53 protein-coding genes (1 of these 53 only partly in view) are annotated in these 57,266 nt (G+C 62.1%); 20 read left to right on the top strand and 33 right to left on the bottom strand.

All coding sequences use genetic code 11. The annotated features are described in order from the left end of the window. Positions 1–20: 20 nt before the first annotated feature. The gene (locus tag H281_RS0118855; RefSeq protein ID WP_020068711.1) at positions 21–788 is read right to left on the bottom strand and encodes a transporter substrate-binding domain-containing protein; all 768 of its coding nucleotides are present in this window, start codon (positions 786–788) and stop codon (positions 21–23) included. A gap of 167 nt (positions 789–955) precedes the next feature. Between H281_RS0118855 and H281_RS0118850 the strand changes: the two genes are divergently transcribed. Continuing rightward, the gene (locus H281_RS0118850) at positions 956–1,876 is read left to right on the top strand and encodes a LysR family transcriptional regulator (RefSeq protein WP_020068710.1); all 921 of its coding nucleotides are present in this window, start codon (positions 956–958) and stop codon (positions 1,874–1,876) included. A 160-nt stretch (positions 1,877–2,036) separates the two neighbouring features. Further along, entirely contained in the window at positions 2,037–2,885 is an 849-nt protein-coding gene (locus tag H281_RS0118845) for an oxidoreductase (protein ID WP_020068709.1), read from the top strand. Here the strand turns inward: H281_RS0118845 and H281_RS37335 are convergent. The 4 genes from H281_RS37335 to H281_RS0118820 form a co-directional block, all read right to left on the bottom strand. Then, complete coding sequence (locus H281_RS37335; protein WP_020068708.1) at positions 2,882–3,298, bottom strand: rubredoxin; 417 nt, start codon at positions 3,296–3,298, stop codon at positions 2,882–2,884. The two genes, H281_RS0118845 and H281_RS37335, sit on opposite strands and share 4 nt — an antisense overlap. A 327-nt stretch (positions 3,299–3,625) precedes the next feature. Then, on the bottom strand, positions 3,626–4,834 hold the full coding sequence (locus tag H281_RS0118830) for an aromatic ring-hydroxylating oxygenase subunit alpha (RefSeq protein ID WP_020068706.1): 1,209 nt from the start codon (positions 4,832–4,834) through the stop codon (positions 3,626–3,628). Between the two features lie 120 nt (positions 4,835–4,954). Beyond that, a complete protein-coding gene (locus H281_RS0118825) occupies positions 4,955–6,406 on the bottom strand; it encodes a glycosyltransferase family 2 protein (RefSeq protein ID WP_027804747.1) in 1,452 nt (483 codons plus the stop codon). A 53-nt stretch (positions 6,407–6,459) separates the two neighbouring features. After that, the gene (locus tag H281_RS0118820; protein ID WP_020068704.1) at positions 6,460–7,059 is read right to left on the bottom strand and encodes a cytochrome b; all 600 of its coding nucleotides are present in this window, start codon (positions 7,057–7,059) and stop codon (positions 6,460–6,462) included. A 327-nt stretch (positions 7,060–7,386) separates the two neighbouring features. Here H281_RS0118820 and H281_RS0118815 point away from each other — a divergent pair, with 327 nt between their 5' ends. The 3 genes from H281_RS0118815 (at position 7,387) to H281_RS0118800 (ending at position 9,567) form a co-directional block, all read left to right on the top strand. Beyond that, positions 7,387–7,590 carry a DUF3562 domain-containing protein gene (locus H281_RS0118815; RefSeq protein ID WP_020068703.1) on the top strand — a complete coding sequence of 68 codons (204 nt, stop codon included), beginning with the start codon at positions 7,387–7,389 and terminating at the stop codon, positions 7,588–7,590. A gap of 112 nt (positions 7,591–7,702) precedes the next feature. Continuing rightward, positions 7,703–8,806, top strand: coding sequence for an NAD(P)/FAD-dependent oxidoreductase (locus tag H281_RS0118810; RefSeq protein WP_020068702.1), 1,104 nt, complete (start codon positions 7,703–7,705; stop codon positions 8,804–8,806). A gap of 299 nt (positions 8,807–9,105) precedes the next feature. Then, positions 9,106–9,567 carry a GNAT family N-acetyltransferase gene (locus H281_RS0118800; protein ID WP_027804746.1) on the top strand — a complete coding sequence of 154 codons (462 nt, stop codon included), beginning with the start codon at positions 9,106–9,108 and terminating at the stop codon, positions 9,565–9,567. Between the two features lie 1,247 nt (positions 9,568–10,814). Here the strand turns inward: H281_RS0118800 and H281_RS0118785 are convergent. The 15 genes from H281_RS0118785 to H281_RS0118715 all read right to left on the bottom strand — a co-directional run bounded on the left by H281_RS0118785 (position 10,815) and on the right by H281_RS0118715 (position 28,407). Then, the gene (locus H281_RS0118785) at positions 10,815–14,381 is read right to left on the bottom strand and encodes an RHS repeat-associated core domain-containing protein (RefSeq protein ID WP_020068697.1); all 3,567 of its coding nucleotides are present in this window, start codon (positions 14,379–14,381) and stop codon (positions 10,815–10,817) included. Positions 14,382–15,013: 632 nt separating this feature from the next. Beyond that, positions 15,014–16,417 (bottom strand): MFS transporter, encoded by a 1,404-nt coding sequence (locus H281_RS0118780; RefSeq protein WP_020068696.1) that lies wholly within the window; start codon positions 16,415–16,417, stop codon positions 15,014–15,016. 25 nt (positions 16,418–16,442) lie between these two features. Further along, positions 16,443–17,708: an NAD(P)/FAD-dependent oxidoreductase gene (locus H281_RS0118775; protein ID WP_020068695.1), complete on the bottom strand. Its 1,266-nt coding sequence runs from the start codon at positions 17,706–17,708 to the stop codon at positions 16,443–16,445. Continuing rightward, positions 17,701–18,666, bottom strand: coding sequence for a VOC family protein (locus H281_RS0118770; RefSeq protein WP_020068694.1), 966 nt, complete (start codon positions 18,664–18,666; stop codon positions 17,701–17,703). The genes H281_RS0118775 and H281_RS0118770 overlap by 8 nt, the downstream gene beginning before the upstream one ends. A gap of 14 nt (positions 18,667–18,680) precedes the next feature. After that, positions 18,681–20,171 carry an aldehyde dehydrogenase gene (locus tag H281_RS0118765; protein WP_027804745.1) on the bottom strand — a complete coding sequence of 497 codons (1,491 nt, stop codon included), beginning with the start codon at positions 20,169–20,171 and terminating at the stop codon, positions 18,681–18,683. A gap of 50 nt (positions 20,172–20,221) precedes the next feature. Beyond that, the gene (locus H281_RS0118760) at positions 20,222–21,052 is read right to left on the bottom strand and encodes an aspartate dehydrogenase (protein WP_020068692.1); all 831 of its coding nucleotides are present in this window, start codon (positions 21,050–21,052) and stop codon (positions 20,222–20,224) included. Continuing rightward, positions 21,045–22,703 (bottom strand): thiamine pyrophosphate-binding protein, encoded by a 1,659-nt coding sequence (locus H281_RS0118755; protein WP_027804744.1) that lies wholly within the window; start codon positions 22,701–22,703, stop codon positions 21,045–21,047. Before H281_RS0118755 ends, H281_RS0118760 begins: the two co-directional genes overlap by 8 nt. Beyond that, positions 22,696–23,505 carry an SDR family oxidoreductase gene (locus H281_RS0118750; RefSeq protein WP_020068690.1) on the bottom strand — a complete coding sequence of 270 codons (810 nt, stop codon included), beginning with the start codon at positions 23,503–23,505 and terminating at the stop codon, positions 22,696–22,698. The genes H281_RS0118755 and H281_RS0118750 overlap by 8 nt, the downstream gene beginning before the upstream one ends. After that, a complete protein-coding gene (locus H281_RS0118745; protein WP_020068689.1) occupies positions 23,502–24,386 on the bottom strand; it encodes an IclR family transcriptional regulator in 885 nt (294 codons plus the stop codon). Before H281_RS0118745 ends, H281_RS0118750 begins: the two co-directional genes overlap by 4 nt. Continuing rightward, positions 24,387–25,280 (bottom strand): alpha/beta fold hydrolase, encoded by an 894-nt coding sequence (locus H281_RS0118740; protein ID WP_020068688.1) that lies wholly within the window; start codon positions 25,278–25,280, stop codon positions 24,387–24,389. 32 nt (positions 25,281–25,312) lie between these two features. Next, positions 25,313–25,840 carry a cupin domain-containing protein gene (locus H281_RS0118735; RefSeq protein ID WP_020068687.1) on the bottom strand — a complete coding sequence of 176 codons (528 nt, stop codon included), beginning with the start codon at positions 25,838–25,840 and terminating at the stop codon, positions 25,313–25,315. Between the two features lie 26 nt (positions 25,841–25,866). Further along, positions 25,867–26,634, bottom strand: a complete 768-nt coding sequence (locus H281_RS0118730; RefSeq protein ID WP_020068686.1) for an SDR family oxidoreductase — start codon at positions 26,632–26,634, stop codon at positions 25,867–25,869. After that, the gene (locus H281_RS0118725) at positions 26,627–27,730 is read right to left on the bottom strand and encodes an aromatic ring-hydroxylating dioxygenase subunit alpha (RefSeq protein ID WP_020068685.1); all 1,104 of its coding nucleotides are present in this window, start codon (positions 27,728–27,730) and stop codon (positions 26,627–26,629) included. Before H281_RS0118725 ends, H281_RS0118730 begins: the two co-directional genes overlap by 8 nt. 49 nt (positions 27,731–27,779) lie before the next feature. Next, positions 27,780–28,091 (bottom strand): recombinase-like helix-turn-helix domain-containing protein, encoded by a 312-nt coding sequence (locus H281_RS0118720; RefSeq protein WP_020068684.1) that lies wholly within the window; start codon positions 28,089–28,091, stop codon positions 27,780–27,782. A 1-nt stretch (position 28,092) separates the two neighbouring features. After that, on the bottom strand, positions 28,093–28,407 hold the full coding sequence (locus H281_RS0118715) for a non-heme iron oxygenase ferredoxin subunit (protein WP_020068683.1): 315 nt from the start codon (positions 28,405–28,407) through the stop codon (positions 28,093–28,095). 439 nt (positions 28,408–28,846) lie between these two features. Here H281_RS0118715 and H281_RS0118710 point away from each other — a divergent pair, with 439 nt between their 5' ends. Continuing rightward, positions 28,847–29,920 carry a porin gene (locus H281_RS0118710; RefSeq protein ID WP_020068682.1) on the top strand — a complete coding sequence of 358 codons (1,074 nt, stop codon included), beginning with the start codon at positions 28,847–28,849 and terminating at the stop codon, positions 29,918–29,920. Positions 29,921–29,934: 14 nt separating this feature from the next. On the opposite strand, the gene H281_RS0118705 is transcribed toward H281_RS0118710, so the two are convergent. Next, positions 29,935–30,945: an IclR family transcriptional regulator gene (locus H281_RS0118705; protein WP_027804743.1), complete on the bottom strand. Its 1,011-nt coding sequence runs from the start codon at positions 30,943–30,945 to the stop codon at positions 29,935–29,937. Positions 30,946–31,084: 139 nt separating this feature from the next. Here H281_RS0118705 and H281_RS0118700 point away from each other — a divergent pair, with 139 nt between their 5' ends. Then, entirely contained in the window at positions 31,085–31,381 is a 297-nt protein-coding gene (locus tag H281_RS0118700) for a hypothetical protein (RefSeq protein ID WP_020068680.1), read from the top strand. Between the two features lie 144 nt (positions 31,382–31,525). Then, entirely contained in the window at positions 31,526–33,235 is a 1,710-nt protein-coding gene (locus tag H281_RS0118695) for an acid phosphatase (RefSeq protein ID WP_020068679.1), read from the top strand. Positions 33,236–33,238: 3 nt separating this feature from the next. Here the strand turns inward: H281_RS0118695 and H281_RS0118690 are convergent, their stop codons facing one another. Beyond that, a complete protein-coding gene (locus H281_RS0118690; protein ID WP_020068678.1) occupies positions 33,239–33,913 on the bottom strand; it encodes a DUF4410 domain-containing protein in 675 nt (224 codons plus the stop codon). Between the two features lie 205 nt (positions 33,914–34,118). Here H281_RS0118690 and H281_RS0118685 point away from each other — a divergent pair, with 205 nt between their 5' ends. From H281_RS0118685 to H281_RS0118670, 4 genes are all read left to right on the top strand, one after another. Beyond that, the gene (locus tag H281_RS0118685; RefSeq protein ID WP_020068677.1) at positions 34,119–34,478 is read left to right on the top strand and encodes a DUF3564 domain-containing protein; all 360 of its coding nucleotides are present in this window, start codon (positions 34,119–34,121) and stop codon (positions 34,476–34,478) included. A gap of 357 nt (positions 34,479–34,835) precedes the next feature. After that, on the top strand, positions 34,836–35,585 hold the full coding sequence (locus H281_RS0118680) for a DNA/RNA non-specific endonuclease (protein WP_020068676.1): 750 nt from the start codon (positions 34,836–34,838) through the stop codon (positions 35,583–35,585). Then, entirely contained in the window at positions 35,578–35,838 is a 261-nt protein-coding gene (locus H281_RS0118675; protein WP_020068675.1) for a hypothetical protein, read from the top strand. The genes H281_RS0118680 and H281_RS0118675 overlap by 8 nt, the downstream gene beginning before the upstream one ends. Before the next feature lie 198 nt (positions 35,839–36,036). After that, the gene (locus tag H281_RS0118670) at positions 36,037–36,399 is read left to right on the top strand and encodes a hypothetical protein (protein WP_020068674.1); all 363 of its coding nucleotides are present in this window, start codon (positions 36,037–36,039) and stop codon (positions 36,397–36,399) included. Between the two features lie 174 nt (positions 36,400–36,573). Here H281_RS0118670 and H281_RS0118665 read toward each other — a convergent pair whose 3' ends face one another. Beyond that, a complete protein-coding gene (locus tag H281_RS0118665) occupies positions 36,574–37,287 on the bottom strand; it encodes a Crp/Fnr family transcriptional regulator (RefSeq protein ID WP_020068673.1) in 714 nt (237 codons plus the stop codon). Between the two features lie 90 nt (positions 37,288–37,377). On the opposite strand from H281_RS0118665, the gene H281_RS0118660 reads away from it, so the two are divergent. Next, positions 37,378–37,917: an Mpo1 family 2-hydroxy fatty acid dioxygenase gene (locus H281_RS0118660; RefSeq protein WP_020068672.1), complete on the top strand. Its 540-nt coding sequence runs from the start codon at positions 37,378–37,380 to the stop codon at positions 37,915–37,917. Between the two features lie 48 nt (positions 37,918–37,965). Here the strand turns inward: H281_RS0118660 and rarD are convergent, their stop codons facing one another. Then, positions 37,966–38,856, bottom strand: a complete 891-nt coding sequence (gene rarD / locus H281_RS0118655) for an EamA family transporter RarD (RefSeq protein WP_020068671.1) — start codon at positions 38,854–38,856, stop codon at positions 37,966–37,968. Positions 38,857–39,370: 514 nt separating this feature from the next. Here rarD and egtD point away from each other — a divergent pair. After that, positions 39,371–40,351 carry an L-histidine N(alpha)-methyltransferase gene (gene egtD, locus H281_RS0118650; RefSeq protein ID WP_020068670.1) on the top strand — a complete coding sequence of 327 codons (981 nt, stop codon included), beginning with the start codon at positions 39,371–39,373 and terminating at the stop codon, positions 40,349–40,351. A 57-nt stretch (positions 40,352–40,408) separates the two neighbouring features. On the opposite strand, the gene H281_RS0118645 is transcribed toward egtD, so the two are convergent. After that, the gene (locus tag H281_RS0118645; RefSeq protein WP_020068669.1) at positions 40,409–40,702 is read right to left on the bottom strand and encodes an acylphosphatase; all 294 of its coding nucleotides are present in this window, start codon (positions 40,700–40,702) and stop codon (positions 40,409–40,411) included. A gap of 152 nt (positions 40,703–40,854) precedes the next feature. On the opposite strand from H281_RS0118645, the gene hpnA reads away from it, so the two are divergent. Together hpnA and H281_RS0118635 are read left to right on the top strand one after the other, a co-directional pair. Next, positions 40,855–41,865 (top strand): hopanoid-associated sugar epimerase, encoded by a 1,011-nt coding sequence (gene hpnA / locus H281_RS0118640; RefSeq protein ID WP_020068668.1) that lies wholly within the window; start codon positions 40,855–40,857, stop codon positions 41,863–41,865. Positions 41,866–41,957: 92 nt separating this feature from the next. After that, entirely contained in the window at positions 41,958–42,518 is a 561-nt protein-coding gene (locus H281_RS0118635; protein ID WP_020068667.1) for a hypothetical protein, read from the top strand. A 50-nt stretch (positions 42,519–42,568) separates the two neighbouring features. Here the strand turns inward: H281_RS0118635 and H281_RS0118630 are convergent, their stop codons facing one another. Continuing rightward, complete coding sequence (locus H281_RS0118630; protein ID WP_020068666.1) at positions 42,569–43,735, bottom strand: glycosyltransferase; 1,167 nt, start codon at positions 43,733–43,735, stop codon at positions 42,569–42,571. A 348-nt stretch (positions 43,736–44,083) separates the two neighbouring features. Between H281_RS0118630 and ispH the strand changes: the two genes are divergently transcribed. Then, complete coding sequence (gene ispH / locus H281_RS0118625) at positions 44,084–45,028, top strand: 4-hydroxy-3-methylbut-2-enyl diphosphate reductase (RefSeq protein WP_027804741.1); 945 nt, start codon at positions 44,084–44,086, stop codon at positions 45,026–45,028. Between the two features lie 10 nt (positions 45,029–45,038). Further along, positions 45,039–46,193 (top strand): adenosyl-hopene transferase HpnH, encoded by a 1,155-nt coding sequence (hpnH, locus tag H281_RS0118620; RefSeq protein WP_020068663.1) that lies wholly within the window; start codon positions 45,039–45,041, stop codon positions 46,191–46,193. Positions 46,194–46,335: 142 nt separating this feature from the next. Here hpnH and H281_RS0118615 read toward each other — a convergent pair whose 3' ends face one another. After that, positions 46,336–46,941 carry an MlaC/ttg2D family ABC transporter substrate-binding protein gene (locus tag H281_RS0118615; RefSeq protein ID WP_020068662.1) on the bottom strand — a complete coding sequence of 202 codons (606 nt, stop codon included), beginning with the start codon at positions 46,939–46,941 and terminating at the stop codon, positions 46,336–46,338. A gap of 223 nt (positions 46,942–47,164) precedes the next feature. Here H281_RS0118615 and hpnN point away from each other — a divergent pair, with 223 nt between their 5' ends. After that, positions 47,165–49,780 carry a hopanoid transporter HpnN gene (hpnN, locus tag H281_RS0118610; protein ID WP_020068661.1) on the top strand — a complete coding sequence of 872 codons (2,616 nt, stop codon included), beginning with the start codon at positions 47,165–47,167 and terminating at the stop codon, positions 49,778–49,780. A gap of 2 nt (positions 49,781–49,782) precedes the next feature. Beyond that, a complete protein-coding gene (locus H281_RS0118605; protein WP_020068660.1) occupies positions 49,783–50,853 on the top strand; it encodes an MlaA family lipoprotein in 1,071 nt (356 codons plus the stop codon). A 46-nt stretch (positions 50,854–50,899) separates the two neighbouring features. Here H281_RS0118605 and H281_RS0118600 read toward each other — a convergent pair whose 3' ends face one another. The 6 genes from H281_RS0118600 to H281_RS0118575 form a co-directional block, all read right to left on the bottom strand. Next, positions 50,900–51,628 (bottom strand): phosphorylase, encoded by a 729-nt coding sequence (locus tag H281_RS0118600; RefSeq protein ID WP_020068659.1) that lies wholly within the window; start codon positions 51,626–51,628, stop codon positions 50,900–50,902. A gap of 3 nt (positions 51,629–51,631) precedes the next feature. Continuing rightward, positions 51,632–53,692, bottom strand: coding sequence for a squalene--hopene cyclase (gene shc / locus H281_RS0118595; protein WP_027804740.1), 2,061 nt, complete (start codon positions 53,690–53,692; stop codon positions 51,632–51,634). After that, positions 53,689–54,957: a hydroxysqualene dehydroxylase HpnE gene (gene hpnE, locus H281_RS0118590; RefSeq protein ID WP_020068657.1), complete on the bottom strand. Its 1,269-nt coding sequence runs from the start codon at positions 54,955–54,957 to the stop codon at positions 53,689–53,691. The genes shc and hpnE overlap by 4 nt, the downstream gene beginning before the upstream one ends. 4 nt (positions 54,958–54,961) lie before the next feature. Then, positions 54,962–55,810 carry a presqualene diphosphate synthase HpnD gene (gene hpnD, locus H281_RS0118585; RefSeq protein WP_020068656.1) on the bottom strand — a complete coding sequence of 283 codons (849 nt, stop codon included), beginning with the start codon at positions 55,808–55,810 and terminating at the stop codon, positions 54,962–54,964. Positions 55,811–56,098: 288 nt separating this feature from the next. Further along, positions 56,099–57,037: a GGDEF domain-containing protein gene (locus H281_RS0118580; protein WP_020068655.1), complete on the bottom strand. Its 939-nt coding sequence runs from the start codon at positions 57,035–57,037 to the stop codon at positions 56,099–56,101. Next, positions 57,034–57,266: the end of a chemotaxis protein CheC gene (locus H281_RS0118575; RefSeq protein WP_020068654.1), read on the bottom strand. Its footprint extends 391 nt past the window's final position; 233 of the gene's 624 nt are visible here — the last part of the coding sequence; its start codon lies beyond the right edge, outside the window; it ends in the stop codon at positions 57,034–57,036. Before H281_RS0118575 ends, H281_RS0118580 begins: the two co-directional genes overlap by 4 nt.

The raw sequence follows: 57,266 nt of genomic DNA, 5'->3' as shown, positions 1-57,266 counted from the left end.
AAGAGCAAGACGCGTAGGCATCAATTGCCGTATGGGTCGAAGTCGAAGTACTTCTTTGCGATCTGCGCATAGGTGCCATCTTTCAACATGGCGGCAATCGCCGCGTTGATCGACGCCTGTATCGCTGTCTCGTCCTTGCGCAAGCCGATGCCCGTGCCGCGATCGCCCATTGAAAGCGGTTCGCCGACAAACGCAAAGCCCTTGCCGGCCGGCGTGCGCAGAAAACCGAAATCCGCTTCGACCGAGCCGAGCAATGCGCCGTCCAGGCGTCCGTTCTGCAGGTCGGCGAATACTTCGTCCTGGCTCTTGTATGCGACGACATGCGCGCCGAGCGGCACCCAGTGGGTAAGCGCATAGCCTTCGAACTGCGTGCCCGATTGCACGCCGATCTGTTTGCCGGAGAGTGCCTGCAGGCCCGCCGCGAGCGGCGAGCCTTGCCGTGCAATTAGCCGCGATTTGAATTGAAAGAGCTTCGACGTGAACAGTATTTGCTGCTCCCGCTTCTGCGTGATGGCCATCGAGGACAGAATCGCGTCGATCTTGCGTGCCTGAAGCGCCGGGATCATCCCCGAAAATTCGAGTTCGACCCATTGGCAACGTGCCTGGATGCGGCGGCAAATTTCGTTGCCGAGATCGACGTCGAAACCTTTGAGGCTGCCGTCAGGCGCTTTGGAGTCCATCGGCGGATAGCTCGGGTCAATGCCCAGGCGCAGCGTGTTGGACTCAGCGGCATACGCGCCGACGCTAAACATCAGCGCGGCACCGAAGATCATCAGCGGAAGTTTCATGGGAGCGGAAGGGTCGAGTGGACGGATCGTGGCCAAGTCATCGTATGCCGGCGCCGCGCTCCATAGAAGTCCCGTTCCGACTATCATGATCACCTTTGCCGATCACAGACGCGGCGTGTGCGGCTGAATACCTTCGCCACCCTGCGAATTACCACACGGACGCTCATATGGCGTTGACCATCTCGCAACTGCGAGCCTTCAAGGCAGTAGCCGAACATGGCAGCCTGCGCGCAGCCTCGCGCGCGTTGGGCGTCGCGCAAAGCGGCATCACGCAGCAGTTGCAGAACCTTGAATCGATCCTGGGCGCCACGCTGTTTATCCGCACGAATCGCGGCATTGCGTTGACCGCGCTGGGCCAGCGGCTGTTGCAGCGCGCCGGCGCGATCATCGGCGAATGCGAACGCGCCGAGCAGGAAGTGCAGCAATTGCGCGGCGACTATGCGGGCGAGGTCACGTTCGGCATGACTACCGAGCCGCTCGTCGACGCATTGGCGCCCGTGCTGATGGATTTCCGCACGCGCTTTCCGCAGGTTGCGCTGCATCTGCGCACCGGCACCTCGCGCATGATGATCTCGTGGATTCGTGAAGGCACGTTGGACTTCGCGGTCGCCTTGGTGTCGAAACATACCGATACAGCCGATCTGTCCGTCGTACCGCTTTATCCGTCCGACCCGGTCATTGTCTGCCGCAGGGGTCACCCGAAATCCGGCGCACGAACGCTCGCGGAACTCGCCGGCTGCGCGTGGATCGCGACGCGCTCACCGAATCTTACCGATGATCCGCAAGTCAACCGCCTGAGCCATCTGTTCGAAAGTCATGGCTTGCCGCCGCCTGAAATCGTCGCGACCGTGGAAGGCCTGTACGAGACCTTGCACTTGGTGGGCGCCACGGATTGCCTGTCGCTGGAGTCGTCGATTGTCGCGAAGCAGGGGCCTTTTGCGAGTGCGCTCACCGTGATCGACGTCCGCGAGCGCGCCATCGAGCAGACCGTCTGCCTGCTGCAACGCGCGGCCATTCCCGTCACGCCCGCCGCGCAGGAACTGGCGACCATGATCGCCTCGTACACACGTACGGTAAGGGTGCGTTGAAACGACGCAATTGCGGCGCGGGCGTCGGAGCGCTCCACAGCGAGACCGTCGACCTACGACTACAATCAGATTCCCCTGCCCGGCGCAAGCAGCATTCAAAGCGTTAGTCAAACGAAAGGCGCAAGGCAAAGTCGCAGACCATCAACAGGAGTTTTCCCACATGATGAATCGAGACAATCCCGTCTGGCTAATTACAGGTTGTTCGACCGGCTTCGGGCGCGAACTCGCAAAACTGGTACTTGAGCGAGGCTGGCGCGCCGTGGTTACCGCACGCGACGAATCCAAAGTAAAAGACATTGCCGAGCCGCACGGCGAGCGTGCGCTCGTTCTGCCGCTCGATGTTACGAACCGCGCGCAAATTGCAGACGTCGTCGCACAGGCCAGGCAACGTTTTGGCCGCATCGACGCGCTCGTGAACAACGCAGGTTATGGCTACCTGGCCGCGATCGAAGAAGGTGAAGACGACGAAGTGCGGGCCATGTTCGAGACGAACGTGTTCGGTCTCGTCGACATCACAAAGGCCGTGCTGCCGATCATGCGCGAGCAGCGCAGCGGCCTGATCGTCAACGTATCGTCGATTGGCGGTCTCACGAGTTTTGCCGCAACCGGTTACTACCATGCGACGAAATACGCGGTGGAGGGCTTGTCGGAATCTCTTGCCACCGAGGTCAAGCCGCTCGGCATCGACGTGCTGATCGTCGAACCCGGTCCGTTCCGAACCAACTGGGCCGGTCCGTCAATCAAGCAATCGGCCACCGAGATCGACGACTATGCGGCCACCGCCGGCGAGCGGCGCAAGCAGACCGAAGCCCGTAGCGGTAAGCAGGCCGGCGATCCGGTGCGCGCGGCGCAAGCGATCATCGACGCGGCCCTGTCGGACCGCCCGCCGCTGCGGTTGCTGCTCGGCAAGACCGCGCTCGAACTGGCGCGCAAGAAGCTCGACTTCATGCGCGGCGACTTCGACGCGTGGGAAGCAACCACCGTGGGCGCCGATTTTCCCGACGCCTAGAACTCGACTAGCGCGAAGTCTTCCTTACCCACGTCGCACAGCGGGCAGCGCCAGTCGGCGGGAATGTCGGCCCAGCGCGAGCCCGGCGCGATGCCGTCTTCGGGCAAGCCGGCGGCTTCGTCGTAAATCCAGCCACAGATCACGCAGACCCACTGCTTGAAGTCGTCCGCCGAAGCGGTGGTGATGGTCGCCGAATCCAGCCTGCCTTGTTGTTGCAAGGCAGGCGTGTCGTCCAGGCTGACAACGAGGGGCGCCTGCGTGCCCGAACTGTCCACGGCGAAACGCGTTTGCAGGTTTGCCAGCAAGCGCTGCGCTTCGTCTTGCGTCAAATCGATCCAGTAAGGATCGCCAGCGTTGTCGTTGAGTCGCTCGGGAGAAAACTGGATTTCTAGCGCCACGCCCTTCTTGTACATGAGGGCGTTACACCAGCAGATTGAGCAAAATGGAAGCGATCAGCCCGGCGGCGCCGATGATGCCGAGCAGTTGAAGGAGAGTGAGGGGTTTGCGCGATGCAGTGCGGAATTGTTGCGTAGTCACGGAGCGGTCTTTGGAAATCAAAAAAGCGAAATGGTACACGGGTCGCGGTGCGGCGTATGCCGATCTGCGCAAACCTGCGCGTATCGGTTGCCGCCCGCTTTCCACCGGGTTGCCATTATCGCCGGTCGACCGCACCGGATTACTTACGCGACGGAGATGAACTAATTCGCGGCGAGGCGGAAAAGCCGCCTGCCGCTCGCCGCTCAGGTTTTCGCGAGCGGGCTGCCGCTGCGTGAGTCCCAGAAACGGATGATTTCCGTGTCGCCGGTGCCTGCACCAACCACCTGATCCGGCGCGCCGCTTTCGCGCAGCAACGCGCGCAGTTCGTTGATGACCGGAAACACTTCGTGGTTCCAGTCGGCGCCTTGCGAATCGTGCGCGCGTTGCTCGGCCTCGACGATCTCGCGGTCTTCCTTGAAGATGCGCTCAGTGAACCACACGAGCAACGGCCACGCGAGATTCAGCACGCCGGGAACGCCTGGCTTGCGAATGGACAGCAGCCCGAAAGTGCGGTTGGTGCGCTGCTCGCGATCGAGCGGCACGTACACGATCCACAGGTCCATGACGAGCGTCTGCTCGGACGTGCGAATCTGCAGCGTCTGATACGGATACTCGGTGCGGATCGTCATCACGTCTTTGTCGTTGTCGCCGCCCGTTTTGCGGCTCTGACCAAACACGATCGCCTCGCCGATCGGCTGCTGACCGGCCATGCGCGCAAACGTGTAATCCACTTCGACCCAGCCTTCGCCGCGCCGCCGCCCGAGCGAACGCGCGCGCATCTGCCCCATCTGGCGGCGATGCAGAAACTGATGATTCATGTCCATCAGGTTCTCGTGCATGAACGAGTAGTGGCAATTCACAGGACGGCCAAAGCGCCGCGTCTTGTACTTCTTGTCGGACACGGAACCAAACGTGGGCAGCGGGCGAATCTCGGCCATTGCCGGGTCGCCGGGAAATACGAAGATCAGGCCTTCCACTTCGCGGCACGGATACGAGCGCACGCCGTTCGGCAAACGCTCGCGTCCAAGGTACGGTACGTCGACGCACTTGCCCGAGCAGTCATAGGTCCAACCGTGGTATCCGCAACGAATCGACTCGCCGTCGACCACGCCCTGGTGCAACGGCACCTGACGATGCGCGCAGCGGTCTTCGAGCGCGAAAACTTTGCCGGATTCGGTGCGGGCGAGCACGATCGGATCGCCCGCGAACGTCACGCCATGTGTCTTGCCGCGCTTTACTTCGTGTGACCACGCGAGCGGATACCAGTAGTCGGGATGAATGCCGACGCGGCGCAGGTCGCGGACCGGCGCGCCGCTGGCCGCCTGGCCAAGCGTGGGAGCGGCTTTAGGCGATGTCGCATGCGTTGAGGACGCCTCGACGGTGTCTTGTTCGAGCGGGGGAACAGCATGCATAGTGTAGAGCCTCCGTGCACGTGCGGATAAAGTAGGCGGCCGCATTCGCGCGGCCGCAATCGCGTCAGTCTACTCGAACCGGGGACGGCATGGGTTGCGCGGGGTCAAAACACCGCGCCGCTAGGTCTCGTCGCGAGCCACGAGCCCTGTGCGGCGCTGCACGCCCCACGATCGCCCGCCGCGCAGGAAATGCAGCCAGCCGAGCGCTGCGCCGAGGTGCCGCAGCAGCTGGAAAGTGAAAGGCTCCGCAATCGCAGCCAGCATCGCCATGCCCATACTGGAGCCGCTGCGCTTGCCGGTCCAGCGCCGGTAAAGATGAACGCTCCACAGGTAAAAAGCGAGGTCGATCGCTGTTTTCAGGCCGATTACACTGAAGATCGACACGACGATTGCGCCGTGCCTGCCGAACACGAACGCGAGCAGCAATCCGAAAGCGGTCAAGCCGTAGATGGGTTGCATGGTGTCGAGCGCCTTCACGGGCAGCATCAGCATGCCGAGCGTTCCATAGCGGCGATTGCCGGTCATGTCGCGGTTCCAGTACTGCGTTTGCAGGAAGCCCGCGAACCAGCGCCGCCGTTGCCGCAGGAAGCTGCCGAGGTTGTCTGGCGCATCGGTTTGCGCATGCGCGTCGCCGACCACTCGCACGTCCCAGCCGAGGCCGTGATCGACCGAATAGCGGCGCAGCCGGTGTATCAGCTCGTAGTCTTCGACCAGGCACTGCGGATCGAAGCCGCCGACGTCGAGCAGCGCATCGCGCCTGAATGACGCGAAGGCGCCCGACACCAACAGCAGACTGTCCGCGCGCATCCACGCAAAACGCGCGATGAAATTTCGCATGTACTCGTAGGTCTGGAACCATTGCAGCACGCGGCCAGACGCGGACTTGCCGCAAACCGGCACCAGCAGGCCGGCGGCAGCGACGAGCTTGGGGGCGCTGGCGAAAGCGGCGCGCATTGCGTAAGTGGCGTCGTCGTCGAGAAGCGTATCGGCGTCGACGGTCATTACGATGTCCGTGCTCATCACGGTGATCGCGGCGTTCAGCGCGCGCGCCTTGCCGCCGTGCGGCATGCGCAGCCAGAAGAGATTGGGATGAAGCGAACTGGGCGCGCTCAACTTCCCCTCGGCCGGCGCGACGAGGCCGAAGCGTTCGGTGAGCAGCGCGCGCGTGTGGTCGGTGGAGCCGTCGTCGGCAATCACGATTTGGGCTGGGCCGTGAACCTGCCGCAACAACGCCGCAATGGTGACAGGCAGCACAGCCGCCTCGTTATGTGACGCGACCACCACGCCGATGTCCGGCAAGCTGCGCCGATCGTAGTCAGGCTCGAGCGGCGCCGCGCGACGCATCAGCGGCAGTGTTTTCCATGTGACGAACGCGAGCAGCACGGTGTCGTAGATCACGTAGGCGATACCTGTGGACCACGCCACCACGCCATGCAGAAAGAACGCACGCGCGAACAGCAGCAGCCACACGGCGACGACGCTCGCATGAATCAACGTGCTCGAAAGCGTCGTGCCACGCGACACGATACGGGGCGATGCAAGCGCGAACGCCTGTTCCAGGTTCTGTTTCAAGGTAACTAACGAGCCGGTCGTTGCTGCGGTTTGGAGAATGAGCGAAGCGGTGCTCAAGGCATCATGCGCTTGAGAACCGACTTTCGATCGATCCACTGGTGCTTCAGCGCGCCGCCGATATGCATGGCAAGCAACGCATACAGCGCGTAACCCAGCCACGTATGCAACGCGCCAAAGCGGTCGTGCAGCGTTTCCTTCAGCGCGGGATCGAGGTTCATCACGTAGCCGATACGCGGCCACGGAAACAGATCGAACAGACGCATTGGATGCGTGGCCGCGTCCTTCCATGCGGAATCGTGCAGCCAGCCGGAAAGCGGCAGCCCGATCATCAGCAGATACAGCAGAAAGTGCGCGAGATGCGCGGCGACTTTCTCCCACGACGGAAACTCGCGCGGCAACGGCGGCGGCTTGTGCGACACGCGCCACAGAATGCGCAAAAGAGCTAGACCGAGCACCGTGATGCCGATGGATTTGTGTGTATTGATTACCGGGCGCACCCAGTCGTCAGGTAGCGAATCCGCGCTCAGTGCGAGCGCGACGTTGCAGATAATCAGCAGCGCAATAAGCCAGTGCAGCGTGATCGCCGTGCGCGTATAGCGTGAGGGCGCGGTTGTTCCGGCCTGGTTGCTCAATGGTTCGGCGTGGATATTCATAAGTGGTGCGGCCTGAGAGGGGATCGTTGCAAAGCTTTCTATTGGCCGCTCGTCAGCGGCGCGCCATTCATGAGACAAGAACCCCCGAGTGTGCCGTTTTATTCCGAAACCCGCAGAAGGATCTGTTTCCGATTATTTCAAGCAGCCTTCAGCGTCGAGCGTTCGCGCTAAGTCAGCGAAACTCTTACCGCAAGAAAAAAATCTCTGTGGTAGATGGCGCGCGATAGACCGATTCAATTGGCGGCGGCGAGAATCACGTCCTCTAATAAAAAGCCGCGTGCATCGCCGCGCTCGCCCGTTCAACCGCTGCCAGTCTGGAGAGAATCAATGTCTCAGCCCGAGCCAAATGTGGACGAAGTGGTCAGAAGCATTGCCGAGGAAACCGACACGCCGCCGGAAACCGTCTCCAGAATGTACGCCGATACGTTGGCCGACTATCGCCACGACGCGCGAGTGTTCGATTATGTGCCGCTCTTCGCGGCCAAGAAAGTCCGCAATAAGCTGCGCGACGCCTCGCATCGAAAGCATTGAAAGCGTTGTTTTATGCAATATCAATCGTCGGCTGAATGGACTTCGATAGGCTCAACGCAGCAATTATTTTCCCGCGCTAGACTTGATCCGGTTTAACTACCGGAGGATTGGTATGCGGGTGACAATTGTTGGCGCTGGAATCGTCGGCTTAAGTACGGCGTGGTCGCTCACCAAGCTGGGGCATGACGTCACGTTGGTCGAGCAGGGCTCGATCCCCAATCCGCTTGCCGCGTCGCGCGACGCGCACGGCATGATTTGCCGCGCCCATGACGGTGCCAACGGCCATGCGGAAACGATCGCTGAAATGTTCGATAGTTGGGACATGCTGTGGGACGACCTCGGTGTGTCCCACTACGCAAACTGCGGCGTGCTCGGCATATCGCAATTCCCGGGAGACAGCGGCGAGCAATTGCGTATGAGCTTCGACCGCGTGGGCTTCGAATACGAACGGCTCGACGCCAGCGAAGCCGCCGAGCGTTACCCATTCCTCGACGCCGCCACGTTTCGCTACGCGTATCTCGACCGTGACGCAGGCGCGCTGTTCTGCGCGCGAATCGCGCACGACATCAAAGCGTGGCTCAGAATGCGCGGCGTCGACATTCGCATGCACACGAAGGCGGTTGCAATCGATGCGGCCGCGGCACTCGTGCATATCGACGACGGCACCGTGGTCCAGGCGGATCGGCTCGTGGTAGCGACCGGCGCGTGGACGTTGGGGCTCCTTCCCGCGCTTGCCAACAACCTTGCGATTCGCCGCAGTCTCGTCGCCTATTTGACGCCGCCCGCAGACCTGGAGACCGCGTGGTCGAATGCACCGGCGATCGTCGACATTGGCGGTCGGAGCAACGGCTATGCATTGCCGCCAATCGACGGCGCCGATCTGAAGTTCGGCGCATGCGCACTGAGGAAACTGGTGCCGGATGCAGAAGCCGACCGCACTGCAGGGCCCGGCGAAGGCGACCGTTTGCGTCAACTGTTCGCGCCGCCGTTTAGCCGCATCGACGAATACGTGGTCACCGAGGTCGAAAGCTGCGCTTACACGTTCGCGGCGGACCAGCGGTTCTTTTCAAAGCGCGTCGGCAAGGCACTCGTGGTGTCCGCCTGTTCGGGACACGGCTACCAGTTCGGTGCGGCGGTGGGGCTTCGCGTCGCGCATGCAGTTCAGACCGATGACGACGCCGCGCTCGTGCAATGGCTCAGGGCCGAGACGGTTTGATAACGCGATGACCGACGCGAACGGGCTTTCCGTTCCGCATCATGGCGACATCGACGAGCAGGCGCTGACACGCGCTGCATCGAATCCTGTGGGTCGTGACGTGACAGGGCAGCGGTCGTCTTAGCGTCGGCTTCGCGCTTTTACGACGATGCGTGGTCTCAAATCCGAGGCACGCTGTGGAGCTAACAATGGCCGGCTGATTTTCTTATGCTTGCGGTTTGCGAGCCGGCGTCTGCTTCGATACGTGAAAGCAATTCATGGCGTTGTGCGATGGCTCGCTTATCGACAAGGAGCCGCGCATGTCCGACACGATTCAGATCCGCCCCGTCACACACAAGGATTTCGATGCCTGGTTGCCGCTATGGGATGCGTACAACGCGTTCTATGGCCGCTCTGGCGACACGGCGCTGCCGCGTGAAATCACGCATCTTACGTGGGGCCGGTTTTTCGATTGCTACGAACCGATGCATGCAATGGTCGCCGAACGTCATGGCGAGCTGGTCGGCATCGTGCATTTTCTTTATCACCGTCATACGACGCTGGCAGGGCCAATCTGCTATTTGCAAGACCTGTACACGTCGGAGTCCGAGCGCGGCAAGCGCGTGGGGCGCGCGCTGATCGACGCGGTGTATGAGCGGGCGAAGGCCGATGGTTCGCAACGCGTGTACTGGCAAACGCATGAGACGAATCACACCGCGATGCGGTTGTATGACACGGTGGCGGATAAGTCGGGGTTTGTGGTGTATCGGAAACAGATGTGATAAGTGCAGGGTGATTCTACAAGTAGCGCCGGCGATGCTCGTATTCAAGGAGTCACGAACAGAGGTCTTCCCGGTCTCTGAGCATCCCTCCAGATGACAGTCATTGCGACGAAAGCGATTCTTGGACCCGCGGACGCGGTTGGCCAGTCGAGCGTAACCATGGATCCGGTCTTTGGCATAGGGCAATGCAGGCCCGGCGGCAGACATCTGCGCAGTCTGTAAGGTTTGACGGCGCCCGCAACGCGATGACAACCCCGCCGAACACGGCCGTCGCACCCACTGCTCCGAGAACGGCTCAAGCCTTAGTGAACCAGGCGGACCCCGAACCCGTCAAGGTCGCGCAATGCGCGCCCGCAGCGCTTGGCCTTGACGGCCATCAGGCTTCCACGCTTAACAATGCGGTGCAAGACGACATGACATCTTGCACCGCATGAAGCACGTGACGCTCTATCACCATCCAGGAATTCTGGCGCTACCACAACCGACGCGCCAGCACTCCCATATGTGCAAGGCGCCGACCGCCTTTCGTGGAAGAAGCTCTACGGGTGGTGGATCTAGACCGCCAGCTTAAAACGCATCGATACGCCGCTTTGTAAGCAGAAGAGCCGCGAAACGCGGCCCTTCTGCTATCTACACCGACGACAGACAACAAATACAACGATTTGAAATTCAGTATTTGTCTCGCACGACTAGACACGATGCTGCAACGACAGCAACAGATCAATCCTCTAATGGCTCACAAAGCCAAGTCCCGTCACCTCTAAGTGTCCGTACCTTCTTTGCCTCATAGTCGTAGAGTAGCCACTGCTCCTCGTACCGATCTCCCTCGTCCAGATATGGCCAAGTTGCGAGCTCTCCACCAAGATCAAACCGAAAGACCGTCTTCACATCTTTCGGTGAGACCTCGACCGACAGCAGTATTTGCCCATCGAGATATTGCGACGCTTCATTGATAGCTTCGCTCGACGCCTCGTTGTCCGCGAGCCACGTACCATTCGAGCTTATCGCCCAGTTGCACATATAGATCCAAAGGTGCCACCGACCAGAGACGACTACTCGACGACGATCTGCCAACTTGCGAACCTCAGGCAACTCCGATCGAGACACACGCGGCTCCTGGATCTGCAGCCGCGGGTCGCCGTACTCAAGGGTAAGGAACGATCCGACGCCTTTCCGGACCTGCCAGGTGGGAAGGCCGCAGATCTCGTAAAAAGCATCTCTTATGTCATCACGCAACATAACTTCGCCTAGTTATTGGTCGGGCAAAACATATCTATCGCTATCGCTTTGATTTCATGGTAGCCGTAGTCTTGACCAGTTATTGCGTCATGCAATTCACGACGCTGACCTTTGGATAACCCAAGCTCCCTAACGATATCGCGAACTTGTTTGTTTTGAGCTTGATTGTTGCCTGGCGTACCTGTTGACCCGAGACCGAATGGGTCATTGAGTTGAACCGGATTGCCGTTGACGTAAGCATACGCATTCGTCTGTCCACTCGCCCAGCCAACAGGGTCTTCGCTGATGAACCTCCCGATGGTCGGGTTGTAGTACCTATCGCGATAGTAATACAGTCCCGTCGAATCATTCTCCCGCGCCGTGTACTGCTGGGTGTTCGGATCGTCCACGCCAGTCCGCGTCGTCGCGCCATACGGCTCGTAGTTGTACTGCGTCTGGATCTGCTGGTCGGCATCGGTCAGCGCGATCACATTGTTATTCTCGTCGCGCAACGCATACCTGTCCTGGCCTGCGTCGTCCCCGATACGCCGGAACGTCAGTCCGTCCACGGCGCTTGTCGGGTACGGCGAGAAAATCCGGATCCGCTGCGACCAGTTGCCGTCCGGCACCATAAAATTCACCTCGTCGCCGATCCAGGTGGTCTGGATCCGGCGACCGTTGATCGTCTGGTCCTTGCGGCGGCCGAACATGTCATAGCCGAAACTCGCCGTCACACCGCCGCTCACCTTGCTTAGCAAGCCTTGTTCATCCCAGGCGTACTGGTTGAGCCCGTCGCTCGCGAGGTTGCCGTTCAGGTCGTACGATAATGTCCTACCGGCCCACCGCGTCAACTGATTGGCGGCGTTGTATTGCATATCGTCCACCGCCTGCGGCAGGTTCACCTTCGCGAGACTGCCCCCCGCTTTCGTGCGCCGACCCGCCAGGTCATAGCTATATGTCAGGTCGCCGAGCACACTGCCGTCGGCCCGCCTATATGTGATGCCCGTCAACTGACTCGCGGCGTCCCACGTATAGGTCGCGGTGATCCCGTTGGCGAAAGTCGCCTGACTGTGCCTACCGAGCGCGTCGTAAGAGTAACTGAACGTACGGGGGGCTTCGTCATTCACCGCATACTGGATCTGCGTCACCCGATGTTCCGCATCACGGCCGTAGTTCACCGTTGCCCGATCCATGTCGATTCCGACGACATCGCGCGTATCAGCCGCATACCGGTAGGTCCAGATGCCCTGAACTGTCGGATAATCCAACGTGCGTATTAGTTTGCCCGTGACGTTGTCGTAGTACAAAACCGTATCGACTTCTTTCTGATTGCGGCCGTCTGCGGTCGGAAAATAGTCCTGCGTGCCTTTCAACTTGCCGGTCGCGTTATTCCAGCCGTATACCCAAGTCCGGGTCGGTTGCGCCCCCTCTACCAGCCGGAAATCGGTCTGTATTAGCCGGCCCGCCGCATCGTAGGTGTATGTCGTCACCTGTCCCTTGCGGTCGGTCAGCGATTCCATCTGCCCAGCACTGTTCCATGTGTAGCTTTCACTGTTGCCCAGCGGATCGGTCTTGGTCCGGGGACGGCCAATCGCATTGTACGTATAGCGCGTGGTGACGCCGTTGGCATCTGCCTCGCTCAGCAGATGGCCGTTGCCATCCCATGTAAACTGAATCGCGCCACCAGTTGCATCGGTAAGACTGGTAACTCTGCTCAGCGCGTCGAGCGTGCGGCGAATCGTATTGCCCAGCGGATCCTGCGTAGCCGTCATGCGGCCGGCCGCGTCGATCGTATATTGAGTAGTCCGGTTCATCGGGTCGGTGACAGCGGTCAGATCCGCGCCCGTCCAAACGTACTTTGTTACGCCCTTGAGGGCATCAGTCGCTGTCAATCGGTGCCCCTGACTGTCAACCGTGAACGTTGTACGGTTGCCCAGCCGATCTGTTACTGTCAGTAAATTACCCTTCGCGTCATAGGTGTAGACAGTGCTTACACCGCGCTGAGGGTCGCCTGCCTGGGCGCTCGTAAGCAACCGGCTGTAGGCGTCAAAACTACGCGTCGCCAGCGTGCCGTACTGGTCCGCATCACTAATGCGGTTGCCGTTTGCGTCATAGGCGAACGTGTACTGACGGTCGCCAACCGTAGCATTCGTCAGCCGGCCCGTGATGTCGTATGTGAAAGTCTGGACCTGAGCTGCGTCCTGCCCCGCCGGATACGTGTTACGCACCACCCGTCCGTTCGAATCGAACTCAAGACGGCGGATACTGCCGCGTCGGTCCGTCACATCGGTCTGCGTGACCCTGCCGCCGGTGACGGCATAAGCCATTGCAAACGTGCTGCCGTTCGCAAGCTTCTGACCCGTTACGCGGTCGTTGTTGTCGTAGATATTGATGACCTGCTGGTTGCCTTCGGGGTCCGTAATGCTCACCAAGCGACTGGTGTCGTCCCAGGCGTATTTCCAAAGGCCACCCGCCGCATCGGTCACTTGAATCAAGCGGTCCTGAGCGTCGTATCGGTAACTCACTTCGCGGCTAAGCGCATCCATCACGCGGGAAATGAGCGGCGTACCACGCGCGCCTATCACGGAAGTGAGTGTCAACGCGCGACCGTTCTGGCTTGTGAGCTTTGTCACCGCGCCCGTCTTGCTGTCGCGGCTGATCGTCACCGTATTGCCATTACGGTCCTGAAGCCGGGTGAGCCGGTACAAGCCGCCGATCATCGTAAACTGCATCGTGCGACCATCGCGCAGGGTAAGCAGTTTGGTGCCACTGCCGGCAATGGTGGCGCGGAAATACTTTCCAGGACTTGTCAGGTCGTCCCAAGTTGCCGTGCTGCCGGTCCGAAGCGTGAACGAAACGCGGATTCCGCTTGGCAAATACAATTGAATGACTTGCCGGAGATTATTACTGTCCGCCGCGCTCACGGTCAGATAGCTGTCGTAGTTGAATGTCGTCCCGATGCCAAAGGCCCCCGCCATCGGTCGGCCGGACGTGTCATACGCGCCGCTGCGGTAGACGCGCGTGAGGCTCAATGGAATCGTATCGGCAACACGCAGGTCGTGAACGACCAGGTGAAATTGACCAGTGTTCAGCTTCACCGGATCCGCGCCCGACGTGCTGCTGCCGCAACCCGCCGTAGCACCCCCGCCACCACAATCTCCCGAACCGCCCGAGTCGCCAGAGCCGTTCGCATCATCTGACCCACCTTTAGCATCAGTACCATCAGAGCCGCCAGTGCCGTCGCCTGCACCACCGGATCGATCGTCAGTGCCGTCAGTGCCGTCGCCGTCGACGGTAATCGTTTCGTCGGGCGAAAACGGCTCCGAGGTCGTACCGCCGGAGGGACCGCTGCAATAGGCCGAAATGGTGAAAGGTTCGCCGCACGCCGTCCCGCCCATACCGCCAAAGTCGGCAGACGACGCGTTCAGCGGACATTGTGGATCGGCCGGATAAGCGCCGCCATTCATATACTTGGTCTCACAATCCACAGTCGCTTGCGCACGCGGCACGACGAACCATGACAGTAGAACAAACAAAAGCAGAACGAACGGACGCATTAGCGCATGACGCACTGCAAAGGCAACGGTGACTTGCATTAACTTTCCGGGTCGGAGGAGGGCCGTGCCGCTTAGCGCGAGACTTTAGTAGAAGCGATTGACGAAATAGCCACCTCGTCATTAGGCACCGCGGAAGGGCCAACTCCACCGATGGAGGGCGCCGCAGATCCCGCCATCTGCCTACGAATTGCCACGATATTGCCCGCCGCATCGTAGTCGTAATAAGCAGTGGCGCCATTAACCGAAACCGAGGTAAGTCGGCTCAGCGCATCATATCCATACGTAATCTCGTCAGCGCGAGCGGGGATTGCGGCTACAGTGGAACATGCCATCACGCCAGCACCTACGACCCTCAAGACTCCTTTCCTGCCGCACGCGCGCGGCACACGACAACCAACGCGCCAGCCGTCAGATAGACCGATTACCCATATCATTGTTATTGAAATCCATAGCTTAACTAACGGTTCATACGATACCGAAGTGTCGAGCGAATTTCTATCAGACCGATCTCTATCTGAGTAGTACGTTTCCTACGCGGTGTAGCACTATTTTCGGGAACACGAAGAGTTCTTCTTTTCTAGTAACCCTCATAAAACAAAAGGCGCACCACCCAGTGCGCCCTTCGTCCCCTGCAACTGCGGCACTACATCACCGCCCACCGAAAAACGTCTTCAAGCTTCCAGCTGCTCGAGCACCTTACCCTTGGTCTCAATGCCCAGGAAATGCACCGCCACCGCCGCAAGAAACGGCACTGCGGCGAGAATATAAAACGCTACCTGCAAATTGCCGCCAATCATCGTCTTCGACACGATGGCCGGTGCAAAAATGGCCGCGACCTTGAGCCACGCGCCGCCGACACCGCAGCCCATTGCACGAATGCTGGTCGGGTACAACTCCGGCGTGTACACATAAGCGGTGATAAAGCCGCAAGCGAGGAAGCCCAGCGAGAACGCGCAGAACGTCGCCACCACATACACCGACGACTCGTGGAATACGCCTGCCAGCAGCAACGACATGGCGCACGCCACAAACGACAGGTTGATGATCGGCTTGCGGCCCACCTTGTCCACCAGCAACGCGCACGTCAACGACCCGACCACGCCGAGCACCGAAGCGGCCACCGCCAGATTCAGCGCCAATTGCAGCGGCGCGTGATAGATCGTGCGATAGATGGTCGGCAGCCAGGTCGAGAGACCGTACTGAATGAAGCCGCACGTGATCCACAACATCGCAACGGCCAACGTACGCTTCAGGTACGCGGGACCGAACAGATCGCCCATGCGGCGTTTCGGATGACGATTCGCCATCGCTTCGAACTCGGCCGAGTGTGCGACCGGCGGCAACGGACCCTTGGCGGCACGCTCGAATGCATGCACCGCGGCATCGGCATCGGCCATGCGTTCACGTTCGGCAAGCCAACGCGGCGATTCGGGAACGAGCTTGCGCAGCACGAAGAACAGAATCAACGGCATGCCGCCGATGAAATACATAGCCTGCCAGCCGAAACGCGGCACGATCCACGCGCCCAACGCATTCGAAGCCAGCAGCCCCACCGGGAAAACGATCTCATACAACAGCACGAAGCGCCCCCGTCCATGCGCACGGCTGATTTCGTTGATGTAGGTCGCCGCGACGGGCAATTCACCGCCGAGCCCAAGCCCTTGAATTACACGCAGCACGACAAACGCGGCGAACGTCGGCGCAAATCCGCACGCGATACTCGTAATCCCGATAATTCCCGAACTCAACGCAATCGCACGCACACGTCCATGACGCTCGGCGTACCACGGAAACACGAACGCACCGATCAGTTGACCGACCGAACCCGAGCCGATCAGAAAGCCGATTTCCCACGGCGTGAGATGCCACTTCGCGATCAGAACGGGCAACGTGGCCGCAATCGCGATCACGTCGAAGCCGTCGAAGAATGTCGCCAGACCGATCAGAATCCGCGCACGGACCTGCATTGCATTTTTCGGCAACCGCTCGAGTCGCGCGATGATCGAGCCTCTCGTCACGGGCCCGGAGACGCCCGCACCGCTGCGCTCCGCAATTGTGTTGTCGATGGTTCTCATGCCGTTGTGCCGTCCGTAGATGTGGTTAGGCAAGCGCCGTTGAGGCGTCGGTCAACGTCGCAAGGTCGATCGTCCGGCCTTGATTCATCCACTTGCGCGAAAGCTTGAGCTCGCGTGGAGTGTTGATGGCGATTACGCCGCGAATGGCGCCGTCTTCAAGATGGAAAAGCGTCGCGCGCTTCGCCGCCAGATCGCCGCGTACCGCAAGCTGTGCATCGGCGGGAATGTCGCCGAGAATCTGCAGATTGACGTCGTACTGATCGGACCAGAACCACGGAATGTCCGCGTACGGTTCGAACGTGCCGAGTAGCGCTTTCGCTGTGGCAATCGCCTGGTTCTGAGCATTGGCCCACGATTCGAGCCGCACACGGCGCTTGAGCCACGCGCTCGGATGGTTCGCCACATCGCCGCACGCGAAAATGCGCGGGTCGTCGGTCGCGCCGAAATGATCGACCACGATGCCGTCCTGCACTTTGACGCCCGCCGCTTCGGCCAACGCCGTATGCGGAGTCAGACCGATGCCGGCCACCGCGAAATCGGCGTCTAGCGTCGAGCCGTCGGCGAACGTCGCGCGAATGCGATTCGCGTCGTTCGGATGATCTTCGAGCTTGGTGAGCGCAGCGCTCAAGCGCACATCAACCCCATTCGCGCGATGCAGTTGCAGGAGAAAATCGGACACCATCGGCGGCAACGAGCGCGCGCAAAGACGCGGCGCGCCTTCCACCACGGTTGCATCCACGCCGAGCTTGCGCGCTGTCGCCGCGACTTCCAGGCCGATCCAGCCGCCGCCCACCACCAGCACGCGCCTGCTTGCACGCAGCCGCTCGCCGAGCGCAACGGCTTCGTCGAGTGTGCGCAGATAGGCAATGTGCGATGTACTCACCAGCGATTCCGGCAAGCGCCGCGCTGCGCCGCCCGTCGCGATCACGAGGCGGTCGTATTGCACTTCGCGTCCCGATTGCGTGCGCACAATGCGCTGCTCGCGATCGATCGACGTCGCGCAATCCGGCTGCCATGCTTCGATGTTCAGCGTGTCGAAATCGTCGGGCTTCACGAGACGTACTGTGTCGATATCCGCTTCACCGGAAAGCACGGCCTTTGAAAGCGGCGGGCGTTCGTAGGGCAAATGCACTTCGTCGGCGATCATCACGAGGCGGCCGTCAAAGCCTTCCTTGCGCAACGTCTTCACGACCCAACCAGCCGCCTGGCCGCCGCCAATCACGACAATCGTGCGCGGCGCTTCGAGTTCGGCATGCGCGGCTTGCGCCTTTGCGGTAGCAGCGTCAGTCATTTTTGCGCTCCGTCATGAACTTGCCTTCCGGCGCCTTCGCGTTTTTCTGGCGACGCGTATTGCCGTCGATGCCGCCGTCGATCGCCCATTCGGCGAACACGGTCGGGCCGGGTTCGAAGTCGCGCGGCTGCCATTCGGGCGTGAGTTGATCTTCGTCTGCGTAGTACTCGATCAGGCCGCCCGCCGGATTCTGGAAGTACCAGAAGTACGCCGACGAAACCGGATGGCGTCCCGGCCCAAGCTGCGTGTCCCAACCGCAGCGGCTGATATGCATGCCGCCGCCGAATACTTCATGGATATCGCGCACGGTGAATGCGACGTGATTCAAACCGCGCTTACCGTTGGGCAGCGCGAGCAGGAAAATGTCGTGATGGCCGCCGTGCGGCGCGCAGCGCATGAACGCGCCGCGGCCCGGATAACGGTCCGACATTTCGAAGCCGAGCAGCTCCTGATAAAACTTCTCCTGTTCGGCAAGCTTGTTCGTGAAGAACACGACGTGGCCCACTTCAACTGGTTCGGCGTGTTCATAAATTGGCGACGGCTGATCGACGCGCAACGTTTGGCCCCATACGTTCGACGGCGAGCCGTGAACGTCGAGCGCGCGTTTGCGGGTCACTTCCACGCGAATCGCCATGCCGTTCGGGTCGATGCAGCCGACGGCGTCGTCGGTTTCAAAATGGCCTGGCTGACCGGCGAAGCGTCCGCGCAGTTCGTCGAGCTCTTCTTTGCTCGCCACGCCCCACGTCACTTCGCGCAGCGTGGGACCTTCTTCGAACGCGGGAGGCAGCGACGGGTCGTTTGCATCCACGGCGAGAACCGTGCAGCCGTTGAGCGTTTCGAAACGCGCATGCGTTTCGTCGTGCGCAACTTGCTTCAAGCCCCAGTCCGCGAAAAAGCGGCGACAGGTGGCGAGGTCCGTCACGCCGTAGATAATCTGTTCAATGCCGAGAATCGTCATAACCTGCCTCTTGCCTAGTTTGCCCACGCCAGCGGCGCGTCGTTCAAGCCCCAGTAGAGGCTCTTCTGTTGCATGTATTCGCGGATGCCGAGCCGGCCTTTCTCGCGCCCCATGCCGCTCTCTTTCCAGCCGCTGAACGGCGTCGAGATCGAGAACAGCTTGTAGGTGTTGATCCAGATGGTGCCGGCTTCCAGCGCGCGGGCGGTCCGGTAAGCGCGCTTGTAATCGCGCGTCCAGATGCCGGCAGCGAGGCCGAACACGCTGTTGTTCGCTTCCTTCAGCAGCGATGCTTCGTCGTCGAACGGCATTGCGACCAGCACGGGCCCGAAGATTTCTTCCTGGCAGATGCGAGCGTTGTTCGAGAGGCCTTCGAGAATCGTCGGCTGAAAATAGGTGCCTTGTTCACGGCCATCGCCAACCGGGCGTTCGCCGCCGCACAGCAGACGTCCGCCTTCTTCGAGACCGAGCGCCACGTAACGCTCAACCGTTTCGCGATGGGCTTGCGTAATCAGCGGACCCATCTGCGTTTCTACTCGCGACGGATCGCCCACGCGCAACTTGCGCGCACCTTCAACGAGACGCTTCATGAACGCGTCGTAGACCGAGCGCTGCACGAAGAGACGCGAGCCCGCGATGCAAGCCTCACCAGATGAACTGAAGATCCCGTACAGCACACCGTTGACCGCATGGTCGAGATCGGCGTCGTCGAAAACAACTGTCGGCGATTTGCCGCCGAGTTCAAGCGAGACCGGCATCAGCTTGTCCGCAGCGATCCGCGCGATGCCGCGGCCGACCTCGGTGCCGCCGGTGAACGAGACCTTCTTCACGAGCGGATGACGCACGAGCACGTCGCCGATCACCGAGCCTTTGCCCGGCAACACGCTGATCACGCCCTTCGGCACGCCCGCTTCCTCGCAGATGCGGGCCAACGCCAGGGATACCAGCGGCGTCACCTCAGCGGGCTTCAGCACCACGGCGTTGCCGCCCGCCAGTGCCGGCGCGAGCTTCTGCGCGTCAGATGCAATCGGCGAATTCCAGGGCGTGATCGCGGCAATCACGCCAATCGGTTCGTAGACGCTCATGGTCAGATAATCGCCGCGCGAGGGCGTGACTTCTTCGTCGAGCGTTTCGAGGCATGCCGCGAAATAGCGAAACGTGTTCGCGGCGCTGGCCACCAGCACGCGCGTTTCGCCAATTGGCTTGCCGTTGTCGCGGCGCTGCAACTGCGCCAGCGCTTCATGACGCGCCATGATCAGATCGGCGATGCGATACAGAATCAGCGCGCGTTGATGAGGCTTCAAACCCGACCAATCTGATTTACGCCATGCGATATCGGCCGCTTCCACGGCTTCGCGGGCGTCGTCTGCATTGGCTGTCGAGATTTCCATGTTGACCGACTGGTCCGCCGGATACAGGCTTTTATACGGGTTGCCACGCCCCTGCCGCCATTCGCCGCCGATAAAAATATCGCCGGTCGGCACAAGGCTGGTATCAAAGTGAGTCATGTCGGTCATTCCGGTTTTACTCAAGCTGCTGGCTTGAATCGTCTAAATCGCTAGATCACGCAGCGGGCCGCGCGATTGCGTAGCGCACGGATCGCGCTGTACGCAGTCAATGCGGACGTCTTGGGGTTGTCGGGCAGCGGCTTGCCGCACATTTCCAGCGACATCTCGCCGAACGCCCCGCGCGCGAGAATGCGGTGCACATTGCGGGTCACGTTCGGATCGGCAATCAGTCGAACTGTCGTGTGGTCAAGACCCAGCCCCGCCAGAGCGATGGTCGCCGCAACGTTAGCGTTCTTCGGATAAAGCCGCGCCGCTTCTCGTGCGCTGCCTTCGAAGATGACCTTCTCTTCCATCAACGTGTTCAGATCGCAGACCTGTTCCGCGGGCGTGCCGAGCCAGCCCGTGGGTGGCTTGCGGCCCGTGTACAGCACTTCGTCGAGGCCACCGAGCTTCGCCGCGGCCAATGCATCGACTCCGCCGATTGCGCCGGACAACAGCGTCAACGTCGCGTCGCCTTCATCGGCAGCGGCTGACAACGCGTCGAGCAACATCACATCGGACAACGCACCGATCGACGCCACCGCGCAGTCCGTGCCGGCTTTCAACAGCGGCACCACGTGATCGACCAGTGCGCTGTGACCGGCGCATTCCAGAGCGAAATGCGGGCGGCTGCTCAATGCGGACACTGAAGCCACCACGTCCACCGTCGAGCCGACCACTTCGCGCACCGAATTCATATGACGCTCCGGCACGATCACGTGCGACACGCGCACCGTCGGATCGGCTGCGACCGAGCGATACACCGCCTGGCCGATCGCGCCGAAGCCGATCATCGCGACGTCGACGGGAGCGTGGTGCCCCGCGTAGCCCGCTTCACGCATGTTCCGGCTCCTCTTCCTTGACCGGCGGCCCCGCGAAAGCGGTCGCGAACGAGCCGACCGACAGCATGTCCACTTCGACCAGCACCGGTCCGGTCTTCGCCATGCCTTCGCGGATGATCGCGTCGGCCTGATCGAGCGATTTGATCCGGTAGTGCGTGAGCTTCAGGCTGTCGCAGAACTGCGCGAAGTCCGGCTGATGCAGATCGACGTAGCAGCGGCGGCCACCGTATTGCGCATCCTGAATGTTGCGGATCACGCCGTAGCATTGGTCGTTCATCAGCACGATCATGACGTTGGCGTTTTCCTGCACAGCCGTTGCGAGTTCGCCGACGTTCACCATCAAGCCGCCATCGCCGACGAGGCACACGGTTTTCGACGCGCTGTTCGCGAGCGCCGCGCCGATACCCATCTGCATGCCCTGACCGATGCCACCGCCCAACGCATGCACGCCCGCGCGCGGCGAAAAGATCTTCAGCATGCGGTTGCCCCACGTGCTGTTCGAGATCGTGACGTCGCGCACCCAGTTGTAGTCGCGGCCCACTGCTTCCTGCAGCGCGTCGACGAGGCGCTTGTACGGACCGAGGCCCTTGCCCACATCGGCGACGGCGCTTTCGCGTGCCGAGGCCAGGTCTTGCGCGAACGCGGGATCGACCTTCAGGCGGCCTTCCAGTAGCGTAGCGAGTTCTTCAAGCACTGCCGACGCATCGCCGTGAACGAACATCTCGTTGCGATAGCCGCGGTTGTCGGCGAGCGCGTCGGCATCGATGCGATAGAGCGGCTGCGGCAGGGCGAGCTTGTACTTCAGCGTTTCATTGCCACGCAGACGTGAGCCGACGACAACCAACGCGTCGCAAGTCTTGTAGAAACTTTCGACCGCCGGATGCACGTTGAACGCGCCGAGCGTGGCCGGATGATCTTCCGGCAATACGCCGCGGCCCTGCACGCTCGTCACCACACCAAAGCCCAGCGCGACGAGGCGTTCCACCGCTTTTGCCGCATGCCGCGCGCCGCCGCCCAGCCACAACAGCGGACGCTTTGCGTTCGCCAGTTGATCCGCGAGTCGCGCGACACGCTGGCTGCAATGCGTGAGCGTGGTGATATGCGGCGCGGCCAGATCCGCGGGCCATTCAATTTCAGCGGCTTGAATATCGATGGGAATCTCGACGCTCACCGGACCGCTCGGCGCCGTTTGCGCGACGCGCACGGCTTCGCGGATCGTCGGCAATGCGGTTTCGACGGAACGCACGCGATACGCAGCTTTCGAAATCGACTGGAGCATCGACAACTGGTCAGGCGCTTCGTGAATGTAGGCGAGATCCTTGTCGAGATATTCGGTCTCGATCTGACCGGTCACGTGTAGCAGCGCGGTGCCCGCAGTCAGCGCTTCGACCATCGCGCCCGCTGCGTTGCCCGCTGCGGTGCCCGTGCTGGTGAACGCCACACCTAGGCCGCCGGAAACGCGTGCAAGACCGTCGGCCATGTTCACGGCACCGGCTTCGCCGCGCGCGCCGACGTAGCGAATCTTGCCGCGGTTGTGGATCGCGTCGAGGATCGGCATGTTGTGAATCGAGATCACGCCGAATGCGGTTTTCACGCCGCATTGCTCGAGAAAAGCGGCGATCAGTTCGCCAACGGTGGTTTTGTTAGACATGTCGTGCAACGCCTCCAGAAACATCGATGTGACTGCCTGTCGTGTAGGACGACAGCGTCGTAGCCAGATAAAAGAGCGCTTGAGCGGCTTCTTCGGGCTTGCCGAAGCGGCCTAGCGGAATGTTTTTCTTGCGCGCGAGTTCCGCGGTCCAGTCTTCCCAGCTCTGGTCCGGCTGCGCTTCTTTCGCATAACGGCGACGCCATTGCCCCGATTCGACGATACCGATCAGAATCGAATTGACGCGGATGCGTTGCGGCGCGAGTTCCACCGCGAGGGACTTGATGAGGTTTTGCACGCCCGCACGCGCCGACGACGTGGCCACCATATGCGGCTCCGGTTGCAGCGCGAGCAGCGAGTTCACGCAGACCACGGCCGCGTTATTGCCGGCGCCGGCTGTATCGCGAAGCATCGGCAGAAACGCGCGGGTCGGGCGGATCACGCTGAAGTACTTGAGGTCGAGTTCTTCGCGCCAGGCTTCGTCGCTCGTGTCGGCGAAGGTCGACACGCGGCCCTGGCCCGCGTTGTTGATCAGCATGTCAGCGCGGCCAAAGCGCGCTTGCACCGCTTGCGCAAAAGCACTGACGTCTTCGGCGTCGAGCACGTCGCAGCGGCGCGCGAGCAGTTGCGCGCCAGGAAACTGCGCGTTCAATGCTGCCTCGGCTTGCGCAAGACGCTCGGTATCGCGGCCGCAAATCGCAACCGACGCGCCGGCTCGCAGGAACAGTTCGGCGGTCGCGAGGCCGATGCCGGACGAGCCGCCCGTCACCACCGCCACCTGCCCGTTCAGATCGATTCGAATCATTTGAGCCCCAATGCCTTCATGTATTTGCTGCCCGCGTTCGATGCATTGCCCGGCCGGTAGTTGAGCCGTTGCGACAGTTCGTCGGCCGCGCGCCTTACCTTGTCGACGAGACCGCTGTCGAGCAGCGATGCGTCGATCTCCTGGCGCGGAATCGTCGTCGTGATCACGGCGACGATGCGCCCGGTGTCGTTGCGCACCGGCGCGCTGACCACCGAAATGCCGCGCTCGAACGACGACTCGCTGATTGCGAAACCGCGCCGGGCGTCGTCGCGGACCCGTTCATAGAGGTCCTCCACGGTCGCGGGCGTCTGCCTCGTGAAGCGTTCGAGTTCCGGCTCGGGATAGAGCTTCTTCAACTCGTCGAGCGTCATATCGCCCATCAACACCTGGCCGTGCGTCGTTGCATACGCGGGCAAGCGGGTGCCGACGTTCACTTTCACGGAACTGAAAATCGGCGCGTGACTTTGCGCCTTGGCGACGAATACGACATCGCGTCCGTCGCGAATCACGATGTGCGTCGTGAGGCCCGTTTCGTCGCGCAATGCTTCGATGATCGGCAAGCCGAGGTCGGTCAATTCGAGCGAGCTCAGGTATTCGAAGCCGAGGCGCAGCACCGCGACGCCGAGCCGGTAGTTGCGGTCCTTATCGGCGCGTTCGAGAAAGCCAAGCGATTCGAGCGTTTGCAGCAGACGGAAGACCGTCGTGCGTGGAATCTTCAAGCGACGCGACAATTCCGGAGCGCCGAGCACCGGCTCGCGAGGCGAAAACTCCGTGAGGATCTTCAGGCCGCGCTCCAGACCCGGCACGCGGTAACCCGCGTCGGCGCTGCTGTCGTTGCGGTCGTCTTCCGCGTCACGCTCGTTGATGGTGTCGGGCGTCATTCATTGGCTCCGTTGTCCGGCGCTTGCGCGGCAGAACGTGTCGATGATCGCGGTGTACGCGGCAGATGCTTCGATATAGCCGGCGTGCCCCGCGCGTGGCACGACTTGCAATTGGGTTCCCGCGACGAGCGCGAGCCGCTCGCAGGTCGCGGGAGTCGTAATGGTGTCGTCGGCACCGACCGCGACATTGACGCGGCCTTTGAAGCGCGCGAGGTCGGCGGCGAGGTCGGCGTTGGCAAGCAGATGCGTAGCCTGCGCGTAACCCCGAGCAATCACGCGCGACATGTTCCAGCGCACCCATGTGCGGGCTTCGTCGCTTGCGTGTGAGGACAACATGTTGGCGCTGCGCTTGTCCGCGAGGCCTTGCGGGCCGAGTTCGTTCAACATGGCGAGGCGCTGATCGCGCTTCGTCTCGCGGACGTCAGCGCAGGCCGCACCGTAACCGCCCGCCGGCGATAGCAGCAAGAGCCCGGACACGCGCTGCGGATGCACCGCAGCAAACGCACCAGCGATGATCGCGCCAAGCGAATGGCCGACCAGCACGCAACGTTCAATGTGAAGTGCGTCGAGCCATTCCGTCAGGACGCTTGCGTAGTCGGCGGCGACAGGCGACTCCGGCGCTACCGGCGTGGACATCCCATAACCAGGCGCGTCCCATGCAAGCACGCGGCGGTTTGCGCCCAGCGCTTCGAGTTGCTGTACCCACGAAGCCGCGCCCGATCCGATGCCGTGCAGCAGGACGAGCGGCAACGCGTCGTTTGCAGCGGCGCCGTCCGCTTCGCGATAGCTCAGCACACGTTGTTTCGCCAGTTCGATCTGCCGCGCCGGAAAGCGCGCAAGGCGCGCTTCGAGCGTGGCGTTTGCATCGACGTCGGCGGACGGGACTGCGGACATGATTTCCTTCGTGGTATTTGTACAGGGACGACTTAGCGCTTGAGCTTCGCGAGCGGCGAATCCGGCGGATACGTGGGCGTGATCGGCTTCGGCGAACCGAGCATCACGCACATCAACGCGTCTTCCTCGCCGACGTTGATTTCCGTGCGATACACGCCCGGCGGCACCGAGATCAGATCGCGCTCGCCGAGCACGGCTTCCCACGTTTCGCCATCCTTTTCGCAGACCACTTTCATCTTGCCGCGCAGCACGAAGAAAATTTCTTCGACGTCCATATGAATATGACTGGGTCCGATATTGCCGGCCGGAATCACCATCGTCGAAAACGTGAAGCCGCCTGCGGGCACCGTATTCATGTCCTTCGCTACGCCGGTGCCGCCGGTGCCGACATAGCGCATTTGCGCGCGGCGATACTTCGGGTCGTAGTCGGCCTGAAACTTCAGCGCGTCCCAGTCGTAGCGGCGCGTTTCCAGGCGCGCGACGCGGCTGTCCAGCCACTGGGCAAAGCTCGCGTCCGCAGGTTGTTCCCACGACTTGCGTTCGATATCGGCGTCAGCCATCTCTTTCTCCTTTGGATTCGACAAGATCAATTCATCACAAAGCCGCCGTTGACCGGCAGCAACTGGCCGGTCACGAAGCGCGCGGCATCGGACAACAGGAACAGCACGGGCCCGGTGACGTCGTCGGGCACCTGCGCACGCGTCAGCGCGCGGCCTTGCAGGTAATACTCGTGACGTTCGGCCGGCACATACGCGGTCGCTTCGACTTCGGTGAGGCCAGGCGCAATTGCGTTGACTGTCACTTGATGCGCGCCGAATTCGCGGGCGAGCGAGCGCGTCATCGAGATCACTGCGCCTTTGCTCGCCACATAGGCGAGCAGCTTCGGCGCGCCCCACATTGCTGTGTCAGAAGCGATGTTGACAATGCTGCCGCGTCCCGAGTCGCGCAGATATGGCAGTACGGCCGTACTCATCAACCAGGTGCCGCGCACGTTCACATTCATTACGGCGTCCCAGGTATCGACGGATAATTCGTCGGCAAACTTGCCGCCCGAATTCGTGATGGCCGCGTTGTTGATCAGCGCGTCGATTCCGCCGAGTCGCGACGCACCTTGTTCCGCAAATTGCTTGATGCTTTCGGGATCGGCGAGGTCGAGCGGAAGATAGATCGCCGCGTGACCTTGCCCCGCGAGCGATGCAGCCAGCGCGCGCCCTTCTTCGTGCAGCACGTCGCCGAATACGACCTGAGCGCCGGCTTGCACCAGCGCGCGCACAAACGCCGCGCCGAGGCCGCGCGCACCGCCCGTCACAAGGACACGCCGGCCATTGAGCGTCGCGGACGCGTCCTTATGCATGGCTGTGGCCTGCTGCTTCGGTTTGCGCGGAGCCGGTTTGAGCCGACTGCGCGGCTTCGGCGCGATGCGCTTCGAGTGCGGCGAAGTCCTGTTGCGCACGCTGGCGCAACATGCGGCGCACTCGCGTCATGCCGACGTCGTGCTGATAAAGGAATTCGTGCTCGCGCGCATTCGGCGCCATGCTTTCGAGCACATAGCGGTCTTGCTCGAGCACGGCCCAGTGCAGGCCTTCCAGGCGATTGCGATACATAAAGCGCCATGCGTCGCGCTGCCAGCCCTGCACCTTGCGGGTACGCCAGAAATAAACCTGGCAGTTGTTTTCGTCGACCGGAACGGCGAAGCCGATGATCCCGAAGTTGCCGCCGGGACCGAACTTCTTCTTGTACGGAATCGCGAGGCGCATCCACAGGCAACCGGTTTCGCCGAGTTCGACCCAGTCAAAGTTCACGTCGCGCTGGCCGACCTTTTCGAACATCAAGCCCGTTTCGGTTTTTCGCACACGCATGTCGGCCTGCTTATCGCCTTCGGCCATCGAATGCGACGTTGCATGCAGATAGGCGCCGTGCATCGGGTCCATGACGTTGTCGATGGCGTACTGGTAATTGCACTTCCAGTTCGACATGCAAAGAAAGCTCGCGTATTCGTCGCCGACCAGTTCCTCCGGCAGCTTGAGCGGTGCGGGTTCCTTGTGCGCGTCGTCGCCGAACCACAGGAAGATCGCGCCCGCATGTTCTTCCACCGGATACGACTTCACGCACTTCTGGCCTTCTAGCGGACATGCCGACACGGCCGGCACCTTGGTAACCGTGCCGCCACCGTTGATTTCAATGCCGTGATACCAGCACGCGACGCTGCCGCCGAGGTTCCAGCCGAGCGACAGACGCGCGCCGCGATGCGGGCAGCGGTCTTCGAGCGCGTGGACTTTGCCTTCCTTGTCGCGCCACAGAACGATCTGATCGCCGAGGCGGGTAATGCCGACCGGCGCGTCGCCGACTTGCCAGCTCGGCGCGACGGGATACCAGTAATTGCGCAGACCGCGGTCCAGATACGACTGGATCGGATCGGCCGCGTGTTGACTTGTAGCGGGGGACGTCATGAAGAGACTCCGGATGCGGATGCGAGGAAACGTGTTCGGAAAAGCGCGCTTATTCGGCGAGCAGGCGGAATTCGGCGGCGAGGCGATCGGCGCTCCACGCGTTGCCTTCCGGCGTGCGGAAGCCAATGCCGTTCAAACCGTCGACGACTTCCTGCAACTCCACCGCGCCCGCTTCAAAGACTTTTTCGAGCGCATCGCCGAAGTCGTTTTCGTATTGCGTCGGCTCGGCCTTGCGCGTTTGCCAGATAAAGTTTTCCGTCTCGCCCGGCTTTTCGATGACGCCCTTGCCAGCGACGTTGTTCGGCTGCGGCGCAAGCCACGGCTTCAGGAAGGGATTGAAGTTCACGGCTACCTCTCGCATGTCATTCCACCTTGATCTGGATTTCTTCGCCGGCAAGGCGGACCGAATACATCTTCAGGTCGCGGCCGCCGGGCTCTTTCAAGCACTTGCCCGTCGGGATATGGAATACGGCTTCGTGCAGCGGGCATTCGACGGTGTCGCCGTCGACAAAACCCTGCGTCAGCAGCGCGTACGCATGGGGGCAGACGTTTTCGAGCGCATACAGCGCATCGCCCACCTTGTAGATGCCGATCTCCGTGCCGTCGAGCTTGAACTCGAGCGGCGCATCTTCGGACAGGTCGCCGGCATGGCCGGCGCAGCGCCATTGTTCAGTCATTTCTCGCCTTCTCCTGAAGCACTGTGTTCCACATAAGGAACATCAGTTCGTGTATGGATAATTATAGGAGTGTCGTCGGCGGGAAAAAATAAAAATCTGGAGAGTTAGGGGAAAACACTATGTGTGGCATCTGCAACACATCATTGTGAGTATCGCGAGGACGGACGGCCCAGCTCGCTGCGGCTTATGGCACGGCGCTTTGAGCGCTTTTAAGGCTGAGAAAGCTGAGTGCAGATGCGGGTTTCTACGGACACCGAAAATTTATTTTGATCGCTTTTGAAGTCACTATACTTTTCCATAGGCGATACAAACGCCCATAGGTGGAACACAAAGCGTAGCAGTTTTGGCGCATAAACCCAAGCTGCATCAACCCACAGCAAAGGATCAGGGACGTCGGATTCGTGCGAGCGATTCGGTCGTGTGATCAGGAGAACCAACGGTGAAGCACATCATTGCAGCCGGCTTGACGGCAGTCTGCGCAACCACAGGCGCATGGGCGCAGAGCAGAGTGACGCTATACGGCAGCCTGGATGCCGGGATCGCGTATATCAGCAATGTCGGCGGCCACACGAAGTGGATCGAGGAACAGGGCAACATGCAGCCGGACCGCTGGGGTTTGAAGGGTGTAGAGGATCTCGGCGGCGGTCTGAAGACGATCTTTCAGTTGGAGAACGGCTTTTATACGAACACCGGAGCCTTCGCCAAGGCGGGCACGCTGTTCAATCGCCAGGCGTTCGTCGGTCTGAGCTCGGACAAGATCGGGACAGTGACACTCGGCCATCAGACACCGTTCAGCTTCGATGTGCTGGGTCCGCTGAGCACCGCTTATCTCGCCGCCAGCTGGTACGCGTTCCACCCTGGCAATATCGACGAACTCGCGGACACGGGTGTCGTGCCGTTCGACAACTCGGTGAAGTTCCGATCTGCGAGTTTCAACGGCTTTTCAGTCGGCGCGATGATGGGCCTCGGCAACACGACCAACTTCTCGACCGGCAAGACGTTGAGTTTTGCGCTTAGCTATGCGAACGGTCCGTTCAAGGCCGGCGCAACGTATGCGAACGAGCACAATCGAACGCCGTCGATCGTGACGACCGGCATTACGAATTTTCAGGGCGTGGCGGCGGCGAACTACAGCGCCGACAAGGTGCAGAACATGGGCGCGGGCGCGTCATACCAGTTCGGCAAGCTGCTCGTGCATGGCTTGTACACGCGGGTCAAGCTGGAGTCGGCTGGACATTCGGACACGTATCAGAGCTACGACGTCGGTGCGAATTATCAGTTCACGCCGTTTAACAGCGTAGCCGGGGGCGCCGCGACCACAACGCTGGCCGGCCACCGCTGGACGCAGTTTGAAATCGGCGACATTTATGCGCTGTCGAAATCGACGCAGTTGTACGTGAATGCTTTGTACGAGCGCGCGGGGTCCAATACCGACGCCGCATTCTTCACGGCGGGTGTGTCGAGTGGCCGGAACCAGACGATCATCCTGACCGGTATCCACCACTCGTTCTGATCTGAAACTCGGAACTAGCTCGCCGCGACGGGTTTGCGGCGAGCTTGCATCACCGTCGGTTCGTCGGCGCGCGGACGGTGGCCGAGCCGCTCGGACAACTCGAGCGCGGCCTGGCAAACGGCGGTAACGAGCCGCTCGCGTTCTTCGGTCTCGCCGAGATCGGAACGCGGGATCGTGACGGTCAACGCGGCCGCGATCTTGCCGCTCTGATCGCGCACCGGCGCGCTCACCACGGAGATGCCGCGCTCGAACGACGCCTCGCTCAGCGCATAGCCGAGCGCCGCGCTTTCGCGCACTCTTCCATACAACTCTTCGACGGTGGCCGGCGTGCGCTCGGTGTAACGCTCCAGTTGCGGTTCGGGATACAACTGGCGCAACTCATCGAACGTAAGGTCGCCCATCAGCACCTGACCGTGGACAGTGGCATGCGCGGGCAAACGCGTGCCGACGTGCACTTTCACCGAACTGAACATCGGCTCATGGGTTTGCGCTTTGCCGACGAACACCACGTCGCGTTGATCGCGGATCAACAGATGCGAACTCAGGCCCGTCGCGTCGCGCAGACGTTCGAGAATCGGCGTGCCGACGTCGGTCAATTCCAGGGAATTCAGATATTCGAAGCCGAGGCGTAGCACGGCGACGCTCAGGCGGAAGTAACGGTCGCCGTTGACGCGCTCCAGAAAACCGAGCGCTTCGAGCGTCTGCAATAAGCGGAAGGTGGTAGTGCGCGGAATGCCGATGCGCTTCGACAACTCCGGCGCGCCCAGTACCGGCTCGCGTGCGCTGAATTCCGAGAGAATGCGCAGCCCGCGCTCCAGGCCCGGCACCAGATACGTCGAGCCGCCGGCGCTGTCTTCGTCGGCATTCGCGGTGCTGGCGGTGTTGGGGGTGGAACGGATCGAATCAGTCGAATCGGCGCCGCCTTTTTGCGCCGACGACATCTCGTCGTGATGCGAAGCCGGCGCCGCCATAGCGCGTGGCTTTGCCTGCTTGCGTCCCGCTCCTGTCTGCTCTTCTTTTGCCATCTTGGCTGCCGTTTTCTGCTGTTCATCGAGGTCAGATCAGCATCATAGCGTCTTTGCGGTGCTATGCTTTGATGCGGTCCGCTGCGCGAGGCCCCGCTGCCGCGCCTTCGTTCCGCACAAGCGTCCGGAGGCCACGCTCATGTCTGATTCCGTGCAGATTCAGGTTGCCGATTCGCATCTCTATCCTGGGTGTGCGGTGCACATAGCGCACTTGCCGAAGTCGGAGCGAACGGCCGCTGCGGTGGTCGCGGTCGTCGAGTTTGCAGACGGCTCCGGCGCTAATGCCACCTGTCATTTGCGAGCGCACGACGAACTCGAACTGACGGTAGACGGTTATGCGACGCAGAAACGCCACCCCGTCAACGCGAGACATTGGCTGCTGCTCGCCGTCGATGCAACGCACAATAGTTGGCGGGTCAAACGCCGACTGCCTTAGCTGGAAAACCCGCCGCATCTCTTGACGCAGTAGTTCGCCTGCACGTCCAGCCGTATCCGCAACGAATCGTAGCTTCCGCCGGCGTTTTGCGCGCCGCCCCGAGCCGCACCTGAGCGCTCGCCACGCACACTTCGGAACCGACCGATGACAGACCACGACTTCTCCCTGCCGCCGAACCCCGGTAGCTCAGACAACGCCTCCAGCGCCGCAGACGATCCGCACAATCCTGAACGCCGCCGTGTTCTTACCGGCCTCGCGGCCGTCGGCATCGGGCTTGCACTGACCGGCTGCAAGACCGGACAGGCTGCGAGCGAAGTGGCACCGCGTACCGCCGCGGACTTACGGCTCGACGCCGCGTTGCACGACCAGGTCAAGCAGATCGTGGTGATCTACGCGGAGAACCGCAGCTTCGCCAACCTGTATGGCAACTTCCCAGGCATCCAGCATCCGCTCGATAAAGTAACTGCCGAGCGATATCTGCAACTCGACCGCGACGGCAAGACGCCGATGCCGCGCCTGCCTGCCATCTGGGGCGGCCTGGTGCCGCAGGCGCAGGAAGTGGACGGCAAGCGCTACATGATCGGCCAGAAAGACATCGGCAATCTGCGCAATGGGCCTTTCCACCTGACCGACGCGCGAGGCGCGCCGTTGCCCACTGGCGTGATCACGCGCGATCTCGTGCATCGTTTTTATCAGAACCAGATGCAGATCAACGCCGGGCGCAACAACCAGTTCGCGGCGTGGGGCGATTCGGGCGGACTCGTCATGGGGCATTACCGAAATTCCGCCGATACGCTCAAGCTCTGGAGCCTCGCTCAGCAATACACGCTGTGCGATAACTTTTTCATGGCCGCGTTCGGCGGCTCGTGGCTGAACCACATCTTTCTGATCTCGGCGCAGGCGCCGTTCTATCCAGATGTGCACAACAGCCCGGCGAGAAAGATGGTCTCCGTGGTCGAGGGCGACGACCTTACCGGTGCGCGGCTGAAGCTCGCTCCGGACTCGCCGGCATCGGCACTCGACGGTCCGCCGAAATTCGTGAACGACGGCGCATTTACCGCCGACGGCTATGCCGTGAATACGATGGCACCGCCATACCAGCCGAGCAACGTGCGCCCGGCGGAAGGCGGCAACCCGGCTTTCGCGGATGCGTCGAATCCGCGGGTGCTGCGACCGCAGAATTACGCGACGATTGGCGACCGTCTCACGGACAAGGGCGTGGATTGGGCGTGGTACAGCGGGGCCTGGCAATATGCGCTGGAACATCAGGACACAGGTGCCGTGCCCGACTTCCAGTATCACCACCAGCCGTTCAACTATTTCGCCAACTACGCGCCTGGCACGGCCGCGCGGCGTAAATATCTGCGCGATGCGGGCCTCGGCAGCGACGCATCGACCAACCGCCTGATCGCCGACATCGACGCGGGACGTCTGCCCGCGGTAACGTTCTACAAGCCGCAGGGCGATCTGAATATGCACGCCGGCTACGCGGACGTCGAATCCGGCGACCGGCACATCTCAACTGTGATCGAGCATATCCAGAAGGGCCCGCAATGGGCCAATACGGTCGTGATCGTCACCGTCGACGAAAACGGCGGCTGGTGGGATCCGGTCGCGCCGCCGAATGGCGACCGCTGGGGTCCAGGCTCGCGGATTCCGGCGCTTGTCATTTCACCGCTCGCCAAAAAAGGCTATGTCGATCACACCGTGTACGACACGAACTCGATTCTTCGCCTGATCAGCCGCGTGCATGGACTGGCGCCGCTCGACGGCGTCGTGGCCCGCGATCGTGCGTTCGCAAAGAACGGTTTGGCGCCCCTCGGCGATTTGACCGCGCCGCTGGATCTCGCCTGACCATCACGGCGCAGCGGCGTGAAGCCTGGCGATGACGGCATCGGAAATCTGTTGAGCCGTTTTCTTGATCGTCTTCTTCTCGTCGCCGCTTGCCATGACGAACTTCGCTGCGATCACATACGGATTGAGTTTGATGGCAGCGCCCGGCCCGTGCTTGCTGTCGGCCTCTTCCACGGCTTCATAGAGAGGCGGCAAACTCGCCGATGCAAGACTGTCGCATGACACGGCGACCTGAATGTCAGTCTGACCGGTGCCCAGACCGACCATGGCACGCCGCAGACGGTTGCCGTCGTCGACGCTCAGGAAGACACCGCGCACTTGCCAGCCCGCAGCCGGCGAAGTTTGACCGGGCGCGATGCGCCGTGCGTCGACGCCGCCTTCGCGCAGATCGGCCGTGAGCGCCTCCGCCATTTCGTCGACGATGTTCTTTGCGTGCTCCTGCGGATTCGCGTTGCGGTCCAACGGTCCCGGCCCGCCTGGCAATAATCCGCGCAGACGGCGCACGCGTTGGCCGGGGCCACTGTCCGGCGCAACGTTCGCAACGTCCAGCTCGAAATCCGACACGTAGACGATCGGCGCAGGCTCGGCGAACGACGCTTTATCCGCTGCAAAACCAGGCGCCGGCGCCGCGCTTATGCACGCGGCCAGCGCCACAAAACGCAGAAATTGATGCTGCATGACACGTCTCCAGGATCGGTGCAGCGGCAACGAAGAAGCAAGATAGCGCGGTAAAAAGCGGAGGCCGGATCGCGACGCGAACATGGTACAGCCGTGTACATGCGGCGTCCGTATTTTCGTGCACAAGTCTTACCATTTGCCTTGAATAACCGGCGTCGCGACATAGACTGTTAAAGCAATTCTGAGTACTTTGCACGGAACTGATATGCGCCTGACCATCCTTATCAACGGTTCCGATCCCACCGTCAGTCACGACTACGCTGTGCTATGGCTCGACACCGACCAACGCCGGTGGTCGAGAGAAGCGCATCAAGGGATCGATCTGCCCCCGTGGGGCGAATTACGCGACGAAGGTGGCGTGACGACACTTTGCGCGCCGAGCACGGACGCACCGTTGTGTACGCTACGTGGATTACATGTCGACCGTAAGCAGCGCGTGAGCGCCGCCCAAGGCGACGCAGCGTGGACGGCCGTGCGCAACCGCGCGCCGACAAGCGGCTTCTGGCGCTTGCAAGCCGTCGATCGTCAAAACGTGCGCGCCGAAAACAGCGTGTTCGGCAATTAATTCCAGCACCCTTTCCACTCGGTCGATGTTCCCGCACGCGCGTCGCAAGGCGCGCGTGCGAAATCCGTCGGCTTACCACTCTGCACTGTTCCCTTTCGCCGATTGACGGACCGTTTTCCGCGACGCACGCATTTAAGCTTGTCTTAAGTTTGCGTGCGTAGTGTCGGAAGTCCACGCATTAGGGTCGCCGCAAGGCGGCCCATTTTTTTTGCCTGTGCGACGTCGCGTCACGTGCCGGTTCCGGCGCGCGACCGTCACATTGCCGTTCTTCGCTACGCTCTCCCCCGCTCTTTTACATCGCTCGATCATCACGCTCGACGCTATACTTTGCGCCCCTCTCTTTTCACCGATTAACCCATGAAGAAGTGGTTCGCCTGTCTGCTCGTTGCAGTTGCCGCTCACGCAACGGCCGCGCCTTCCTGCACCCAGTTCACACCTAATGCGCAATGGCCCGTTCTGACCAATCAGAAGATGGCGCCCAAAACGCGCATGCTTTGCTATAGCGATTTCGCCGTCATGCATTCGGGCATTACACACGGTCCATTGTGGTCCGCCGAACATTTGACGCGCGATCATATTGAAGCCGCCAAAGACATGGTGCGCACCAACAAGTTCTTCGAAGACGCGCGCTTGCCAGACGGCGAAGGCGCAACGCTCGCCGACTACAAGCGCAGCGGCTTCGACCGCGGACATATGAGCCCTGCGGGAAATCGCTGGAATGAGCAGGCGATGGCACAATCGTTTTCGCTCGCGAACATCGTGCCGCAAAATCGCGAAAACAATCAACGGCTGTGGGCGCGCATTGAAACGTCGGTGCGCAAAATCGCGACGGCCTATGAGGACACGTATGTCGTCACGGGTCCGATGTTCAGCGGTCAGCAACTCCAGACGATCGGTCCCACGCGCGTGTTCGTTCCAACGCAGTTGTTCAAGGTCGTCTACGTACCTTCGCGGCAACTCGCGTTCGCGGTAGTGGTCGACAATGTGTCGACGAATCGCTACGAAATCAGAACGATTCACGAACTCGAAGCAGCATCGGGCATTCGCTTTCCGGGCATTCCGGAGAACCTCAAAGATCAGCGACCGGGAGGACTCAAAGGTGTTTAAACCCTATTCGAACGACGACGACGTACTCAACCTTCAGGGCGACGCAATGACCGTGAACAACGGCACGAAGCGCGTCGTGCTGAACGGCACGCTCGAACTGACGCAAGACCAGCGAGGGCTGAAGGCTGCGCTCGCATTGAAGGAAGCGGTGGATGCAATCGTCGCAGCTTTGCAGGCGCATCCGGGACTGCCCGCTAAAGTGAAAGACGAGCCAGACGCGAAACCGGGTGTCGTGGACAATCCATTCAACTAACGTTTGACGTCTTAAATCGTCGAGAGCACGAAGGCCGGAAGAGTAGTCAGCAGCCCGATATGTTTCTGCCGTTACGTTTTGTCACCAGAACATCGTCAACTGCTGTCTTCCCGGCTGCGTTAAACCGGCAGCGCTGAATAAATCCAGCCGCGAAACAGAAGCTCGCAGGAATCCACCGGTTTAACAAGGAGTCACACCATGAAGACGCTTTTCGCCGCTCTCGCTTCCGCTCTGCTCGTGTCAACCGCCTTCGCTCAGACTGCCGCACCGGCACCGTCCGAAGCAACGCAGCCCGCGGGCCAGGCGAATCTCAAGGCAAGCACCGCCGTGCAAACCGGCGCGTCGAATGACACCACCACTCACGCGAAAGCACCTTCGGGCACGACCGCGAAGTCGCATGTGAAGACGTCTTCCAAACACACTGTGAAGAAGCACAACGCCGTGAAGAAGACTCCGGCCGACTCCAGCGCAGCGAACAAGAAAACGGACGGCGCGCAAGAGGCCAGCAATGCGCCGGTGAGCGCTGACGGCGCAAAGACCGGCACGACCAAAACGCAATAACACGTGCACGGTTCCGGCACGCACCGGCCAACCAGGCATTAGAAGAATCAAGCTATTAATCGAAGCCGGGCAATGCCGTTCAGGGAGGGCGAGTCGTATGACTCGCCTTTTTTTTGCGCAAGCTTTCGCGTTGTCGTAGCAGAGGAAATCTGCGGCAATGGTGCTCTCAAGCCGTCAACGTGTATCTAGGCCCAACTGCGCAAGCTCGTGAAGTCGGCCTTTGTCGACTATCTGGATTTCCGCATAACCAAGCTTGACCGCGCCCTGCGTTTCAAACTGCTTGAGCACCTGGTTGATGGTCTGCCGCGACAGTGCGAGCATCATCGCGAGATCTTCCTGTGGCACGTTGATGACACGCCGCATGGTTTCCCCCTCGCCATATCCACCTGCCATCAGCAACAGGCGTCGCGCTACGCGTTGCGCTGCCGGCAGCAACGCGGCTTCCTCTATTGCATCGAAGGCAAGACGCAGTTTCTGCGTGAGCAGCAAGCCGAAGGTGTGCCAATGGGCCGGCGTACGTTCAAGCAATCCGACGAGTGCCGCGCGCGTCACATGAAACAGTTCGGTGTCGCGTTCGGCATACGCGTCGTGCGTTCGCGGACGATTGTCAAACAGCGCGATCTCGCCGAACCAGTTCACCGGTTCGATAACAGCAAGCAATGCTTCCTTTCCGCTCTCACTCGCTGCGCCGATTCGCACCACGCCGCCAAGCACGCAATAGATGCCGTCGTCTGCATCGCCACGCGTGAACAGACGCTGACCGGTGGCAAGGCGCTCGATCCGGCCCGCGTCGATCAATTGCGTCTGCAGAGACGCCGGTGCCGAGCGGAACCATGCACTGTTCGACAGCAGCGTGGCAAGCTGAGTACGAGGAATATTTGCGGTCATTGAATCGCGCTTATACCGATTGTCGGCTACCCGATGGTTTGAGATTCCAATCGCCGCGATTATGCTGACTTTGACGAAGGAGCGGCATCCATGAGAACGCTGACGCAACAGCTTACGCAGTATGCGGCTTACCATCGCGACCGGCGCAATATCGCCACGCATTTCATCGGCATCCCGATGATCGTGCTTGCATTGGCAGTGCTGTTGAGCCGTCCGGTTTTCGCGCTAACCGCGCCGCCGTTGATCCTATCGCCCGCAGGGCTGTTGTTCTCGGCGGCCACGCTCTATTACCTGGTGCTCGACGTCCCTTTGGGTTTGCTGATGACAGCCGTGTCCGCGCTTTGCATCGTGTTCGGCCAATGGATCGCGACGCAGTCCACGCCGGTCTGGCTGGCAACTGGCGTCGGCCTCTTCGCGGTCGGCTGGGTGTTTCAGTTCGTCGGCCACATTGCCTACGAGCACCATAAGCCGGCTTTTGTCGATGACGTAATCGGTCTTCTGATCGGACCGCTGTTCGTGCTGGCCGAAGCATTGTTCTACACCGGCTGGCGGCCTGCGCTTCGTGAAGCGATAGAAAGCCAGTTGGGGCCTTCGCCGACGAAAGATCAGCGCGCGGCGGCGCACAAGTGAACGCACAAGTGAGCGTAAAGCAGCACGGTCGTCGCAGGCGCTTAAGTCTCACGCAAAGCGCACGATCCGCATGCTGTGCAACGCTGTCAGCACGACCGCGATCCAGATCGGGATGTACGTGGCCAACTGCGCAGCACTCAACGTTTCGCCGAGCAACGTGATCGACACCAGCACGAGCAATACCGGCTCGACATAACCGAGAATGCCGAACAACGCGACGGGCAATAAGCGGCTCGCGGTCAGATACGAAGCCAGCGCGAGCGTGCTCAACGCGCCCAGCCCCGGCAGCAGCAGAAGCCACATGTCGAGGCGTCCGGAGATCAGCGCGAGCGACCCGCCGGTCACAATCATTGCCACTGCGACAGGTAGTAGCAAGATCATCTCGACGGTGAATAGCGCGAGCGAATCCTGTTTGATTTTGCGCCGCAACACGAAGTACGGCGGATAACCGAGCGCCACGAGCAACGTCGGCCACGAGAAAGCGCCCGTCACCGACAGTTCATGACCCACGCCCACAGCCGCGCATATCACGGCTGCCCACTGCAAACCGTCGAGGCGCTCGTGATAGTAAAAGCGCCCGACCAGTACCATCACGAGCGGCAACAGGAAATAGCCGAGCGATACTTCAAGCATGCGGCCATGCAACGGCGCCCACAGGAACACCCACAATTGCGCGCCGAGCAACGCGGCGGCGGCGAGCATCGCGGCGCCGAGCGCGGGCTGAGTCATCATCCGGTAAAGAAGTTGCCGCAGGATTGGCATGCGCTTGCGCGACGCAACCAGCAGCAGTGCGCCCGGCACGGTCCAGACGATACGCCACGCGAAAATATCGAGGCCGGTGAGCGGTGCGAGCAGCGTCGCGTAAGCCGACAGCAGAGCGAACATCGCACAGGCGCTAACCGATAAGGCAATGCCGCGTTTCGGCGAATACTGATTCATCGTGCGCCCCGCTGTGCGGGAGCTTCGCCTTGCGGCGCGAACGCATGCGCACGTGGCGCAACATGGCGGCGCACCGCGATTCTCGTTGTCATTGGAAGTGAAGGTCCTGAGCCGCAGCGCGTGTCGCGCGCCGCTCCTTGTAGTTTTATCCGGCGATGCAAGCCGGGCATTCTAGCCGGATTATCGACGTGGCACGGACACACTTCGCGTCGCTTTCATTCTTGTGGCAGCAATTAATCCGTGCAGAACGCGCGTCGATGAACTAGAACATAACTTCACGCGCGCGGGAGTCAGCTGTGCGCGTTCGACAAGCAACTCCGTCGATCAAGCGCGAATCTTGCTTCCCGCTTCTGCTGCAGCGTTTGCAACCAACGTTAGCAATCAGCGTTTGCGACATCAACGAGCCCGGCCGCATGGCGGCCCGCTTCCTCCGCGGCACGCACCAATCGTTTCGATCCCGCGTGCCGTCTCCGGCCAACCATCCCGCTCATCGCATGTGACTACTGGAGCCAGCATGACCCAGCCAGCCCTCTCGCACGACGCATCACCCGATCAACGTTCCGCGTTCGCCGCCGACGTCCGCAGCGGCCTCACGCATGCGCCGCAGAAAGAGTTGCCCTCGAAGTATCTGTACGACGAAGTCGGTTCCGCATTATTCGAAGTAATCACCGTACTCCCCGAATACGGCGTGACACGCGCTGAGGAGCGGCTGCTGGCGAAGCACGCGGTGGACATCGTCGAGCATCTTCCGCACGACGTAACCGTCGCCGAACTCGGCAGCGGCAGCGGCCGCAAAACGCGCCGCATTCTCGAAGCGCTGTGTAAAAAGCGCCCCACTTCATACTGCCCGATTGAAATTTCGCGCACCGCGTTGCAGTTGTGCAGGCGCGAATTAGGCGACATCGAAAGGATTTCTATTGTCGGCTACGAGCGCGATTATCTGGCGGGGCTCGCCGAAGTCAGCAAAAAGCGCGCAGCCGACGAACGCTTACTCGTACTCTTTCTCGGCAGTACGATCGGCAATTTCGGCAGACTGGCCGCGACGCGCTTTCTGCGCGACATTCGCAACATGCTGGCGCCCGGCGACGCGCTGCTGCTCGGCACCGACCTCATCAAGCCCACGCCCACGCTGATCGCCGCTTACGACGACGCAATCGGCGTCACGGCGTCGTTCAACCTGAACCTGCTCGCGCGGATCAATCGCGAACTCGGCGGCGATTTTCCGCTCGACGCATTCGAGCACGTCGCGCGTTTCAATCCGGACGCGCGCAGTGTCGAGATGCACTTGCGTGCAACGCGTGACGTTACCGCGCATATCGCCGCCGCGAACCTGACGGTATCGCTCAAGGCAGGCGAAACGATCTGGACCGAGAGCAGCCACAAGTATCGCGCCGACGAAATGCCCGCGATCGCCGACGATGCGGGATTCGTGTGCAGCCATCAGTGGCTGGAAAACGAGTGGGGATTTGCCGAAAGCCTGTTGGTGGCGCGATAGCGCCGAACGACTAAAGGGGCGGCGGGCTCTCAACCCGCCGATGTGGCTACGCGCCGTTCAATGCTGTTCGAAACGCTCGTAGCGTTTCTCGGTCACGCGCTCTTCGCCGGCTACCTCGGTCACGCGCGCGGCCGGCGGCCCGTGCCGCAGCCACGACAGCATCCGGTCGACCTGATTCGCCGTGCCCTGCAACATCGCTTCGACCGAACCGTCGTCGAGATTCGCAACCCATCCCTTGATGCCCAACGCGTGCGCCTGCCGCACGGTCGCGTGACGAAAGCCGACGCCCTGCACGGTGCCGCGCACGCGCACGTAATACGTTTCGATCCGCTCATCCAGATCTGGGGACATGCCGTTCTCTCCTCGCAATCTTTCAAGCGGGCATTCTAGTCGCGTCGCGGCGAGCCTGCTTGCAGAACGCGGGTTGGAATAGCCGCGTCGGCGACGCGGCCCTCGCTCGCCACGTACAATCCCCCGACTGTCACGCAGGGAACGGAAACAGAATGACCGAACAGAATGGCGATCTCGTGCTCGTGACCGGCGCATCCGGCTTTGTCGGCTCGTCGGTGGCGCGCATCGCGCAACAGAAGGGTTTCAAGGTGCGTGTACTGGTGCGCGCCACCAGCCCGCGTCAGAACCTCGAGTCCCTCGACGCGGAAATCTTCGTCGGCGATATGCGCGACGAAGCGTCCATGCGCAACGCGCTGCGCGGCGTGCGCTATCTGCTGCACGTCGCCGCCGATTACCGGCTGTGGGCGCCGGACCCGAGCGAAATCGAACGCTCGAATCTGGAGGGCACGGAGGCGACCATGCGCGCGGCGCTGAAAGAAGGCGTCGAGCGCATCGTGTACACGAGCAGCGTGGCCACGCTCAAGGTGACGAGCGCAGGCAATTCAGCCGACGAAACATCGCCGCTCAAGGCCGATCAGGCGATCGGCGTCTACAAGCGCAGCAAGGTGCTGGCCGAGCGCGCAGTGGAACGCATGATCGCCGAAGACGGCCTGCCGGCGGTGATCGTCAACCCGTCCACACCTATCGGCCCGCGCGACGTCAAGCCGACGCCGACCGGGCGCATCATCGTGGAAGCGGCGCTCGGCAAGATTCCCGCTTTCGTCGACACAGGGCTAAACCTCGTGCACGTGGACGACGTCGCGGCCGGACACTTTCTGGCGCTGGAGCGCGGCAAGATCGGCGAACGCTACATTCTCGGCGGCGAAAATCTGCCGCTTCAACAGATGCTTGCGGACATCGCGGCACTCACCGGCCGCAAGGCCCCCACCATCAGCTTGCCGCGCTGGCCGCTTTACCCGCTCGCGATGGGTGCGGAAGCGGTGGCGAAATTCACGAAGCGCGAACCGTTCGTCACCGTTGATGGATTGAACATGTCGAAGAACAAGATGTACTTCAGTTCGGCCAAGGCGGAACGCGAACTGGGCTACCGGGCGCGTCCGTATCGCGAGGGCCTGAGCGATGCGCTCGACTGGTTCCGGCATGCGGGCTATCTCAAGCCGTAGCGCGAGCATTTTGTTACAACGTCGCTGTATTTGCGGAAGATAAAGCCTACGCGCAGCAGTTAAAATCGCGGGTCTTACCAGAGAAATCTCGCATGAACCTTCACGAACAGCTCGGCGCGCTCGAAGTGGGCGTCGATCAGCTCATTCAGGCTGTCGTGGCCCCGCAGGCCCAAAGCATCCCCGAGACACGCAACCAGGCTGACGCGCAGCACGCGCCGGCTGAACATGCCGTGCCGGACGTCGAATCGGAAACGGTCGAAGTTCGAGCCCAAGCCGAGGCCGACGCCGCGGTCAGCGAAGCCGGCGCGCAAACCGCTGCGCCCCCGGCTCCGCCCACGCTGGAAATCAACCGTCCGGCGCAGAACGAAATCACCATGACCATCGGCGGCCAGACCGTCGCATTGCGCGCGGAGCAGATCGGCCAGCTCATCGAGGAACTGTCGAACGCGCGCGCCTCGATGACACCCGAACCTCCTCCGGGCATCCCGCCGGGCTGGCGTTTCGTGTCGACGAAAAATCCGGTCATGGCCGTGCAGAAGCAGTCGAACGGCGACCGTTTGCTGGTAATGCGCCATACCGGTCACGGCTGGGTGCCGTTCACGTTCTCACCGGACATGGTGATTCAACTCTATATGCTGCTTACAAAGGGCTAAAAGAAAAGCGGCGCAATGCGCCGCTTTTTTGTTACTGCCTCGAGTCAACGTTACTGCATGGGCGCCTGAACCCGCGCCTTCCACTGCCCGCCCTTGCCACGCCAGTAGCGCACCGCCGATGCAAACGTCGCCCCCACGTAAAACAGCGCGATAAGCGGCAGAAACGGCGCCCATAGCGGCGAGCGACGATAATAGCTCAGCATGGGCGCATACGCGCAGCACATGGCCGCCCACGCGAGCCAGGCGGGCCAGCCCGTTGGTCCGAGCACGATGGCGGCGACCGGCGGCATCAGATAGATGATCGTCATGCCGGCAAGCGTGCCCGCCAGCAGCAGCGGCGAATAATGCAACTGCGTAAACGCGGTGCGCGCAATCATGTTCCAGATGTCGCGCCAGCTATCGTAAGGGCGCAACGACACGCTTCGCGCCGCCACGTCGAGCCGGATTGGGTGGCGCCCGGTGCCGCGATGCTTGATGCGCGCCGCGAGGCTGCAATCGTCGATCAGCTCGGCCCGGATCGATTCAATGCCACCGGCTTCCTCCAGGGCGCTACGACGCACGAGCATGCAGCCGCCCGCCGCGGCCGCCGTGCGATTGCGCGGATTGTTGACCCACGAGAACGGATACAGCTTCGCGAAGAAGAAAACGAAGGCCGGAATAAGCGCTTTCTCCCAGAACGAGTCGCAGCGCAGGCGCACCATCAGCGAGACGAGATCGCGCTTCTCAACGTCAGCACGGACCACGAGTTGCGTGACGGCCTCCGCGGGATGACCGATATCGGCGTCTGTCAGCAACAAAAAGTCGGCCGGCAAGCCGAGCGTGCGCACCGCTTCGATGCCTTGCGACTGCGCCCACACCTTGCCGGACCACCCCGGCGGCAGCGGCTTCGCGCTCAGCACGGTCAAACGGTCTGGGCATTGCAGCTGCAGTGCGGCTGCGCGGGCAGCGTCGGCCGTGCCGTCGGTGCTGTGGTCGTCGACCACGATCACGTGAAATTCGCCGGGATAATCCTGCTGAAGCAGCGTCGTAACGGCCTGTGCAATGACATCGACTTCATTGCGGGCCGGCACCACGGCGGCCACGCCGGGCCATGCGCTACGCGCTTCGGGCGTAAGCGGCGCGGCGGGACGCGCGCGCCAGAAGCCGCCTCGGGCGAACAGCAGCACGATCCAGATCAGCAAGGACAAACAGGAAAGGAAAAACAGAATCACCGCCATCAACCCCATTAAGCGTTACCCTCGAATTTGCAGCAAGCGTCGACCATTTTGTATTGCGAGGCGCGAGCGCTTCACAGGACGACGTAGTTTAAGGGTTCCGCCAGAGCGGTGCAGCGTGCAATTTTTGCCGCATGGGTTTTGGTAAAGCTAAGGCATGTGCCGCGTGCGCCCAACACTGTAGCGGCCCCGGCAAAGCAAAGCTGGCGTGATAGCGTTAGAATGCGCGTTTGGTTTTGCTGTACCGGCACGTCGCCGGGGCTCAAGACGTCAACTAATTAGATGGTCGCGGCGATAAAGTCAGAATTTCCGACTTGCTCGAAACCCGCGTCAGTCGGAGTCCGCCAACTTATGCGAGTCATCCTTGCCCAACCCCGCGGCTTTTGTGCGGGCGTTGTTCGTGCGATCGAGATCGTCGATCGGGCGCTGCAGCAGCACGGCGCGCCTGTCTACGTACGCCACGAAATTGTCCACAATCGTCACGTGGTCGATAATCTGCGCCAGAAAGGCGCGCGTTTCGTCGAAGAACTCGATGAAGTGCCGCAAGGCGCCGTGGCGATCTTCAGCGCGCACGGCGTCGCTCAAACGGTTGAGCGCGACGCGGAAGCCCGCGGTCTCGACGTGCTCGACGCAACGTGCCCGCTCGTCACCAAGGTGCACGTGCAGGGACGTCAATATGTGAGCGCGGGGCGCACGCTGATCCTGATCGGCCACGCCGGGCATCCGGAAGTGGAAGGCACGATCGGCCAGATCCCGGGCAAGGTGCTGCTGGTGCAGAGCGAAGCCGAAGTCGAGCATCTGCAGCTGCCGATCGACACGCCCCTCGCGTACGTCACGCAGACCACGCTGTCGGTAGACGACACCCGTGGCATTATCGACGCCTTGCAGCGCCGCTTCACCGACATCGTCGGCCCCGACACGCGCGACATCTGCTATGCGACGCAAAATCGCCAGGCCGCGGTGCGCGAGTTGAGCAAGCAGGTGGACGTGCTGCTGGTGGTGGGCGCAACAAACAGCTCGAACTCGAACCGGCTGAGGGAAATTGGCAGCGAAAGCGGCGTGGCAAGCTATCTCGTCGCCGACGGTTCAGAAGTGAAGCCGGAATGGTTTGCGAATGCGCAGACCATCGGCATCACGGCCGGCGCTTCGGCGCCGGAAGAAATGGTCAGAAACGTAATCGATGCGCTAAGCGCAATGGGGCCCGTCGATGTCACGACGATGGCGGGCCGTGAAGAGAAGGTTGAATTCAAGTTGCCATCGAAGCTGATGCAACCACTCGCCGCACGCGAAGTTTAAGGAGGACGTCTTGTCTATTCCGCTGCTACAGAAAGTCCGGGTCGGCGCATACATCATGCGTCAGCACCTCTCCGGCAACAAACGCTACCCGCTCGCCCTGATGCTGGAGCCGCTGTTCCGCTGCAATCTCGCCTGCAATGGCTGCGGCAAGATCGACTATCCGGACCCCATCCTGAATCAGCGTCTGTCGCTGGAAGAATGCCTTGGCGCCGTCGACGAATGCGGCGCCCCGGTGGTGTCGATTGCAGGCGGCGAGCCGCTCCTGCACAAGGAAATGCCGCAGATCGTGAAGGGCATCATCGCGCGTAAGAAGTTCGTGTACCTGTGTACGAACGCGCTGTTGATGGAAAAGAAGATGGACGACTACGAGCCGAATCCGTACTTCGTCTGGTCGGTTCACCTGGATGGTGATCAGCAGATGCACGACCATTCGGTGTCGCAAGACGGCGTGTACGACAAGGCAGTCGCCGCCATCAAGGAAGCGAAGCGCCGCGGTTTCCGCGTGAACATCAACTGCACGCTGTTTAACGACGCGGTGCCGGAGCGCGTTGCCGCTTTCTTCGACACGGTCGGGCCGATGGGCGTTGACGGGATCACCGTTTCGCCGGGTTATGCCTATGAGCGTGCGCCGGACCAGCAGCACTTCCTGAATCGCGACAAGACCAAACATCTGTTCCGCGAAATCTTCAAGCGCGGCAACAATGGCAAGAACTGGTCGTTCAGCCAGTCGGCCATGTTCCTCGACTTCCTCGCCGGCAATCAGACCTACGAATGCACGCCTTGGGGCAACCCGGCGCGTACGGTGTTCGGCTGGCAGAAGCCGTGCTATCTGGTCGGCGAAGGTTACGTGAAGACCTTCAAGGAATTGATGGAAACCACGGACTGGGACAAGTACGGCACCGGCAACTACGAAAAGTGCGCCGACTGTATGGTCCACTGCGGCTTTGAGGCCACGGCCGTGATGGATACGGTTGCGCATCCGCTGAAGGCATTGAAGGTCAGCCTGCGCGGCCCGAAGACTTCGGGTGCTTTCACCAAAGACATCCCGCTGGACAAGCAGCGCCCGGCTGAATACGTGTTCTCGCGCCACGTCGAGATCAAGCTTGAAGAGATCAAGGTGGCCGGCAAGGGCAGCAAGGTGCAGACGGCTACGGCCGCGCACTGAGCGTCGAATCGGGGCGGCCCTGCGCCGCTCTGAATCGCGCCGCATAACCCGCGTAAAAAAGCGCGGTGGCTTTTAAGGCCACCGCGCTTTTTCTTTTGTTGGTCTGCTTCTACCTCGCAGGCAGTCGGCTTGCCGATCCAGCTTACCCGCCGCTGCGTGCGTTATGCGCGGTGAGGAACTTGATCAGGCCGTCGACTCCGCCCTTGGAAAGCTGATCGGCGAACTGTGTCTGGTACACCTGAATCAGCCATGCGCCCATCATATTGATGTCGTAGATCTTCCAGCCCGACGGGCCCTTGGTGAGCCGGTAGTCGATCGCGTCGTCGCCGCCATTGCTGATCACGTGCGACTGCACCACGACGTCTTTCGCGGCGCCCGGTGCATTGGCCGGCGCAAACTTGAACTTGACGTCCTGGTCGCGCAACTGCGAAAGCGACGCAGCGTAGGTGTGCACGAGAAGCAGCGTGAACTGCTCATAGAGCTGCTTCTGCTGCTCGGGCGTGGCGGTGCTCCATGCCTTGCCGACCGCGATGCGGGTGGTGCGCTGGAAGTCGGTGGCCGGCACGAAGCGCGTCTCGACCAGTTGCGTGATCTTGGCCATATCGCCGCCGCGCGCTTGCGGATCGGCCTTCATCGCGGAGACCGTACCTTCGACGGCACTTTTTACCACCGCGTCGGGCGAGCTTTGCGCATAGGCAGCCGTTGAGACTACGGCTGCGGCCAGAAAAGCAGACAGATAACGTTTCATACGCTGGACAAGACCCGAAAAGAGTGTGCGCCGCCGACCAGCAAGATCGGGGCGAAAGCTGGATAGACCAGTATAACGACATTGCGTTCCCGCCCTTTCATGTTGCGCCGGGAGCCGGTTTTGCTACGCGCATTGCTGCCGAATACGATCCGGATTGCTCCGGCTCTGTATACTTGTGCACTTTCGTCAAAATGCTACCCGTGATAAGGCCAAGTTCGCCTACATGCTGAAGTCATCTATTGTTCGCCTCGTCGCCTATTCGGTGCGCCATCCGTTGCGGATCATCGCACTGTCGATCGTGCTCGCCGTGTTGAGCGGGATCTATGTCGCGCATCACTTCAAGATCAACACCGACATCAGCCGCCTGATCGAAACCGACAAGGAATGGTCCACGCTCGAGCACGCGATGGACCAGGCCTTCCCTGATCGCGGCGAAACGGTGCTGGTCGTCGTGGAGGCGCGCGCGCCCGAGTTTGCCGACGCCGCAGCGAATGCGCTGACGGCGGCGCTCAAAGCCGAGCCGAAGGAATTCGTCGCGGTCTCGCAGCCCGCCGGCGGGCCGTTCTTCGAACATAACGGTCTGCTTTTCCCATCGACCGAAGAGGTCATGTCGACCACGTCGCAACTCGTGCAGTCGCGTCCGCTCGTGAACACGCTCGCGCATGACCCCAGCCTCACGGGACTGGCGGGCACGCTCACTACGAGCCTGCTGCTGCCGCTGCAGATCGGTCAGGTGAAGCTCTCCGACATGAGCCGCCTGTTGTCGCAAAGCGCCAACACGCTAGACCTCGTACTGGCCGGCAAGCCCGCCGCTTTCTCGTGGCGCGCGTTCGTCGACAAAAGCGCGGCGACCAATCCGGCGCGTGCGTTCGTGGTCGTGCAGCCGGTCGTGAACTACGACGCGCTAGAGCCGGGCGCAACCGCGTCGCAGGCCATTCGCGATACGGCGGCCTCGCTGCATCTGGACTCGCGTTATGGCGCCACCGTCCGTCTGACCGGCGAACAACCGCTCGCGGACGAAGAGTTCGCGTCAGTCAAAGACGGCGCGGTGCTCAACGGCATCGGCACGTTCGTCGTGGTGCTGATCATTCTGTGGCTCGCGTTGCGCTCAGGACGCATGATCGCCGCAGTCTTCATCACGCTGTTCGTTGGACTCGCAATCACCGCCGCGCTCGGCCTCATGATGGTCGGCGCGCTGAACATGATCTCGGTTGCGTTCATGGTGCTGTTCGTCGGGCTGGGCGTCGATTTCGGCGTGCAGTTCGGCGTCAAGTATCGCGAGGAACGTAATCGCGACGACCGTCTTTCCGCCGCGCTCGCTCATACCGCGCACAGTATCGGCGTGCCGCTTACGCTCGCCGCGGTTGCGGTCGCGTTGAGCTTCTTCTCGTTTCTGCCGACCGCGTACCGCGGCGTGTCCGAGTTGGGTGAGATCGCCGGCGTTGGCATGTTCGTCGCGTATCTGACCAACATGACACTGCTGCCCGCGTTGCTGAAGATCTTCAACCCGCCGGGCGAGGCCGCGTCGCCGGGCTTCAAGCAACTCGCACCCGTCGACGACTTTCTTGCCCATCATCGCAAGCCCGTGCTGATCGGCACGCTGATCGTCGTGATCGGCGCAACGCCATTGCTCACGCGCCTGCACTTCGACTTCAATCCGCTGCACCTGAAAGATCCGCATACCGAGTCGATGGCCACGCTGCTGTCGCTGAAGGATTCGCCCGAGGCCGCGGTGAACAACGTGCATGTGCTCGCGCCCTCGCTTGCCGACGCCGATCGCATGGCCGAGCGGTTGCGCGCGTTGCCCGAAGTGGGCCGCGTCACCACGCTGGACACCTTCGTTCCCGCGCAGCAGCAACAAAAGATGATGCTGATCGCAAGCGCCGCGCAGCAATTGCTGCCCGCGCTGCAACAGCAACCCGCGCCACAGGCCACGGACGCCGTGCGCGTCGCCGCGCTCAAGCGCGCGTCGAATCAACTTTCTCTCGCCGCCGAAGATCATCCGGGCCCCGGCGCCGCCGAAGCGCAACATCTGTCGGTCACGCTGCAAAAGCTGGCCGCGGCCGACTCCGCCACGCGCGACCGCGCGGAACACGCGATGTCGGAGCCTTTGCGCATTGCGCTCAAGCAGTTGGAGAACCTGCTGCAGCCGACCGAGATCACGCGGGACAATCTGCCGAAGGAAATTTCGAAGGGCTGGGTGTCGAAGGACGGCCGCGCCCTCGTCGACATCGCGCCGAAGGTGAAGCCGGGCGCCGATCCGAACGACGACGCCACGCTCGCCCGCTTCGCCCATGCTGTCAAAAAGGCCGAGCCCGGCGCGATTGGCGGCCCGATCTCGATCCTTCATTCCGCCGATACGATCATCAAGGCGTTCTTGCAGGCCGCGTGCTGGGCGCTGCTGTCCATCGCGATCCTGCTGTGGGTCGCGCTGCGGCGCGTTGGCGACATGCTGCGCACGCTGGTTCCGCTGCTTGTGTCGGCGCTCGTCACGCTCGAGTTGTGCGTGGTGTTCGGCATGCCGCTGAACTTCGCGAATATCATTGCGTTGCCGCTGATGCTCGGCGTCGGCGTGGCGTTCAAGATTTACTTCGTGATGGCGTGGCGCAACGGGCAGACCGGCCTGTTGCAGTCGAGCCTGACGCACGCGGTGCTGTTCAGCGCGGCGACTACGGCGACGGCGTTCGGCAGCCTCTGGCTATCGCACCATCCGGGGACGTCCAGCATGGGCCGCTTGCTGGCGCTGTCGCTGTTTTGCACGCTCATTGGTGCAGTGGTTTTCCAACCCGTGCTGATGGGCAAGCCGCGCCCACGTCGCGCGAAGCACAAAGGAATATAAGCATGAAACTGCGTACCACCGTGCTGGCGCTTGCTGCCACCGGCCTCATAACCGGCTGCGCAACCGGTCCCGACCGCAAGCCCGGCGACCCGTTCGAGCCGATGAACCGGGCGGTGTTCAATTTCAACGACGGCCTCGACCGCTATGTCGCGGTGCCCGTCGCGAAGGGCTATCAGAAGGTGACGCCGCAGCCGTTGCGCACGGCCGTCAGCAACTTCTTTTCGAACCTGGGTGACTTGACCAACGCCGCGAATGCGCTGCTGCAGTTGAAGATCACTGACGCGACCGAGGACCTCGTCCGTTTCGCGTTCAACTCCACGTTCGGTCTCGGCGGCCTGCTCGATTGGGCGACGCCGGCCGGCCTGCCCAAGCATCATCAGGATTTCGGCCTGACGCTTGGACACTGGGGCATCCCATCGGGACCTTATCTGGTCTTGCCGCTTTTCGGGCCGAGTACCGTGCGAGACAGCATGGGGCTGGTGGTGGACGTGAAGTTCAATCCCTTGAACTACATGGAGCCGGCGGTGCGCAATCCGCTGTACGTGCTGCAGTTCGTGAGCGTTCGCTCGGACCTGCTGGGTGCGACGGATCTTCTGCAGCAAGCGGCGCTGGATAAATACTCGTTCGTGCGGGACGCCTATACGCAGCAACGGCGGGCGCGTCTGCGCGGCACCGGCGACAATGCCGCGCCGCTGCCGGAATACGAGGATCAGGACGACTCGGGCGCTGCGACGACTCCAGCGAAGGGCGCCGCGGCCGGCGCACCGGCGACGCTTCCGAACTACGCAGACCCGGGCGATACGGCCGACACGCCGGACGCGGCGTCTGCTGCCGCTACGGGCGCACCGGCGGGCGTGCCGAATTACACGGATCCGGGTGAGTCGCCCGCGCCGGCAAGCGGCGCGGCGGGCTCGGTACCTGCGAGTGAAACGACAGGGGCTAAGTCGGGCACAACCGCGACGCCGGCGACAGCCCCAGGTGCGGCTTCAGCGCCCAGTACGGGCACGGCTGTCCCGACCACGTCTGCACCTGCTGGTAATCAGCAACCGGCTTCAGCGCCGGCTGCACAATAGGATCGGCGTACGCACGCCCAGGGCGTGCGTCGACGCTGCTGAACCGCTAGGCCAACTTCAGCAAGGCCTCAGCCGCACCCAGCGCTTGCCGGGCCTGCACCAGGGAAACACGCGCCGCACGCGCATCGATCGCCACCTGAATGAGCGCGCCGATCTGTGACGGTTGCCGCATCAGCTCACGCAGGATCGGCGCAAGCGCAGTGCTTCCGTCATCGCGCAACCCCGCGGTCGCTGCCGACGGCAACGTACGCCACGCAGGATCCACAATCGCACGGCACACGGCGAACGGCAGCCCGCGGGCGGCGGCCATTGCGCCAGCCAGATGCGATTCCATGTCCACAGCCAATGCACCCGTCGAGCGATGCAGCGCACGCTTGTCGTCGGCGGACATGAGCGGCGCCGCTACCGCGGCCATTGAACCGCGCCGCAGGCGTGACGCGAGCGGTCCGGTCGCCAGCGCGGCGGCAAGCCTGTTCGTCCAGGCCGGATCGGTGGGAATGCGGCCAAACGGACCTTCGACGGCGTCGGCAACAATGAGCGCCCCCGGCTGTAAATCCGGCGAGAGGCCGCCCGCCGTACCGAAGCTGACGATCCCCGAGCAACCGCGCGCGACCGCCGCGTTCAGCGCGCGTTCCAGCAGATCGGCGCGCGCCGCATAGACCACTTCGACGCCTTGGCCCCGCGCAATCCGCGCTTCGAAGGCCATGCCCGTTACGACGATGACCGGCAAGCTGTTGCCGTCGGCATCGGCGGACGGCGCTGTTGGGCGAAGCATCCGTTACATCCCGACGGCAACGCGCGTGAGCCCGTTGCGCTTCAGGTGACGGAAACGCGCCAGCGCCCACAGCGGGAAGAACTTGCGATAGCCGTGATAGCGCAGATAAAACACGCGCGGGAAACCGGTGGCGGTGAAACGCGTTTCGTCCCACAAGCCGTGCGCGCGTTGTTCACGCTGCAAATAGTCGATGCCGCGCGCAACCGCCTCGTGATTCACTTCGCCCGCCGCCATCAGGCCCATCAACGCCCATGCGGTTTGCGAAGCCGTGCTCGGCGCGCGTTCGTAACCGTGGTAGTCGAGCTTGTAGCTCTCGCCGGCTTCGCCCCAACCGCCGTCGTCGTTCTGGATCGACAGCAGCCACTGTGCGGCGCGTTTGATGCGCGGGTCGTCGTGCGAAATGCCGGCCGCGTTCAGCGAACACAACGCGGTCCACGTCCCGTAGATGTAGTTCAAACCCCACCGGCCGTACCAGCTGCCATCGGGCTCCTGTTCCTTCAGCATGTAGTCGAGCGCACGCTGCGCCGGTTCGCTGTTTTGCGGCAACTCGCCGAGTTGCGCGAGCATCGACAGGCAGCGACCCGACACGTCTGCCGTCGGCGGATCGAGCAGCGCGCCGTGATCGGAGAACGGAATGTTGTTCAGGTAATACTGCGTGTTTTCAGGCTCGAACGCGCCCCAGCCGCCGTCGCTGCTCTGCATGCCGACGACCCATTCCCGCGCGCGCGCAATCGCCTCGCGATCGACACTCGACTGCGTCAGCGCGGCCGAGCGATGCATGGCCATCGCGACCACCGCTGTATCGTCGACGTCCGGGTAATACGCGTTGTTGTACTGGAAGGCCCAGCCACCCGGCCGCACGTTCGGCCGGCGCGAAATCCAGTCGCCGCGCACGTCGAGAATCTGCAGCGGACGCAGCCATGCAAGGCCGCGTTCTGCTGCCTGCTCGGCACGCGCTTCGCCCGTTTCGAGCAACGCGTGCGCGGCAAGCGACGTGTCCCACACCGGCGACAAACAGGGCTGGCAATATGCTTCGTCATCCTTGATAACGAGCAGCTTTTCGATCGACTGACGCGCAATTGCGCGGTTCGGATGGTCGGCCGGATAACCGAGCACGTCGTACATCATCACCGAATTGGCCATGGCCGGGAAAATCGCGCCCAGGCCGTCTTCCCCGTTCAGCCGCTGATCGACAAAGGCCACTGCCTCGCGGACCGCTCGCTCGCGCGTCGCTTTCGGAAACAGACCGTCGACCGCGCGCAGCACCGTATCCACGACCCGGAAAAAGCGGAACCAGCCGACATGTTGATGCGGCGCCCGCTGCGGCATGCCGGTGTTCACGGGCGCGCCGCGGAACAATTCGTCGATGCGCACGCGGCGCGGATTGCGCGCGAGCGGCCGCTTCGCATTTAGCACGAGCAGCGGCACGATTACGGTCCGGGCCCAGTACGACACCTTCGACAGATGGAACGGAAACCACATGGGCAGCAGCGTGATTTCCACGGGCATCATAGGCACCGCGCGCCACGACACCACGCCGAACAAGGCCAGCAGGATCCGCGTGAAGACGTTCACCGCCTCCGCGCCGCCGTGCGCGAGAATTGCCTCGCGCGCGCGGACCATGTGCTCCGCGTCGACGGGGTCGCCGATCATCTTCAGCGCGAAGTACGCTTTCACGCTCGCGCTGACGTCGAGCGCGCCGTCGGTGAAGAGCGGCCAGCCGCCGTCGGCCAGCTGGATGCGGCGCAAATAGCGCGCGATTTTCTGTTCCAGCTCCACGTTCGGCGTTTCGCCAAGGTAATGGACCAGCAGCACGTATTCGGCGGGAATCGTCGCATCCGCTTCCAGTTCGTAGACCCAGTGGCCGTCGGGCTTTTGTGCGGCGAGGATCGCCTCGGTTGCGCGCGTGATCGAGGTGTCGAGCGAAGCGGCGAAACCCGCAGATTCTGCAGACGCGGTAGACGCGTGGGCCGCATCGCTCGCAACGGAAGGCGCGCTTCGCGCTTCGTCGGCGAATTCGGGCATGACGGCACCCAGCATGTGGGCTTGAGATAAATCGTTCATCGGCGTTCCATCGGTTGATTCAGCAGCGTATCCGCGGCCTTCTGGCCTGAGCGGATCGCGCCTTCAATCGTCGCGGGCAGGCCGGTAGCCGTCCAGTCCCCCGCGAGCATCAGATTATTCCAGCGAGTGCGCGTGCCGGGACGCAGCGTTTCCTGTTCCGGCGACGCGGCAAAAGTCGCCCGTTCGTCGACGACGATCTGCCAAGCCGGCATGGGCGCGGCGGGCAGATTGGCCGCCTGAGCCACCTCGGCCCACAAGCGCGCCGCCAGTTCTTCGCGCGGCGTGTCGACAACATTCCCGACGCCATAAACCGTTGCGGACAGACGTCCGTCGGACGCGAACAGCCATTGCGCGGTGCCGTTCAGGAGACCGGTGACGGGCGGCAAGCCGAACGGCGGTTCCACGGCGAAATACGCGCTGAGCGTCGCGGCAAAGCGGGCTGGCGCCCGCAGGCCAGGGACCAGCGTCTGCGCGACGTCCGGCGGCACGGCCAGAATCACAGCCTGGTTGACGTCCATCGCGACGCTCTGTTCGGCGAAATCGAGCGCCTCTACGCGGCTGCCGTTCGCCGCAAACCGCATTTTTTCGAGCCGCGAGCCAATCTCGATCGTCGCGCCGCCATGCTGCAACAATCGCAACGCCGGATCGACGAAAGCGCTGCTCAAACCGTTCCGCGCGATGAGCGGCCGGCACGCGAGGCCGCCCGCCATCAACGTCTCGCGCACCATTGCCCCAGTCAGCGCCGCCGACGCGTCGCGCGGCTCCGCGTTGAGCATTGCGCGAAACAACGGCGCGAGCAGGCGGTCCCACAGCGGGCCATTGCTGCGCATGGTTTGCGCGACGGTGCGACCGGGCTTAGCGAAAAGCAGCGGCACGAGACTCAGATAGTCGCTCGGGCCGGTGTTCGGTACACGCGCGTTCTGATCGAAGATCCACCAGGGCAGCCGTCCGGACGACAGGCGCACGGTCCAGCGCGCGTGAGTGGCGAGGTCGACGAACGGGAACTCCGGCAAAGCCGGTCCCGTCAGTTCGTCCACGGCACCGATAGCACGCGCGTAATTCAGCGTCGCCGCGTTGCCCGACATCATCAGGTGATTGCCGCTGTCGATCGTTGCGCCCAGCTTGGCGTCGTAGTACGAACGGCACCGGCCGCCCGCCTGTTGCGCCGCTTCGTGAAGCACGACTCGCGCGCCGCGCCGCTGCAACTGCACTGCGGCGGCCAGGCCGGCGAGGCCCGCGCCGACCACATGTACGAGTCTCGGCATCGGCTCAGAAGAGCGCGTAACGCGCGACGATCCACAGCATGCGCAGTTTCGGCTTGCTGACCTTCGTGCGCGGAATGTCGAAGCCGCGTTCGAGTGTGCGTTCCAGCAGCAAGCGGTACACGCCCGACATGATGCGCGGTGCGCGCACCTGAGTGCGCGGCTCGCGGTCCATGATCGCGTCGGACGCGGCGAAATGCTCTTTCGCGCGTTCGGCGAGCGTTGCGCAGACGCGCGGCAGCGACGGATCGTCGGCGATCTGCGAGGGATTCTTCACCGCGATGCCTTCTCGGGCCAGCAACTCATGCGGCAGATAGCAACGGTTGATACCCGCGTCTTCGTCGATGTCGCGCAGAATGTTCGTCAGCTGAAGCGCGCGGCCGAGATGGTGCGCCAGCAAACGGCCTGGCTCCTCCTGCATCCCGAATATCCTCACCGATAGACGGCCCGCCGCACTCGCGACCCGGTCGCAGTACAGGTCGAGCGTGGCCTCGTCGGGGGCGCAGATGTCGGCGGCCGCATCCATCGCCATGCCGTCGATCATTGCGTGAAAATCCTCGCGCTGCAGATGGAACGTGTGGATGTGCCGCGTCAGCGCGCGCAACGAGGCGCGCGGCGAGCCGGTATAGCACGCGTCGATGTCGGCGCGCCAGCGCTCGAGCGCCGCGGCGCGGTCGGCGCGCGGCATGCCGCTGTCGGCGATATCGTCGACAGCGCGGCAGAAAGCGTAGACCTGATACATCGCGTCGCGCTGCGCGGCCGGCAGGATGCGCATTGCGAGATAAAACGAACTGCCGGACGTGGCGGCAGCGGCGTCGATTTCAGTATCGTCCACGACAAGATTGGATACAGCCAAGACGATCTCCGCAGGAGGGCGCCCGCTGAAAGGCGTACAGGAATTTTTATGCCTCGCCGCAGGGCGGGCGGCCCGCGCGCGCGGACACGCGCGAAACACACGGCTGGGATGCCGGAAACGGCGAAAAGTATAACAACGTTTGTCCGACGACGCAGTTTCCACAGAGCAATGACCGACACAACCCGCTGCGACTGGCGAGCCCGGTGCGACGTGCGGCGCGTGATGCCGCGCGCATAACCGGCTTTTTAGCGCAACTGGGCGCTATGAGCGAACCTCAATCGCCGCCATTTACGTCAGCGCGACGCAGCGATTGCGGCCTTGCCGCTTCGCGCTGTAAAGCGCGGCATCGGCCTCGTTGATCAGCACGTCATACGCGGGCGAGCCGGCACGCGCGGCCGCGCCGCCCACGCTCGCCGTAACGGGCACGCTCGTGCCCTGCACCTCGACCGGCGTGTCGGCAATCGTGCGGCGGATTTTTTCGGCGACGCGCATGGCGTCCTCCAGCGGCGTGCACGGCAGCAGCAACGCGAATTCTTCGCCGCCGAAACGCCCGAACGTGTCCTGCGCCCGCACGACCCCGGCAACGCGCTGCGCCATCACGCGCAAAACGGTATCGCCGACGCCGTGACCGAACTGGTCGTTGATCTTCTTGAAGTGGTCGAGATCGAACAGCAGCACCGACATGTCGCCGCCGTAGCGCTGCCAGCGCGTGTATTCGTCGAGCAGCCGCGCCTCGAAGAAGCGGCGGTTGGCAATGCCGGTCAGTCCGTCACGGTCGGCGTACTCCTGCAGCTTGGCGACAGCCTCCTCGCGCTCTCGTTGCACGATGCTCACATGGGTCACGTCGGAGATGGTTACGCAAACGGCCACCACCTCCCGATCGCGCGTGAGCGGCATGAACGTGACGTCCTGTTGCATGTAGTCGACCCCGCCCGTGATCGGCCGGTCGTGGTCGAACTTGAACAGATACGGCCGCTGTTCCCACGAACTGAACGCGAAGCTACCCAGCTGAAAGACACTTTCGATCTTGCGCGAGAGCCACACTCGCGGCAGTTCCGGAAACTGCGTGAACAGCGACTTGCCGACCACCTGCTCCGCGGCCAGACCGCTGTGGTCCTGCATAAAGCGGTTCCACATCAACACGTTCATGTCGCGGTCGAGCACGAAGATGCCGAAACCCACCCGCTCGACGACCAGATCGCTCAACGACTCGGTAGGCGCGCTCATAGGCTGGACAACAACGCGTCGAGCGCGTCGCTCATATGACGGATGGACTCTTCCGCCATCAGCATCACGAGATGCGCGCGGAAGCTCTGGTCTTCCAGCGCGAAATTGACTTCGACGAGCAATGCGACTTCCCATTGCAACACGCCGGGCTGAAACACTTCGTCGAGCGTCAAGGCGTCGCCCAGCAGGCCGGGCGCGGAAAACACCGGCGTGCGGCCGAGCTGGTCGA

The organism is Paraburkholderia caledonica (genome assembly GCF_000383275.1).
In the GTDB taxonomy this organism is placed as follows: domain Bacteria; phylum Pseudomonadota; class Gammaproteobacteria; order Burkholderiales; family Burkholderiaceae; genus Paraburkholderia; species Paraburkholderia caledonica.
Note: the sequence above shows the minus strand (reverse complement) of the source record. Positions and strands in the feature narration are given on the sequence as shown.

Coding starts and splice junctions, on each gene's coding strand:
- H281_RS0118855 (WP_020068711.1), bottom strand. CDS start 788: ATGAAACTTCCGCTGATGATCTTCGGTGCCGCGCTGATGTTTAGCGTC.
- H281_RS0118850 (WP_020068710.1), top strand. CDS start 956: ATGGCGTTGACCATCTCGCAACTGCGAGCCTTCAAGGCAGTAGCCGAA.
- H281_RS0118845 (WP_020068709.1), top strand. CDS start 2,037: ATGATGAATCGAGACAATCCCGTCTGGCTAATTACAGGTTGTTCGACC.
- H281_RS37335 (WP_020068708.1), bottom strand. CDS start 3,298: ATGTACAAGAAGGGCGTGGCGCTAGAAATCCAGTTTTCTCCCGAGCGA.
- H281_RS0118830 (WP_020068706.1), bottom strand. CDS start 4,834: ATGCATGCTGTTCCCCCGCTCGAACAAGACACCGTCGAGGCGTCCTCA.
- H281_RS0118820 (WP_020068704.1), bottom strand. CDS start 7,059: ATGAATATCCACGCCGAACCATTGAGCAACCAGGCCGGAACAACCGCG.
- H281_RS0118815 (WP_020068703.1), top strand. CDS start 7,387: ATGTCTCAGCCCGAGCCAAATGTGGACGAAGTGGTCAGAAGCATTGCC.
- H281_RS0118810 (WP_020068702.1), top strand. CDS start 7,703: ATGCGGGTGACAATTGTTGGCGCTGGAATCGTCGGCTTAAGTACGGCG.
- H281_RS0118800 (WP_027804746.1), top strand. CDS start 9,106: ATGTCCGACACGATTCAGATCCGCCCCGTCACACACAAGGATTTCGAT.
- H281_RS0118785 (WP_020068697.1), bottom strand. CDS start 14,381: ATGCAAGTCACCGTTGCCTTTGCAGTGCGTCATGCGCTAATGCGTCCG.
- H281_RS0118780 (WP_020068696.1), bottom strand. CDS start 16,417: ATGAGAACCATCGACAACACAATTGCGGAGCGCAGCGGTGCGGGCGTC.
- H281_RS0118775 (WP_020068695.1), bottom strand. CDS start 17,708: ATGACTGACGCTGCTACCGCAAAGGCGCAAGCCGCGCATGCCGAACTC.
- H281_RS0118770 (WP_020068694.1), bottom strand. CDS start 18,666: ATGACGATTCTCGGCATTGAACAGATTATCTACGGCGTGACGGACCTC.
- H281_RS0118765 (WP_027804745.1), bottom strand. CDS start 20,171: ATGACTCACTTTGATACCAGCCTTGTGCCGACCGGCGATATTTTTATC.
- H281_RS0118760 (WP_020068692.1), bottom strand. CDS start 21,052: ATGCGTGAAGCGGGCTACGCGGGGCACCACGCTCCCGTCGACGTCGCG.
- H281_RS0118755 (WP_027804744.1), bottom strand. CDS start 22,703: ATGTCTAACAAAACCACCGTTGGCGAACTGATCGCCGCTTTTCTCGAG.
- H281_RS0118750 (WP_020068690.1), bottom strand. CDS start 23,505: ATGATTCGAATCGATCTGAACGGGCAGGTGGCGGTGGTGACGGGCGGC.
- H281_RS0118745 (WP_020068689.1), bottom strand. CDS start 24,386: ATGACGCCCGACACCATCAACGAGCGTGACGCGGAAGACGACCGCAAC.
- H281_RS0118740 (WP_020068688.1), bottom strand. CDS start 25,280: ATGTCCGCAGTCCCGTCCGCCGACGTCGATGCAAACGCCACGCTCGAA.
- H281_RS0118735 (WP_020068687.1), bottom strand. CDS start 25,840: ATGGCTGACGCCGATATCGAACGCAAGTCGTGGGAACAACCTGCGGAC.
- H281_RS0118730 (WP_020068686.1), bottom strand. CDS start 26,634: ATGCATAAGGACGCGTCCGCGACGCTCAATGGCCGGCGTGTCCTTGTG.
- H281_RS0118725 (WP_020068685.1), bottom strand. CDS start 27,730: ATGACGTCCCCCGCTACAAGTCAACACGCGGCCGATCCGATCCAGTCG.
- H281_RS0118720 (WP_020068684.1), bottom strand. CDS start 28,091: ATGCGAGAGGTAGCCGTGAACTTCAATCCCTTCCTGAAGCCGTGGCTT.
- H281_RS0118715 (WP_020068683.1), bottom strand. CDS start 28,407: ATGACTGAACAATGGCGCTGCGCCGGCCATGCCGGCGACCTGTCCGAA.
- H281_RS0118705 (WP_027804743.1), bottom strand. CDS start 30,945: ATGGCAAAAGAAGAGCAGACAGGAGCGGGACGCAAGCAGGCAAAGCCA.
- H281_RS0118700 (WP_020068680.1), top strand. CDS start 31,085: ATGTCTGATTCCGTGCAGATTCAGGTTGCCGATTCGCATCTCTATCCT.
- H281_RS0118695 (WP_020068679.1), top strand. CDS start 31,526: ATGACAGACCACGACTTCTCCCTGCCGCCGAACCCCGGTAGCTCAGAC.
- H281_RS0118690 (WP_020068678.1), bottom strand. CDS start 33,913: ATGCAGCATCAATTTCTGCGTTTTGTGGCGCTGGCCGCGTGCATAAGC.
- H281_RS0118685 (WP_020068677.1), top strand. CDS start 34,119: ATGCGCCTGACCATCCTTATCAACGGTTCCGATCCCACCGTCAGTCAC.
- H281_RS0118680 (WP_020068676.1), top strand. CDS start 34,836: ATGAAGAAGTGGTTCGCCTGTCTGCTCGTTGCAGTTGCCGCTCACGCA.
- H281_RS0118670 (WP_020068674.1), top strand. CDS start 36,037: ATGAAGACGCTTTTCGCCGCTCTCGCTTCCGCTCTGCTCGTGTCAACC.
- H281_RS0118665 (WP_020068673.1), bottom strand. CDS start 37,287: ATGACCGCAAATATTCCTCGTACTCAGCTTGCCACGCTGCTGTCGAAC.
- H281_RS0118660 (WP_020068672.1), top strand. CDS start 37,378: ATGAGAACGCTGACGCAACAGCTTACGCAGTATGCGGCTTACCATCGC.
- rarD (WP_020068671.1), bottom strand. CDS start 38,856: ATGAATCAGTATTCGCCGAAACGCGGCATTGCCTTATCGGTTAGCGCC.
- egtD (WP_020068670.1), top strand. CDS start 39,371: ATGACCCAGCCAGCCCTCTCGCACGACGCATCACCCGATCAACGTTCC.
- H281_RS0118645 (WP_020068669.1), bottom strand. CDS start 40,702: ATGTCCCCAGATCTGGATGAGCGGATCGAAACGTATTACGTGCGCGTG.
- hpnA (WP_020068668.1), top strand. CDS start 40,855: ATGACCGAACAGAATGGCGATCTCGTGCTCGTGACCGGCGCATCCGGC.
- H281_RS0118635 (WP_020068667.1), top strand. CDS start 41,958: ATGAACCTTCACGAACAGCTCGGCGCGCTCGAAGTGGGCGTCGATCAG.
- H281_RS0118630 (WP_020068666.1), bottom strand. CDS start 43,735: ATGGCGGTGATTCTGTTTTTCCTTTCCTGTTTGTCCTTGCTGATCTGG.
- ispH (WP_027804741.1), top strand. CDS start 44,084: ATGCGAGTCATCCTTGCCCAACCCCGCGGCTTTTGTGCGGGCGTTGTT.
- H281_RS0118615 (WP_020068662.1), bottom strand. CDS start 46,941: ATGAAACGTTATCTGTCTGCTTTTCTGGCCGCAGCCGTAGTCTCAACG.
- hpnN (WP_020068661.1), top strand. CDS start 47,165: ATGCTGAAGTCATCTATTGTTCGCCTCGTCGCCTATTCGGTGCGCCAT.
- H281_RS0118605 (WP_020068660.1), top strand. CDS start 49,783: ATGAAACTGCGTACCACCGTGCTGGCGCTTGCTGCCACCGGCCTCATA.
- H281_RS0118600 (WP_020068659.1), bottom strand. CDS start 51,628: ATGCTTCGCCCAACAGCGCCGTCCGCCGATGCCGACGGCAACAGCTTG.
- shc (WP_027804740.1), bottom strand. CDS start 53,692: ATGAACGATTTATCTCAAGCCCACATGCTGGGTGCCGTCATGCCCGAA.
- hpnE (WP_020068657.1), bottom strand. CDS start 54,957: ATGCCGAGACTCGTACATGTGGTCGGCGCGGGCCTCGCCGGCCTGGCC.
- H281_RS0118580 (WP_020068655.1), bottom strand. CDS start 57,037: ATGAGCGCGCCTACCGAGTCGTTGAGCGATCTGGTCGTCGAGCGGGTG.